Genomic DNA, 57,671 nt, shown 5'->3' with positions numbered 1-57,671 from the left:
AATCTCAGGATGTTGATTGAGGAGAAGTCCAAAGTCCTTGCGACGACTTTCTCCCTTGTTTCCTGTCGAACCCAGAACCAGAGAAATCTTTCCAGTTTGATGAGTCTCTACAACATTGATTAGTTTTTTCAGACTGTCCCCATTGTGGGCATAGTCAATGAAAACCTTGGCACCATTTTTCTGAGTGAGGACTTCCATGCGGCCAGGGACACGAGTTGTAGCGATTCCTTTTTGGATGTCTTCAAGACTAGCACCTAAACGGAGGCAGGCAAGTCCAGCTGCGACAGCATTTTCTTGGTTGAAATATCCAATCAACTGAATATCATAATCTCCAGCTAATTTTCCAGTAGCTGAGAAGCTAAAGGCTTTGGAGTTCTCGATTTGGTTACTTGATTGACTACCATAAAAGTCATGTTCTTGATGCTCAACCTGTTCTTTTAAAACAGAGAAGTGGTCCATATCACTATTAATGACAACTGCTCGGCTATTTTTCATTAAGAGACGCTTGTGATAGAAGTAGTCTTCAAAGGTTGGATGCTCAATAGGTCCAATATGGTCAGGACTGATATTGAGGAACACTCCTACATCGAAGGTTAGGCCGTAGACTCGCTTGACCAAGTAGGCCTGACTGGAAACTTCCATAATAAGGTGGGTTCTTCCATTCTTAACAGCTTGGGCCATCATGTCAAAGAGATCGATGCTTTCAGGTGTTGTCAGGGCAGACTTAAAGAAAGTCTTGCCATCTAGAGTTGTATTCATAGTCGATAGCATAGCCGGTCGATACCCTTGAGATAAAATGTTATAGGCGAAATAGGCTGCTGTTGTCTTACCCTTCGTACCAGTAAAGGCAAGGAGTTTCAGTTTTTCCTGTGGATTGCCGTAAAATTCCATGGCAATCAAACTCATGGCTTTCTTAATATCACTAACAACGATAACGGGAATGCCTACTTCATAGTCCTGCTCCGCTACATACCAACCGAGGCCTTGTTCTATTGCTGAAAGAAGGAATTCCTTCTTAAAAGCAGCACCCTTGACGAAAAATAGGCTCTTTTCTTTAGCCTTGCGGCTGTCATAGCAGATGGTATCAAAAACGAGATCGCTAAAATGATAGTGGTAATGTCCATGGTCGATAATCTCGCGGAAGAGACTATCTTTCTTTAAAATATCTAATACGGTTTCAATCTTTATCATACTTTCTATTGTAAACTGAAAGTCTGAATTTTACAAGTAACAAGGAAAAGTTTATAATGGAAGATGAGGAACTTTTTCCTAGTTATCAAAATTGAATGAGGAATCTATGTCGCACGAAAACAATCATCAGCAGGCCCAGATGTTACGGGGGACTGCTTGGCTAACGGCTAGTAACTTTATCAGTCGCCTACTTGGGGCTATTTATATTATCCCTTGGTATATCTGGATGGGATCTTATGCAGCTACGGCCAATGGTCTCTTTACCATGGGCTACAATATCTATGCCTGGTTCTTGCTGATTTCAACAGCGGGGATTCCAGTTGCAGTGGCCAAGCAAGTGGCCAAGTACAATACCATGCGAGAAGAAGAGCATAGCTTTGCCCTGATTCGGAGCTTTTTAGGCTTTATGACGGGATTAGGTCTGGTCTTTGCTCTAGTCTTGTATGTCTTTGCTCCTTGGCTAGCAGACTTATCGGGTGTGGGGCAAGACCTGATCCCAATCATGCAGAGCTTGGCTTGGGCAGTCTTGATTTTTCCATCTATGAGTGTTATCCGTGGATTTTTCCAAGGAATGAATAATCTCAAACCCTATGCTATGAGTCAAATTGCTGAACAAGTTATCCGAGTAATTTGGATGCTCTTAGCGACTTTTATCATCATGAAACTCGGTTCGAAAGATTATCTATCAGCAGTTACCCAATCGACCTTTGCGGCCTTTGTGGGAATGGTAGCTAGTTTTGCAGTCTTGATCTATTTCCTTTACAAAGAAGGAATGCTTCAAAAAGTTTTTGAAACTCGAGATAAGATTGATAGTAAGGGTCTCTTGATTGATACCATTAAGGAAGCTATTCCTTTTATCTTGACTGGTTCTGCCATTCAGCTTTTCCAAATCTTGGACCAAAATACCTTTATCAATAGCATGAAGTGGTTTACCAACTATAGTAATGAAGACTTGATTGTCATGTTTTCTTATTTCTCTGCCAATCCTAATAAAATCACTATGATTCTCATTTCGGTTGGAGTTTCGATTGGTAGTGTTGGTCTGCCTCTCTTGACGGAGAACTATGTCAAGGGGGATTTGCCAGCAGCTGCTCGTTTGGTGCAAGATAGTATCACCATGCTCTTCCTATTCTTACTTCCAGCAACTGTTGGAGTAGTCATGGTTGGTGAACCTCTCTATACAGTCTTTTATGGTAAGCCAGATAGCTTGGCGATGGGCTTGTTTGTCTTTGCAGTCTTACAGTCAACCATTCTTGGTTTGTATATGGTCTTGTCCCCTATGCTTCAAGCCATGTTTAGAAATCGCAAGGCAGTTCTTTACTTTGTCTATGGATCCATTGCCAAGCTAGTCTTGCAACTTCCAACCATTGCTCTGTTCCACAGTTACGGACCTTTGATTTCCACAACCATTGGTCTCATTATTCCTAATGTTTTGATGTATCGGGACATTTGTAAAGTAACTGGTGTTAAGCGCAAGGTGATTTTGAAGCGAACCATTTTAATCAGTTTGTTAACTTTTGTTATGTTCATCATTGTAGGAACTATCCAGTGGATACTTGGATTTGTCTTCCAACCAAGTGGACGTTTGTGGAGTTTTCTATACGTAGCTCTTGTCGGTGCCATGGGTGTAGGTGTTTATGGAGTGATGAGTCTCCGTACCCATTTGTTGGATAAGGTGATTGGAAAAGCCCAAGCAGATCGCTTACGAATCAAATTAAAAATTTCTCAATAAATTTTTATAAATAAAGGGAATAATTTGAACGTTTCTATCAAGGAATGATTAAATTATTCTCTTTTTTATTATTTTGTAGAATAATTTCTATAGTTTGTAGATGGAATAATTAATTTTTTCAAAAAAACTATTGACTAAATAAAACACGAGTTGTATAATAAGACAAATATTTAAATCAGGAGGTTCTGGAGATGAAAAAGTCTAAGGCCAAGTATGCAACGCTTGCAGGTGTCGTGTTAAGTGCAGGTATTTTATTAAGTGCCTGTGGAAATTCTAGTACAGCGTCAAAAACATATAACTATGTTTACGTAAGTGACCCATCAAGTTTGAACTATCTAGCAGAAAATCGTGCAACAACCAATGATATTGTGACCAATCTGGTAGATGGTCTCATGGAAAATGACCAGTATGGGAACTATATCCCATCCTTGGCAGAGGATTGGAGTGTTTCTCAAGATGGTTTGACCTATACCTACAAACTGCGTAAAGATGCTAAATGGTACACTGCAGATGGGGAAGAATACGCACCTGTAACCGCCCAAGATTTTGTCACTGGTTTGAAATATGCGGCTGATAAAAAATCAGAAGCCTTGTACTTAGTGCAAGAATCCGTTGCTGGTTTAGATGACTATATCACTGGTAAAACAATAGACTTTTCAACTGTCGGAGTTAAGGCTCTCGATGACCAGACAGTTCAATATACCTTGACACGACCAGAATCTTACTGGAACTCAAAAACAACATCAACTATTCTCTTCCCAGTCAATGCAGATTTCTTGAAATCAAAAGGGGATGATTTTGGTAAGGTAGACCCATCTAGCATTTTGTATAATGGACCTTTCTTGATGAAATCCTTTGTTTCAAAATCTGTTATCGAATTCAAGAAAAATCCGAACTACTGGGATGCTAAAAATGTCTTTGTAGATGATGTGAAATTGGCTTATTATGATGGTAGTGATCAAGATGCACTGGCTCGTAACTATGTAGAGGGAGCCTATAGTTACGCTCGTCTCTATCCAAATAGTTCAAGTTTTGAAGGAATTAAAGAGAAGAATAAGGATAATATCATCTATAGCTTGCAAGATGCTACTTCTTACTTCTTAAACTTTAACCTGGATAGAAAATCTTATAAATTCACTTCAAAAACAAGTGATGCTGAAAAGAAATCGACTCAGGAAGCGGTTCTTAATAAAAACTTCCGTCAAGCCATTAACTTTGCCTATGATCGTACAGCTTACGGAGCTCAATCTCAGGGAGAAGATGGGGCAACTAAGATTTTGCGTAACTTGGTTGTTCCTCCAAACTTCGTAAGTATCAATGGAAAAGACTTTGGTGAAGTAGTAGCCTCTAAGATGGTGAATTATGGTAAAGAATGGCAAGGAATCAACTTTGCAGATGCCCAGGATCCATACTACAATCCAGAAAAAGCTAAGGCTAAATTTGCAGAAGCTAAGAAAGAACTCCAAGCCAAAGGAGTCCAATTCCCTATCCACTTGGATATGACAGTTGACCAAGCTGCTAAAAAGGGTGTCCAAGAGGCAAATTCTATGAAGCAATCTATTGAAGCAGCCTTGGGTGCAGAGAACGTTGTAATTGATATTCAACAACTCACTACTGAAGATTATGACAATACAAGCTATTTGGCTCAGACCGCAGCTCAGAAGGATTATGATCTTTACAACGGTGGTTGGGGTCCTGATTACCAAGATCCTTCAACCTACCTTGATGTCTTAAACATTAATTCTGGTGGTTTGTTGCAAAATCTAGGTTTAGAGCCAGGTGAAGCCAATGACAAGGCCAAGGCTGTTGGACTGGATGTCTACACTCAAATGTTGGAGGAAGCTAATAAGGAACAAGATCTTGTAAAACGCTATGAAAAGTATGCTGAGATCCAAGCGTGGTTGGTAGATAGCGCTTTAGCAATTCCAAATGTTTCTAAGGGCGGAACACCAGTATTGAGAAAAACAGTTCCTTTCTCAGAACCATATTCATTAGCTGGTAATAAAGGTATTGAATCATATAAATACCTCAAAGTACAAGATAAGACAGTCACAAAAGACGAATATGAAAAAGCCAAAGAAAAATGGCTGAAAGAAAAAGAAGAATCTAATAAAAAAGCTCAAGAAGAATTGGCAAAACACGTCAAATAAGAATTTTTCCAGCAAAACGATGGTTTCGAAAGAAGCTGTCGTTTTTTATATAGTTTGAAACTATAACTAGCTCTTGAAAAGAAGAAAATGAGTTGATGAAAATAAGTGGTACAATAGTTACTATAGATTTGGAGGAATTGTATGAGCAAGGAATTACACATTAACACAATTTTGGCCCAGGCGGGCATTAAGTCAGATGAAGCGACAGGAGCTTTGGTGACACCGCTTCATTTTTCAACGACCTATCAGCATCCAGAGTTTGGTCAGTCTACTGGATTTGACTATACGCGCACCAAAAACCCAACTCGCAGTAAGGCGGAAGAAGTCTTGGCGGCTATTGAGTCAGCAGACTATGCCCTAGCGACTAGCTCAGGGATGTCAGCTATTGTACTGGCCTTTAGCGTCTTTCCAGTAGGAAGTAAGGTCTTGGCTGTCCGTGACCTTTACGGAGGTTCTTTCCGCTGGTTCAACCAAGTGGAACAGGAAGGCCGTTTCCATTTCACCTATACCAATACAGAAGAAGAGTTGATTGTCGAGTTAGAGAAGGAAGTGGATGTTCTCTATATCGAAACACCAACTAACCCTTTGATGTTGGAATTTGATATCGAAAAACTAGCAAAATTGGCTCATGCTAAGGGTGCCAAAGTGGTGGTGGACAATACATTCTATAGCCCTATCTACCAACGTCCAATTGAAGATGGAGCAGATATCGTTCTTCATTCAGCAACCAAGTATCTAGCAGGCCACAATGATGTCTTGGCTGGTGTGGTTGTAACTAATAGTTTAGAACTATACGAGAAGCTCTTCTACAATCTCAATACGACAGGGGCAGTCTTATCACCGTTTGACAGCTATCAATTGATTCGTGGTCTAAAGACCTTGTCTCTTCGTATGGCGCGCTCCACAGCCAACGCCCAAGAAGTGGTTGCCTTTTTGAAGGATTCTCCAGCAGTTAAAGAAGTTCTCTACACTGGGCGTGGAGGGATGATTTCCTTTAAAGTAGCAGATGAAAAACGCATTCCTCATATTTTGAACAGCCTCAAGGTCTTCTCTTTTGCGGAAAGTTTGGGTGGGGTGGAAAGTCTCATTACTTATCCAACGACTCAAACTCATGCTGATATTCCAGCAGAAGTGCGCCATTCTTATGGTTTGACAGATGACCTTTTGCGCTTGTCAATTGGGATTGAAGATGCTAGAGATTTGATTGCAGATTTGCGCCAAGCATTGGAAGGATAAGATAAAGATGGGAAAATATGATTTTACAAGTCTGCCCAATCGCTTAGGGCATCATACCTATAAATGGAAAGAGGCGGAAACGGATAGTGAAATCCTGCCAGCTTGGATAGCGGATATGGACTTTGTAGTCTTGCCTGAAATCCGTCAAGCCGTGCAGACTTACGCTGATCAATTGGTCTATGGCTATACTTATGCAAGTGAAGAGTTAATTAAGGAAGTTCAAAAGTGGGAAGCTACACAACACGGTTATCACTTTGACAAAGAAGCTCTTGTCTTTATCGAGGGTGTGGTGCCAGCCATCTCAACAGCTATTCAAGCCTTCACAAAAGAAGGCGAAGCTGTTTTGATTAACACGCCTGTCTATCCACCTTTTGCTCGCAGTGTCAAGTTGAACAATCGTAGATTGATTACTAATTCTTTGGTGGAAAAGGATGGTCTGTTTGAGATTGACTTTGACCAACTGGAGAAGGATTTGGTGGAAGAGGATGTCAAACTTTATATCCTCTGCAACCCTCACAATCCTGGTGGACGTGTGTGGGAAAAGGAAGTGTTGGAGAAGATTGGTCAACTCTGCCAAAAACACGGTGTTTTGCTAGTTTCAGATGAGATTCACCAAGATTTGGTCCTCTTTGGTTACAAACACCAGTCTTTCAATACCATTAATCCTGCCTTCAAAGATTTTGCGATCGTCTTGAGCAGTGCTACTAAAACTTTTAATATTGCTGGGACAAAAAATTCTTATGCAGTCATTGAAAATCCTAAGTTGAGAGTGGCTTACCAGAAACGCCAGTTAGCCAATAACCAGCATGAAATTTCAGGCTTGGGTTATTTGGCGACAGAAGCTGCCTATCGCTATGGGAAGGATTGGCTAGAGGAACTCAAGCAAGTATTTGAAGACCATATCAATTATGTGGTGGAACTATTTGGAAAAGAGACTAAAATCAAGGTTATGAAACCGCAAGGAACCTACTTGATTTGGCTTGATTTTTCAGCCTATGACCTGACTGATGAAACATTGCAAGAGCTGTTGAGAAATGAAGCCAAGGTTATCCTTAACCGTGGTTTGGATTTTGGGGAGGAAGGAAGTCTTCATGCCCGCCTCAATGTAGCCATGCCTAAATCTCTACTGCAAGAAGTTTGTCAGCGGATTGTGACGACTTTTGCCAAACTTTAAAAATCAAGCCTTCTAGGAGAAAAGTCTTTCTAGAAGGCTATTTTCATAGGGGAAGATATGGTATAATAAAAAGATAAGGTAAAGGTAGAAATATGGCTAAATTGATTCCGGGGAAAGTTCGTATCGAAGGCGTTGCCCTTTATGAAACTGGTAAAGTTGACATCATCAAGGAAAAGAACAATCGGCTCTATGCTCGCGTTGCAGAAGAAGAACTGCGCTATAGTCTAGAGGATGATTTGGTTTTTTGTGCTTGCGATTTTTTCCAAAAGAGGGGCTACTGTGTGCACTTGGCGGCGCTGGAGCATTTTCTAAAAAATGATGAGCGTGGCCAAGAAATCTTGCAGAGTCTGGAAGAAGGTTATGAAGAAAAAGAAGCCGTTGAAACCAAGGTGACCTTGGGTGGCAAATTTTTGGACCGAATCTTGTCTCCAAAATCAGACCGCTCCTATGAGTTGTCGGCTGTGGGACAAGTGGAAGCAGGAACTAATCATATCTTGTGGACTCTTAGAATCGGGCAAATCAATAGTCAAAAATACTATGTCATTCGGGATATTCCACTCTTTTTAAAAGTTGTCGAGAAGAGAAAGCCTTATATGATTGGAAAAACTTATGAGGAGTCTCTGTCTTGGGAATCCTTTGATGAGGCAAGTCAAGAGCTTCTGACTTTCTTGCGCGGACTAATGGAGGAAGGAACGACTCCAGACCTCTTTTTCCAAAATCAAGGTCGGCATCTCTTTTTCCCTCTGACTTTTTTTGAGCAGGGTGTGAATTTATTGATGACCTTGCCCCATTTTCAATTTGACCATCAAGTAGATAGTTACCAAACCCTGCTCTTTCAGGATATGCATGCGGATGACAATCTATTTGCCTTTATAGTAACAGAATACTCGGATTATTTTGAAATGGAAATCAGTGAGAGTCCGAGGGTCAATGCCTTTTATCAGGGAGTTGTGCTTTTCCATAAAGGACAGTTTTATTTTCTAACAGACCAGCAGATGCGTCTTCTCAAGGAAATCAAAGCCTTGCCTTTGGATCAACACGGAAAGAAATACTTGCAATTTGATAGCAGTGACCGAGATAAGTTAGCTTCCTGTCTAATGCTCTTTGGCCAGATGGGCACCGTTTCAGCTCCAGAACGCTTACAAATCAAAACTTTTGTGCCCTCTTTTTACTTTGACAGGGAAGAGGATAATCGGATTCGTTTAGAAATTCAGTTTGATTATGGAAATAGACAGGTATCTAGCCTACAAGAGTTAGAAGAATTACCATTTTCGAGTGATGCTGACTTAGAAGAAAAAGTTTTCCAAGTCTGTTTGGCTGCGGGCTTTGAAGCGGACTTTCAATCTTGGCGTCAGGCCTTAAAAGCGGAGTCTCTCTATCATTTCTTCTATGAAATCATTCCAGTCTTTGAAAAACTCGGGCATGTTGACCTATCAGATAAGTTAGAAGAGCTTTATAGCCTAGCAAGCCCTCAAGTGCAGATTGCTTCCAAGGGAGGTCTCTTGGAAATCCAGTTTGATTTTCAAGATATTGCACAAGAGGAAATTGACCAAGCCATGCAGGCCTTGGTTGCCAATCAAGATTTTTACATTGATTCGTCCAATCAAGTTTACTTTTTCGATGAAGAAACCAAGAAAATTCGCCAAAATTTACAGGAACTAGGGCAATTTGAGTTAAAAGATGGTGCCTTGCAGGCTCGAAAATCTTTGGCTTATAGTTTAGCTCATCTTTTTGAAGGGCGAGACCGTGTTTCTTTTTCACAAGAATTTCAGAATCTGGCCCACGACTTGACGCATCCAGAGGACTTTCCTTTGCAAGCAACTCAGGTCAAGGCTGACTTGCGAGATTATCAGGAAAAGGGAATCGGCTGGCTACAAATGCTCCATCATTATGGTTTTGGTGGGATTTTGGCTGATGATATGGGACTTGGTAAAACCCTGCAGACCATTGCTTTTTTGACCAGTCAAGTGACAAAAGAAAGTCGGGTTTTGATTCTGGCTCCGTCAGGTTTGATTTACAACTGGGCAGATGAGTTTCAGAAATTTGCCCCACAGTTGGATGTGGCTGTTGTTCATGGTTTGAAAGCTAATCGTGAAGAGATTCTTGCCGAGAGCCATCAAATCTATGTGACGAGCTATGCCACCTTCCGTCAGGATAGTGAGCTTTATCAGGGGATGTCCTTTGACTTCCTTTTCTTAGATGAGGCTCAGGTCATGAAAAATGCCCAGACCAAGATTGCCCAGACCTTGAGACAGTTTGTGGTGCCGGCAGTCTTTGCCTTATCAGGGACTCCTATTGAAAACCATCTGGGTGAGCTGTGGTCTATTTTCCAAATCGTCATGCCTGGGCTTTTGCCAAGCAAGAAAGAATTTATGAAATTGCCAGCAGAGCGAGTGGCTCAGTTTATCAAGCCTTTCGTTATGCGGCGCAAGAAAGAAGAAGTTCTGACTGAATTGCCAGACTTGATTGAAGTAGTTTATAAGAATGAACTAGAAGACCAGCAAAAGGCTATCTATCTAGCTCAGTTGCAACAGATGCGGGACCGTCTGGCTCAAGTGTCAGATCAGGAATTTCAGCGAAGTCGTGTGGAGATCTTATCTGGTTTAATGCGCTTGCGTCAAATCTGTGACACCCCTGCCCTCTTTATGGAAGATTATCAGGGAGCCAGTGGGAAACTGGATAGTCTTCGAGACCTACTGGTCCAGGTGGCAGACGGCGGACACCGTGTCTTGATTTTCTCGCAGTTCAAGGGAATGTTGGAGAAAATTGAACAAGAATTGCCAGACTTGGGATTGACATCCTTTAAAATTACGGGTTCAACCCCAGCCAAGGAAAGACAAGAGATGACCAAGGCCTTTAACCAAGGGGAAAGAGATGCCTTTCTGATTTCCCTTAAGGCTGGTGGTGTCGGTCTGAACCTGACAGGTGCTGATACAGTCATCTTGGTTGACCTTTGGTGGAATCCTGCGGTGGAAGCGCAAGCCATTGGCCGTGCCCATCGGATGGGTCAGGAAGAAACGGTTGAGGTTTATCGCTTGGTGACCAAGGGAACCATTGAAGAAAAAATTCAGGAACTCCAAGAGCAAAAGAAACATCTGGTGTCACAAGTATTGGACGGTACAGAGTCACGTGCCAGTCTGACCCTAGCAGAAATTAGAGAAATTTTAGGAATTTCTGAAGCCAGCACTTGAAAAATCAAGACAATACGCTATAATGAAGTGTTGAAAGGAAATAGAAAATGAAACAAGAACGATTTCCATTGGTGTCAGATGACGAGGTCATGTTGACTGAGATGCCGGTTATGGATCTCTATGATGAATCTGATTTTATCAGTAATATCAAGGGTGAGTATCGAGATAAAAATTATTTAGAATGGGCTCCTATTACTGAAGAAAAACCAGTCAAACAGATTGAAAAACCAGTAGAGAAGCTTAAAAAGGCCCCTTTAGGTGTTAAAAAAGAAGGAAAGAGCTATGCGGAGCAGGCGCGTGAAGAAGCGCGTGCGGATTTGAAAAAGAAACGCTCAGCAAATTATCTGACCAAGGATATTACTCCTACAAGACGCCATTCTCAGCCAAGTCTGGTTAGACAGGGCAATCAACCTACCGCGCCTTTCCAAAAGGAAAATCCTGGTGAATTTGTCAAATATAGTCAAAAATTGACCCAGTCTCATTACATCTTGGCGGAAGAAGTGAGCTATATTTCGACTCAAGCTGAGTCAAAAGAAACTTCAGGCCCAAAGAAAAACAACTATGATTTTCTAAAGAAGAGCCAAATCTACAATAAAAAGAATCAACAAACAGAACAAGAACGTCGGGTTGCCCAAGAGTTGAATCTGACAAGAATTACGGAATAGGGGAGAAAAGATGTCAAAGACATATCATTTTATCGGAATTAAGGGATCAGGGATGAGTGCCTTGGCCTTGATGTTGCACCAAATGGGGCATAAGGTACAGGGTTCAGATGTTGAAAAGTACTACTTTACTCAACGTGGTCTTGAGCAGGCAGGAATTACCATTCTTCCTTTTGATGAAAAGAATCTAGACGGAGATATGGAAATTATCGCTGGGAATGCCTTTCGTCCAGATAACAACGTCGAAATTGCCTACGCGGACCAAAATGGCATCAGCTACAAACGTTACCATGAGTTCCTAGGTAGCTTTATGAGTGACTTTGTCAGCATGGGAGTAGCTGGAGCGCATGGAAAAACTTCAACTACAGGTATGTTGTCTCATGTCTTGTCGCACATCACAGATACTAGCTTCTTGATTGGAGATGGGACAGGTCGCGGTTCAGCCAATGCCAAATATTTTGTCTTTGAATCTGACGAATATGAGCGTCACTTCATGCCTTACCATCCAGAATACTCTATTATCACCAACATTGACTTTGACCATCCAGACTATTTCACAAGTCTTGAGGATGTCTTCAATGCCTTTAACGACTATGCTAAACAAATTACCAAGGGTCTCTTTGTCTACGGTGAGGATGCTGAATTGCGTAAAATTACATCTGATGCTCCGATTTATTATTATGGTTTTGAAGCAGAAGGCAATGACTTTGTAGCTAGCGATCTTCTTCGTTCAACAACTGGTTCAACCTTCACAGTTCACTTCCGTGGACAAGAGTTGGGGCAATTCCACATTCCAACCTTTGGTCGTCACAATATCATGAATGCGACAGCTGTTATTGGTCTTCTTTACACAGCAGGATTTGATTTGAACTTGGTGCGTGAACACTTGAAAACATTTGCAGGTGTTAAGCGTCGTTTCACTGAGAAAATTGTCAATGATACGGTGATTATCGATGACTTTGCCCACCATCCAACAGAAATCATTGCAACCTTGGATGCGGCTCGTCAGAAATACCCAAGCAAGGAAATTGTAGCAGTATTCCAACCGCATACTTTTACAAGAACCATTGCCTTGTTGGACGAATTTGCCCACGCTTTGAATCAAGCAGATGCAGTTTATCTAGCCCAAATCTATGGATCTGCTCGTGAAGTGGACCATGGTGATGTCAAAGTAGAAGATCTAGCTAATAAAATCAACAAGAAACACCAAGTGATCACTGTTGAAATTGTTTCTCCACTCCTAGACCATGACAATGCTGTTTACGTCTTTATGGGAGCAGGAGATATCCAAACCTATGAGTATTCATTTGAACGTCTCTTGTCTAATTTGACAAGCAATGTTCAATAGGATCTTCCCATGGAAATTCCAATTAAGATTATTCAGGCAAGTAAGTCTGATTTGGCTGAGATAGAGGCACTTCAGGCTTCATCTTTTCCAGCTGAAAAGCAACTTACTTCCCATATTTTAGAAGAAAGTATCCGTAAGTGTGCGGATACCTTTCTTCTAGCTAGGGATGAAAATCAGCTTCTGGGCTATATTATAAGTAGTCCTCAGTCACGCGACCCGCAATGTCTAGAAATACATTCTTTAGTTATTGATGCTGACCATCAGAGACAGGGCTTTGGCACGCTTCTTCTTGCGGCTTTGAAAGAGGTGGCAGTTGAGTTGGATTACAAAGGTATTCGTTTGAAGAGTCCTGATGAGCTGCTTTCCTATTTTGAGATGAACGATTTTATTGATGAAGAAGAGTATGTAGCTAGTCAAGGTTTTAGTATGATTTGGTTTAATCCCTTTTATCTGGAGGCACAATGAAAATCAGGAAAGCAAGATTAGAAGATTTGGATCGGATTGTCGAGATTGAACTAGAGAATTTCTCTATAGAAGAAGCCATTCCTCGCTCTGTTTTTGAGGCGCATTTGCGAGAAATTCAGACCTCTTTTCTGGTTGCAGAAAAAGAGGGTAGAATCATGGGTTATATCGAAGGACCAATTGGACCTCACCGCCATCTGCAAGACCAGTCTTTTACAGAAGAGATAGAAGATTATAGTTATGAGCCTGGTGGTTATATCTCTGTGACCTGTCTTTCTATTGCCAAGGAGGCACAGGGTCTCGGACTGGGTCAGAAATTACTAAGAGCCTTGAAAGAACTGACTCTTGAAGATGAGAGAGATGGCATTAACCTAACCTGTCATGACTATCTCATCGCCTATTATGAAAAGCATGGATTTGTCAATGAAGGCCAGTCCCAGTCAACCTTTGCAGGAGAAATCTGGTATGATATGGTCTGGGAAGCTAAAAAATAGGCAAGGTAAGGCATCATAGGTTGCTTTTCCTAAACTTTTAAGATATAATATTATGGATTGTCAACGAGGAGGATAAACTTTTGAGTGAAAAGCCAAGAGAAGACGAAGAATTAAGCTTTAAAGAGCAGATTTTACGTGATTTAGAGAGAGTAAAAAAACATGAAGAAGATCAGGAGGAAGTTAATTTAGCTTCAATAAAACCCCAACTTTCTTCTAAAAATGACCAGTCAATAGAAGATTTGATGGAAGATTCTCTATCAGCTGTAGAGGAGATTATGAGAAACGCTCCTACCGTGCCTACTCATCCAAGTCAAGATTTACCAGCTTCTCCAGCAGATGAGATTAAAAGAGAAACTCTTACTGTTCCAAGCCATCCAAGTCAAGATGTGCCTTCATCTCCCGCAGAAGAAGCTGTAAGACAAGCCCCACTTGCTCCTAGTCATCCGAGTCAAGAAGGACCTTCTGCTCCATCAGCTGAGGGAGTATCAAGACCAGGACCTGTTAGTCCTAGAAACGTAGAAAAAGAATTTAATGAAATCCCAACGAGGGTAGCTGTTTCTTATAAGACAGAAGGGCAGAAAGAAGTAGTAAAAAGAGAAGTTCCTACTTCACAACCAGTAGTGGAAAAGAAAGCTGTAGAAGAAATGCCTGCAACTCCACGTCGTAGCCGTCGTGAGACAGTTCAGCCTACTAAGAAGAAAAAATCAGGATTCAAGGCCTTCTTTATTTCTCTACTAATTTTCCTAGGCTTGATTTCAGCAGGTGGTTATTTCGGTTATCAGTATGTTCAGTCATCTTTACAGCCTGTGGATGCTTCATCTAAACAATATGTGACAGTGCAAATCCCAGAAGGAGCCAATGTTCAAACAATCGGTAAGACACTTGAAAATGCTGGTTTGATTAAACACGGAGTAATTTTTGCTTTTTATGCGAAATATAAAAATTATTCAGATTTGAAGTCTGGCTATTACAATTTGCAAAAGAGCATGAGTACAGAAGATATCATCCATGAATTGCAAAAGGGTGGTACAGCTGAAGCACAAGAACCTGTACTAGCCAGCTTGACGATTCCAGAAGGCTACACGATTGATCAAATTGCCCAAGCGGTAGGTCAATTGCAAGGTAACTTTAAAGAGCCTTTGACTGCGGATGCTTTCCTAGCAAAAGTTCAAGATGATAACTTTATCAGCCAAGCAGTTGCCAAATATCCTAGTCTACTTGAAAGCTTGCCTACAAAGGAAAGTGGAGTTCGTTACCGTTTGGAAGGTTTCCTTTTCCCAGCTACTTACTCTATCAAGGAAAGCACAACTGTTGAAAGCTTGATTGATGAGATGTTGGCAGCTATGGATAAAACTTTGGCACCTCATTATAGTGCGATCAAGTCTAAAAATTTGACAGTTAATGAATTGTTGACAATCGCTTCACTCGTAGAAAAAGAAGGTGCTAAGACTGACGATCGTAAGTTGATTGCAGGTGTATTCTACAATCGTTTGAATCTTGGCATGCCACTTCAAAGCAATATTGCTATCTTGTATGCTCAAGGAAAACTTGGTCAGAAGATTAGTCTTGCTGATGATGCTGGAATTGATACAAATATTGATTCACCTTTTAATGTCTATACTCGTCTGGGTCTTATGCCTGGGCCAGTTGATAGTCCAAGTCTTGATGCTATTGAAGCTAGTGTTAACCAAACAAAGAGTGAATACTTGTACTTTGTAGCCAATGTTGAAGATGGAAAAGTTTACTTTGCAACAACCAAAGATGAACATGATCAAAATGTTGCACAGCATATCAACAGCAAATTATCCCAATCAAGTAGTGCAAACTAAAATTATGTGATACTTCACATAATTTTCTTTAGAGAATATCAATTAGAAGAAAGTTGAGAAAAATGGCAGAAAAAACATATCCTATGACCCTTGCGGAAAAGGAAAAACTTGAAAAAGAATTAGAAGAATTGAAATTGGTTCGCCGTCCAGAAGTGGTAGAACGCATTAAGATTGCCCGTTCATACGGTGACCTTTCTGAAAACAGTGAATATGAAGCAGCTAAGGATGAACAAGCCTTTGTCGAAGGACAAATCTCTAGCTTGGAAACAAAAATCCGTTATGCTGAAATCGTCAATAGCGACTCAGTTGCCCAAGACGAAGTAGCGATTGGTAAAACAGTCACTATCCAAGAAATTGGTGAGGACGAAGAAGAAGTTTATATTATCGTAGGTTCAGCGGGTGCGGATGCCTTTGCAGGTAAAGTTTCAAATGAAAGCCCAATTGGACAAGCTTTGATTGGCAAGAAAACAGGTGACACAGCAACTATTGAAACACCTGTTGGTAGCTATGATGTAAAAATCTTGAAGGTTGAAAAAACAGCCTAAAAACAGAAAAAAGGAGTGGGGAGGCAGTGCGCTTCACTCACTCCTTTTTCCATTTTGCTACTCTTCGAAAATCAAATTCAAACCACGTCAGCGTCGCCTTGCCGTACTCAAGTACAGCCTGCGGCTAGCTTCCTAGTTTGCTCTTTGGTTTTCATTGAGTATAAATTAAATTGAATTGGAGACTATATGAGTTCAAAGAAGAAAAACAAGATGGAGCGTGGTCTGACCAATCGTCATGTGCAGGTTATGGCTATTGCGGGAACAATCGGAACAGGACTCTTTTTGGGAGCGGGTCGCTCCATTAGCCTAACAGGTCCTTCCATTGTACTGATTTATATGATTACAGGGGCTTTTATGTTCCTCATGATGCGTGCGGTGGGGGAAATGCTCTACCAAGACCCTGAGCAACATACCTTTATCAACTTTATCACGCGCCATTTGGGTAAAGGCTGGGGATATTTCTCAGTATGGTCTTACTGGCTATCCGTTGTCTTTATTGGTATGGCTGAAATTACAGCTATCTCTCACTATGTTCAGTTCTGGTTTCCTAGTTGGCCAAGTTGGATGATTGAGATTGGGTTTTTAACCATTCTAGCCTTAGTCAATCTGATTGCGGTGAAGCTTTTTGGGGAAGTTGAGTTTTGGTTTGCTATGGTCAAGATTGTGGCTATTTTAGCCATGATTGCAACAGGTGTCTTTATGGTCTTGACAGGTTTTAAGACATCTCATGGAGTAGCAAGTTTGGCTAATATTGCTGACAATTTCTCCCTCTTCCCAAATGGTGGAGTGAACTTTATTATGGCCTTCCAGATGGTATTCTTTGCCTATCTCATGATTGAGTTTATCGGGGTAACAACTTCAGAAACCAAAAATCCACGTCAGGTCTTGCCTAAAGCTGTTAAGGAAATTCCTCTACGAATCGTCTTTTTCTATGGTGGAGCTCTCTTAGCCATTATGTCTATTATTCCTTGGCGTGAACTTGCATCAGCTGATTCTCCCTTTGTTACGGTGTTTGAATTGGCAGGTATCAAGTGGGCAGCAGCCTTGATTAACTTCGTCGTTTTGACGTCAGCAGCATCAGCTCTGAACTCAACCCTTTACTCAACAGGACGTCATTTGTACCAGATTGCCCATGATTCGCCAAATCGCTTCCTCAAAGCAATTAAAGCAGATACTCTTTCTCGCCACAATGTGCCACAAAATGCCATCATCGCTTCAACAATCTTGATTGCCCTAGCAGCTTTTATTAATGTCTTGCCAGGTGTTTCCGATGCCTTTGCCTTGATTACGGCATCATCATCAGGTGTCTATATTGCCATTTATATCTTGATTATGCTGGCTCACCTTAAATATCGCAAGTCACCAGACTTTATGGCGGATGGCTATCTTATGCCTCATTATCGTTTCTTAAATCCTTTAACCATGCTCTTCTTTGCCTTTGTCTTTGTAACCCTCTTTTTACAAGAGTCTACCTTTGTAGGAGCAATCGGTTCAGCTATCTGGATTATCGGTTTTGGGATTTACAGCCAGTGGAAATTTAGAAAATAGATTAAGGACTCATCAACTCAGGTTGGTGGGTTTTTGCTTTAAAATTAGGTCAAAAAGTACCAGAGTCAAAGTGACCTCGGTGCTTTGAAGTTAATACTCTTCGAAAATCTCTTCAAACCACGTCAGCTTCGCCTTGCCGTACTCAAGTACAGCTTGCGGCTAGCTTCCTAGTTTGCTCTTTGATCGTCATTGAGTATTAATAATAGTTTGATTGAAGTGTCTTCTAATACTCATATCAAACTATTATCAAAAGTACATCATCATTGTGCAATAGTATATAATTTATTCAAACTGGATGAAGAGCTTATTACAGACATCATATTTTCAGAAAAAAGAATTATCCGTATGTTATTCAATTTTACTTTGCTAGTTTTTACGATACGAATTTTTCAGATACCATGGTTGAATATATGGAGTCATATACCGACCCCAAAAATGCTAAAATTGAAGCGCCATTGACATCTTATACTCTTCGAAAATCAAATTCAAACCACGTCAACGTCGCCTTGCCGTACTCAAGTACAGCCTGCGGCTAGTTTCCTAGTTTGCTCTTTGATTTTCATTGAGTATTACTTTTAGGATAGGGTAAAATCACTTCCTGATGACATCATCAAGCGCGAATATGCCAGACGACTATTACATGACATTAATCTGTTAGTACAAGACGATATAGTTAAACAATGGATACAAGGCAACTATCCCAAGTTTCATTATCATGAGGATTCTGTACTTGTGAAATTTGTACAAAAGCTAGGTTTACTGATTGATGATGAAATCGGTAAATGATATTTTTCTCTGCTTGAAGAAAATCCGACTATAGTTGAGTTGGACACGGGGCTGATCCAAAAGATCTAAATTTTAACAAAGTGTATATGAGAATTCATAGACGCAGTGGTTTATTGATATCTAAATTCGCTTTATAAAAGCTTTTTAGATATCTAATAAACTGTGCGGGGGTGACTCTGAAAAATCGATTTCTACGAAATCACGATTTTTGAGTCACTCCCTAAAATACTTAGAAATTTTTAAAATAAAATATATTTTTCACTTGACATGGAACGTGTTCCAGTTGATATCATTAACTCATAATAAGAAAATGAGGTAATTTTTTATGAATATCAAGCGTGTTTTTTTAGATATGGACGGCACATTATTGAATAGTCAAGGTGAGGTTAGTTTAACCAATGCTGAACTCATTCGAAATGCTGGACTGCCAGTGACTCTAGTTTCAGCTCGTGCACCTATGGAAATGCGTGAAGCGATTGAAACCCTCGGTTTGAAGGGATTACAAATAGGGTTTAACGGCGGTCTCATTTATGAAATGAGAGATGGTAACGTCAAACCAATCCGTGTACAGCCCCTAGCTCAAAATGAAGTTCAAGATTTATTGACCTATATACGCAAGCAATTTCCAACGGTTAGCATGTCTTATTATGACCTTAATAATTGGTACTGTGATAGAATAGATGAAGGTATTCGTTATGAACATAACCTAACTCACCAACAGCCAACTGTTATCACAGATGAGGCTCAGTTTCTTAAAGCAACCATCAATATTTTTAAAATAATGCTGATTTCTTTTAGTGAATCCGAGGTGCAAACGCTTGAATCGACTTTGCGTAATCTTGATATGAATCATATCACTATAAAACGTTCTGGAAAAGCCTATCTAGAGATTACGCATGCTAAAGCTAAGAAATCTATCGGCATTGACTACATTTTTGAGAAAGAAAAACTAAGGAAAGAAGAAACAGCAGCATTTGGTGACGGACACAATGACCTACCGATGTTTGAACGAGTTGCTTATCCGATTGTCATGGAAAATGCTTTGGATGACATCAAGACAGTTGCCTACCGAATTACAAAATCTAACGATGAAGATGGTGTCGGCTATGGTATGAAGGCATTTTTGAAAAAAAGTTAAATGATTTTATAGTAGTGGAGGGAACATTATGGTAAGCATTCGAGAAATTGCAAAGAAAGCAGGTGTTGCTGTGTCGACAGTATCTCGTGTTCTCAATGACCATCCCCATGTGGCAACTGCTACTCGGACTAAGGTCAAAAACATTATAGACGAACTAGGATATGTTCCAAACCAAGTCGCACGTGACCTTAGTCGTGGCAAGACTTACAAGATAGGCGTTGTCATCCCTCATACGAGGCACCCCTATTTTACCCAACTAATCAATGGACTCTTAGATAGTGCCAAAAGCAGTGACTATCAGCTTCTCTTTATGCCATCAAACTACCAAGAAAACTTGGAAAAAGACTACTTAGAACAATTACGACGCCAGGCAGTCGATGGCTTAATTTTTACCTCTAGAGCTATTCCTCTATCTGAAATTGAAGCCTATCGCCAATATGGACCGATTGTCTTGACAGAACCTTTATCAGAAGCTAGCACGCTCTCTTCGGTTTATATTGACCGGACACCAGCCTATCTTTCACTTTTTCAATACCTAAAGGATAGAAATTTTTATGAAATAGCACTCCTTTTTTCTAGAAATAACAAAACTTCTGCTACCTATCAGGAAGCTATTAAATCCTACCAAGCAATCTATGGAGACAGGACAACTGTAACTTTTGGTAACATTGATAGCTATCATGACGGTTATGAGATAGGTAAAATCTTAGTAAATAATTCTAAAATACAAGCGGTTCTAGCTACTAGCGACGACATTGCCGCTGGAATCAAACAAGCCTATACCGATCTCAAAAAAACTGCCCTCTCCTCATTGGTCAGGAAAATCAATTGACAAGTCAATTCTTAGGAATCATAACCATCGACCACAAGGCATACCAACTAGGACAAATGCTCTTTCAAAAAGCTTTGACAGACGAGACAGAGCAAATCCATTATTCCTCCGAGGTTATCTGGAGATAAAGATTTTGGTAAATTTAAATATAGAAATTTAGAGGGTTTATACTCAATGAAAATCAAAAAGCAAACTAGAAAGCTAGCCGCAAGCTGTACTTGAGTACGGTAAGGCGAAGCTGACGTGGTTTGAAGAGATTTTCGAAGAGTATTATCAATCAAGGAATAACTTCAAGTTCCTATTAAGAGATTTGGTAACATTCTCAAATTAAAATAAAACCACCTCATATTTGAGATGGGGGGACTAGTCTATTTTATGGTGTTAATTTTATCCAAATTGATGGATATAATGCTGGATATAATGCTGGATATGGGCAATGTTTAAGGAGATTTTCGATCAGGACCAGTTAGAACCTAGAAATTGTGTCTTTATAGACGATATTGAGGACAATTCAACATTAGATGTGAAATCCTACGATGCTGTAGATGTTTTGAAAAAAATTGAATAAGCAGAAAACTCTCTATCTTTTTGTGGCAGAGAGTTTTTTGTTAATAAAATATTACAAAATGATATATATATATTGCATTAAGTTAGATATATGATATAATAATGTTAAAAAGAGGCGCAACTTTTTAAAACTATAAGGAGGACGAAGGTGGTTAAAAATTTAAAATTAAAATTAGCTCGGGTAGAGCTTGATTTAACTCAAGGTCAACTAGCAGATGCTGTCGGGGTGACGCGCCAGACTATTGGTTTGATAGAGGCTGGAAAATACAATCCCAGTCTCTCGCTCTGCCAGTCCATTTGCAGATGTTTAGGGAAAACGCTGGATCAATTATTTTGGGAGGAAGAAGATGAAAAATAAATTTTTTTATTATCAATTATTGGATGAAAGAGAAGAACAACTGATGAATAAAGCAGGAGCTGAAAGTTTCTATATCTCTATAGCTTTCTTGCTTTTATCTTATATGATTACAGTATTAGCACCAAGTCTTTTTAATCCGAGAATGATTCTCATCATTATCATTATTGGAACTTCTTACTTTTTCGGCCGTGCTCGAGATTTGGGTGTGAACTACTATAGTCGTTTTCATTTTACAATTATAGGGTGTTTGCTGGTAACTCTCGCTATTACGACTCTCTTGATGTTGCAAAATTATCAATTCAACATAGAAATTTACCAACACAATCCTTTGAACGTTAAATACTTGTCTGCTTGGGTGATTACTTATCTGATTTACCTTCCTTGGGTTTTTATCGGCAATCTCGGCCTTAAAAGTTATGGCGAATGGGCTCAGAAAAAGTTTGAACAAGACATGGATGAACTGGAGAGTGGAGAATAGCTTGTTACTCTTTTCTCAATCCAGCTAAAATGTGATATAATAGTACTAATTTATTGGAATACATGAAAGTTCTTGAAAATTTTCATGGATTTCTAGCTAAGGAAGTAGGAAAAGTTATGTATCCAGATGATAGTTTGACATTGCACACGGACTTGTACCAGATCAACATGATGCAGGTTTACTTTGACCAAGGGATTCACAATAAGAAGGCGATTTTTGAGGTTTATTTCCGCCAACAGCCTTTTAAGAACGGCTATGCGGTTTTTGCTGGTTTGGAAAGAATTGTGAACTATCTTGAAGATTTGCGTTTTTCAGATAGTGATATTGCCTATTTGGAGTCGCTTGGTTATCATGGGGCATTCTTGGACTACCTCCGCAATTTCAAGTTGGAGTTGACCGTTCGTTCTGCCCAAGAAGGGGACTTGGTTTTTGCTAATGAACCGATTGTGCAAGTTGAAGGCCCTCTAGCTCAATGTCAATTGGTTGAAACGGCTCTTTTGAACATCGTCAACTACCAGACCTTGGTGGCGACTAAGGCAGCTCGTATTCGTTCAGTTATCGAAGATGAGCCTTTGATGGAGTTTGGAACACGTCGGGCGCAAGAGATGGATGCGGCTATCTGGGGAACACGCGCAGCGGTGATTGGTGGCGCCAATGGCACTAGCAACGTGCGTGCTGGTAAACTCTTTGACATTCCTGTCTTGGGGACTCACGCCCATTCCTTGGTACAGGTTTATGGTAACGACTATGAGGCTTTCAAGGCTTATGCTTCGACTCATAAAAATTGTGTCTTTCTTGTGGACACCTATGACACTCTTCGCATCGGTGTTCCAGCTGCTATTCAGGTGGCGCGTGAGTTGGGTGACCAGATTAACTTTATGGGTGTGCGGATTGACTCTGGGGATATTGCCTACATTTCCAAGAAAGTCCGTCAGCAATTGGACGAGGCTGGTTTTACAGAGGCTAAGATTTATGCTTCAAATGACTTAGATGAAAATACCATTCTCAACCTCAAGATGCAAAAGGCCAAGATTGATGTCTGGGGTGTGGGAACTAAGCTGATTACAGCCTATGACCAGCCAGCTCTTGGGGCAGTTTATAAAATTGTTGCTATTGAAGATGAAAGTGGTCAGATGCACAACACCATTAAACTCTCTAGCAATGCTGAAAAAGTTTCAACTCCAGGTAAGAAACAAGTTTGGCGCATTACCAGTCGTGAAAAAGGAAAATCTGAAGGTGATTATATTACCTATGACGGCGTTGATGTGTCAAGTATGACTGAACTCAAGATGTTCCATCCAACCTATACTTACATCAAGAAAACGGTTCGTAATTTTGATGCTGTTCCTCTCCTGGTTGATATTTTTAAGGATGGTAAACTGGTCTATGACTTGCCAACTCTGCCTGAGATTCAGGCCTATGCTCGCAAGGAGTTTGATAAGCTTTGGGATGAATACAAACGTGTTCTGAACCCACAACATTATCCAGTGGACTTGGCGCGTGATATTTGGCAAGATAAGATGGACTTGATTGACAAGATGCGTAAGGCAGCTCTAGGTGAAGGAGAAGAAGAATGAGTTTGCAAGAGACCATTATCCAGCAATTAGGTGTTAAACCTGTTATCGATTCTCAAGAAGAAATCCGTCGTTCAATTGACTTTCTAAAAAGATATTTGAAGAAACATCCCTTTCTTAAAAGTTTTGTATTAGGAATTTCTGGTGGTCAAGACTCGACTTTAGCTGGTCGCCTTGCCCAACTAGCTATGGAAGAAATGCGAGCAGAAACTGGAGATGACAGCTACAAATTTATCGCTGTTCGCCTACCTTATGGAGTCCAAGCTGACGAAGACGACGCACAAAAAGCCCTCGCTTTCATCCAGCCAGATATCAGCTTGGTAGTTAATATCAAGGAATCAGCTGATGCTATGACAGCTGCGGTTGAAGCGACAGGTAGCCCTGTTTCAGACTTCAACAAGGGAAATATCAAGGCTCGTAGCCGTATGATTGCTCAGTATGCCCTTGCTGGTGCCCATAGTGGAGCGGTTATTGGGACAGACCATGCTGCGGAAAATATAACAGGTTTCTTTACCAAGTTTGGTGACGGTGGTGCGGATATTCTCCCTCTTTACCGCCTCAATAAACGCCAAGGAAAACAACTCTTGAAGGAACTTGGTGCAGACCCAGCCCTTTATGAAAAAATCCCAACAGCAGACCTAGAAGAAGACAAACCAGGCCTAGCTGACGAAGTAGCCCTCGGAGTCACTTATGAAGAGATTGATGACTACCTAGAAGGCAAAACAATCAGCCCAGAAGCGCAAACAAGAATCGAAAACTGGTGGCACAAAGGCCAACACAAACGCCACCTACCCATCACCGTATTTGATGACTTTTGGGAGTGAAAACCTCCAGTGGAGGTTTTCACTCCGAGCATGGAAACAGGTAAGCGAGGAAGGTCCGAGGGACCTTTTTAGCCTCTCACCTTGAAATAAGAAAACGAGGAAGGTCCAGTGGACCTTTTTAGCTTATTGTCTTGAGATTAGGAGGCAAAACAAGTTTCAATGGATATTGGACAGAAATCATATGTCAGAAAGCGAGGCAGCATCATGAAAGCAATTGGTACGAAAATGTTACAGACAGAACGTTTAACCTTGAGAAGATTTGTGGAGAGTGATGCGGAAGCCATGTTTCAGAATTGGGCTTCGACTGCTGAGAATCTAACCTACGTCACTTGGGATCCCCATCCTGATGTCGAGGTGACTCGGAACTCGATTCGAAATTGGGTTGCCTCCTATGCTAATCCCAACTATTACAAGTGGGCCATTTGCCTCAAAGAAAACTCAGAGCAAGTGATAGGAGATATCAGCATCGTTGCAATAGATGAGAACGATTCTTCTTGTGAAATTGGGTATATTTTAGGAAAAAACTATTGGGGTTGTGGTATGATGACGGAGGCCTTGAAAGCTGTCTTGGACTTTTGTTTTACTCAAGCAGGTTTTCAAAAGACCAGAGCTCGTTACGCCAGTCTCAACCCAGCTTCAGGTCGTGTCATGGAGAAGGCTAGAATGTCCTATCTAAAGACTATTACCAATGGTGTAGAGAGAAAAGGTTATCTTGCGGACCTTATTTATTATCAGATAAGTAGAGAAGAGGAGTGAATTTTCTTTTCTGCTTTCATCGAAGTCAGACTGTGTCTGGCTTTTTTTTGCCAGATTTCTAAATAACCTGATTAAATTCCTATTTTTCCCTATCATTGTCCCTGTTTTTTCTGGAGTTTTGGGGCTATAATAGTCCTATCAAATCAAAGAATGGAGGAAGGCAATGGATACGATTATCTTTTTTATCAGTGTTTTTCTTGCTGGAATTCTTTCCTTCTTTTCTCCTTGTATCTTACCCTTGTTACCGGTCTATGCAGGGGTCTTGTTGGATGATAAAGATGGTGCTCAGGCTTCTAGTGACAAATTTTCAATCTCAGTTGTCAGTTTATTGCGAACTTTGGCCTTTATATCGGGGCTTTCCTTTATCTTTATTTTGCTAGGATATGGGGCTGGCTTCCTTGGAGGGGTATTAAACGCTTCCTGGTTTCAGTATGTGACGGGTGCGGTTATCATTCTCTTAGGCTTGCACCAGATGGAAGTCTTGCAGTTGAATGGACTCTACAAGGAAAGAAGGCTACAATTACAGAGACAGGGGCAAAAGGGTAAGGGCTATAGTCAGGCATTTTTACTGGGATTGACCTTTAGTTTTGCTTGGACGCCATGTGTGGGACCTGTTCTGGGCTCTGTTTTAGCCTTGGCGGCTTCAGGTGGCTCAGGTGCTTTGCAGGGAGCTGGTCTCATGTTAATCTATACGCTGGGTTTGGCACTACCATTTTTGGTTCTAGCTCTTGCTTCCAGCTATGTTTTGAAACATTTCCGAAAACTACATCCCTACCTCGGAACCCTCAAAAAAGTAGGTGGGTTCCTCATTATCGTGATGGGAATTTTGGTCCTTTTGGGAAATGCTTCCATTTTGACTACATTATTTGAATAGAGAGGAAAAAGAAATGAAAAAATGGCAAACATGTCTCCTTGGAGTCGGCTCAATCTGTTGCTTGGCAGCCTGTTCGGCTAAAAATATGTCAGATGACTCTACTATGAAGGAGCAAACAAAAACAGAACAAGTCAGTGCGCAAACTGCGACTAAAGGTCAGGCAGTCGCTGATTTTGAACTGACAGGGGTAGATGGTAAGAACTACCGCTTGTCTGATTACAAGGGCAAGAAAGTCTATCTCAAATTTTGGGCTTCTTGGTGTTCTATCTGTCTAGCCAGCCTTCCAGATACGAATGAAATTGCTAAAGATGCTGGTGATGACTATGTTGTCTTGACAGTGGTGTCTCCTGGACACAAGGGAGAACAAGCAGAAGCAGAATTTAAGAACTGGTACAAGGGCTTGGATTATAAAAATATTCCAGTTCTAATTGATCCATCAGGTAAACTTTTGGAAAGTTATGGTATTCGTTCTTACCCAACTCAAGCCTTTATAGACAAGGAAGGCAAGCTGATCAAAACGCAACCAGGTTTTATGGATAAGGATATGATTTTAAAAACATTGAAAGAAATGGGGTAGAGAAAGGTCATGAATGATAAAGTAAAATTGTTTGTCTTGGCAGGGATTTTTTTCCTAGCCATAACCGGTTTCTATTTTCTATTGATGCGAAATGCAGGGCAGACAGATAGCTCGCAAATTGAGAAAGCAGCAGTTAGCCAAGGAGGAAAAACAGTGAAAAAAACAGAAGTTAGTAGAGATGCAGACTTGCACGAAATTTATCTGGCTGGGGGATGTTTCTGGGGAGTTGAGGAATATTTCTCACGCGTTCCCGGTGTGACAGATGCTGTATCAGGCTATGCAAATGGTAGAGGGGAAACAACCAAGTACGAATTGATTAACCAAACAGGTCATGCGGAGACTGTTCATGTTACCTATGATGCCAAGCAAATTTCCCTCAAGGAAATCCTGCTTCACTATTTCCGCATTATCAATCCAACCAGCAAAAATAAACAAGGAAATGATGTGGGAACCCAGTACCGTACTGGTGTTTATTACACAGATGACAAGGATTTAGAGGTGATTAACCAAGTCTTTGATGAGGTGGCTAAGAAATACGATCAACCTCTAGCAGTTGAAAAGGAAGACTTGAAGAATTTTGTAGTGGCAGAGGATTACCACCAAGACTATCTAAAGAAAAATCCAAATGGCTACTGCCATATCAATGTCAATCAGGCGGCCTATCCCGTCATTGATGCCAGCAAATACCCCAAACCAAGTGATGAAGAATTGAAAAAGACCCTGTCACCTGAGGAGTATGCAGTCACCCAGAAAAATCAAACAGAACGAGCTTTTTCAAATCGCTATTGGGATAAATTTGAATCCGGTATCTATGTGGATGTGGCAACTGGCGAACCCCTCTTTTCATCAAAGGACAAGTTTGAGTCTGGTTGTGGCTGGCCTAGTTTTACCCAACCCATCAGTCCAGATGTTGCGACTTACAAGGAAGATAAGTCCTACAATATGACACGCATGGAAGTGCGGAGCCGAGTTGGAGATTCTCACCTTGGCCATGTCTTTACGGATGGACCACAGGACAAGGGTGGCTTGCGCTACTGTATCAATAGTCTCTCTATCCGCTTTATTCCTAAAGACCAAATGGAAGAAAAAGGCTATGCTTATTTACTAGATTATGTTGATTAAGAGGCCTTTCCTAAGCAGTTAGAGGAGAATTTTGCTATACTGATACTAGTAAGTGATAAAGGAGCAGAGCATGACCTACACAATCTTAATCGTAGAAGATGAATATCTGGTAAGACAAGGCTTGACCAAGCTGGTCAATGTAGCAGCCTACGATATGGAAATCATCGGTCAGGCTGAAAATGGAAGGCAGGCTTGGGAGCTGATTCAAAAGCAGGTGCCAGACATTGTTTTAACTGATATCAACATGCCTCAGCTAAATGGCATCCAGTTGGCCAGTCTGGTTAGAGAAACCTATCCTCAGGCTCATTTGGTCTTTTTAACTGGCTACGATGATTTTGATTATGCCTTGTCTGCTGTTAAACTCGGTGTAGATGACTACCTGCTCAAGCCCTTTTCCCGTCAGGACATTGAGGAGATGTTGGGGAAAATCAAGCAAAAACTAGACAAGGAAGAAAAGGAAGAGCAGTTACAAGATTTATTGACCGATAAGTTTGAGGGAAACCTGGCTCAGAAAATCCAGTCCCATCTGGCTGATAGCCAATTTAGTTTAAAGTCTTTGGCCAGTGACTTGGGCTTTAGTCCGACTTATCTGAGCTCCTTGATTAAGAAAGAGTTGGGCCTGCCTTTTCAGGATTATCTGGTAAGAGAGCGTGTCAAACAAGCCAAACTCTTGCTTCTGACCACAGATTTAAAGATTTATGAGATAGCCGAAAAGGTTGGATTTGAAGATATGAACTACTTTACCCAACGTTTTAAACAGATTGCAGGTGTGACACCTCGTCAGTTTAAGAAGGGAGAAGGTCGATGAAGCGTTCTTCTCTCCTAGTCAGAATGGTTATTTCCATCTTTCTAGTCTTTCTCATTCTCCTAGCTTTGGTTGGGACTTTCTACTATCAATCGAGTTCTTCAGCCATTGAGGCTACCATTGAGGGCAATAGTCAAACAACTATCAGTCAGACTAGCCACTTTATCCAGTCTTATATCAAAAAATTAGAAACCACCTCGACCAGTTTGACCCAGCAGACGGATGTCCTAGCCTATGCTGAGAATCCCAGTCAAGACAGAGTAAAGGGAATCCGAAATCTGTTTTTGACTATCTTGAAGGCAGACCAGGACTTGAAAACTGTTGTGCTGGTGACCAAATCTGGTCAGATTATTTCTACAGATGACAGTGTGCAGATGAAAACTTCCTCTGATATGATGGCTGAGGATTGGTACCAAAAGGCTATTCATCAGGGAGCCATGCCAGTTTTGACCCCAGCTCGCAAATCGGACAGTCAGTGGGTCATTTCTGTCACTCAAGAACTTGTTGATGCAAAGGGAGCCAATCTGGGCGTGCTTCGTTTGGATATTTCTTATGAAACTCTGGAAGCCTATCTAAATCAACTCCAGTTGGGGCAGCAGGGCTTTGCCTTTATCATCAATGAAAACCATGAATTTGTTTACCATCCTAAACACACAGTTTATAGTTCGTCTAGCGAAATGGAGTCCATGAAACCCTACATTGAGACAGGGCAGGGTTATACTCCAGACCACCAATCCTACGTCAGTCAAGAAAAGATTGCTGGAACTGATTGGACAGTGCTTGGCGTGTCTTCACTGGAGAAATTAGACCAGGTTCGGAGTCAACTCATGTGGACCTTGCTTGGGGCTAGTGTTACATCACTTTTTGCCTGTCTTTGCTTGGTGTGGTTCAGTCTCAAGCGATGGATTGCTCCTTTGAAGGACTTGAGAGAAACCATGCTGGAAATTGCTTCTGGTAATCAGAATCTTCGTGCCAAGGAAGCGGGTGCTTATGAACTGAGAGAGGTGACTCACCAGTTCAATGCTATGTTGGATCAGATTGATCAGCTGCTGGCTGATATTCGCAGGCAGGAAGAAACGACCCGTCAGTACCAACTTCAAGCCCTATCGAGCCAGATTAATCCCCATTTCCTCTATAACACTCTGGACACCATCATCTGGATGGCTGAATTTCAGGACAGTCAGCGAGTGGTTCAGGTGACCAAGTCCTTGGCTACCTATTTCCGCTTGGCGCTCAATCAAGGCAAGGACTTGATTTGTCTGTCTGACGAAATCAATCATGTTCGCCAGTACCTCTTTATCCAGAAACAACGTTATGGAGATAAGCTGGAATATGAGATTGATGAAAACCCTGCCTTTGATAATTTAGTCTTGCCTAAGCTGGTCCTACAACCCCTTGTAGAGAATGCTCTTTACCATGGCATCAAGGAGAAGGAAGGTCAGGGGCATATTAGAGTCTCTGTCCAGAAACAGTATTCAGGATTGGTCATCCGTATTGAGGATGATGGAGTTGGCTTCCAAGATGCTAGCGATAGTAGTCAAAGTCAACTCAAACGTGGAGGAGTTGGTCTTCAAAATATTGAACAGAGGCTCAAACTTCATTTTGGAGACAATTACCAGATGAAGATTGATTCTACGCCCCAAAAAGGGACGAAAGTGGAAATATACATAAATAGAATAGAAATTAGCTAACTCCCAGTCAATTGTGGGAGTTTTATGCGTAATTGGGCAAGCATTCTAGGCTGTCTATCTTGCTAAAACGTAGAAAAAACGATATGATAGATAATGACAAAAGAGGTATCAAGTATGAAGGAAAAAGACATTCAAAGAGACACAAGTCAGATTGTAAAAGATGTATTAGAAAAGGCCAATTTGAAGCAAGGATCTATCTTTGTTTTGGGCCTTTCTTCTAGTGAAGTAATAGGTGGTCAGATTGGCAAGGAATCCAGCCAAGAAATTGGGGAAATCATTGTGAAGACTATCCTAGATATCCTAGAGGAAAAAGGAATTTATCTAGCCGTTCAAGGTTGTGAACATGTCAATCGGGCCCTCGTTGTTGAACGTCAGGTTGCAGAGCAGTTTGATTTGGAAATGGTCAGCGTCCTTCCTACTCTCCATGCAGGAGGTTCTGGTCAGTTGGCAGCCTTCAAGTTTATGCAAGATCCGGTTGAGGTTGAATTTATAAAGGCTCATGCTGGATTGGATATCGGAGACACTGCAATTGGTATGCATGTCAAGCATGTTCAGGTTCCAATTCGTCCTCTTTTGAGAGAGATTGGTCATGCTCACGTAACGGCACTCGCTAGCCGTCCAAAATTAATTGGAGGTGCGCGTGCGCATTATCCACAAGATTCTATCAGAAAGTCGTGAGAATGAAAAAAACAAAACAACAACTAGAAAAAATCACCAAATATTCAATTCGTAAACTAACTGTTGGGGTAGGTCCTGTAGCCATCGGGGCCTTCCTTTTTGGTGCTAGTACCCTTTCAGTAGATAAGGTGCATGCCAATGAAGTTGGTGGTACTCATAACGTTCATTACCGTTATTTAGCAGAGCAGGAATTGACCGAATCTGAAAAAGCCCTGATTCACCATGAGGTTCCTACAGAATTTCAAGATGATGATATTATTTATGTAGTTTATCGCAAGAAGGCAACTAACAGTCAACAGCTTCCTTACACAGGAAGTAAAGAATTAGCCTTGGCAGGCCTTGGCTTGGCAACAGCCTCGCTAGCAGTCTTTTTGGTGTCTAAAAAAGGTCGTAAAGAGGTTCTAGGTGTTCTCTTGATTGGTTCTTTAGGAGCTAGCACTTTTGTACCTTATGGGACATTTGCATTTGAAAATAAAGAATTGCTTTCTTATAACCAAACTATTTCGGCCTCTACCCATGAAGGCTTGGCTGAAGGGATTATCCACATTGATGGTTATGAATACATTGGCTACTTTAAGGAAGCAGAACTCCATCCATTAAGACCAGCTTCAGCTGAGAAGCCTCAGTCACCAGTAGAAAAGCAAAGTTCAAAAGAAATCGAGAAGACAGAAGTAGTTCAAGAAACACCGACTGTCACTCCCCAACCTGTTGCTGAAAAACCTGTGGAACAAACTCCAGTACCAACGCATCAAGTAGCTAAAGGAACCCAAGAGGCAGGTAAAGAGGGTCAATCCCTCACCCATCCAGAATTACCAGAAGCTCCAGTCGCAGTTAAAGGAACTCAAGAAGAAGGTAAAGAGGGTCAATCCCTAACCCAGCCAGAATTGCCAGAAGCTCCAATCGCAGTTAAAGGAACTCAAGAGGCAGGCAAGGAAGGTCAAGCTTTAACGCAAGCTGAATTACCAGAAGCTCCAGTCGCAGTTAAAGGAACTCAAGAGGAAGGCAAGGAAGGTCAAGCTTTAACACAAGTTGAATTACCAGAAGCTCCAGTCGCAGTTAAAGGAACACAAGAAGAAGGCAAAGAAGGTCAAGCTCTAACACAACCAGAATTACCAGAAGCCCAAGTAGATGTAAAAGGTACACAAGAGGAAGGTAAGGAAGGCCAAGCCCTTGTACAAGATCAGTTACCTGAGTACAAAGTAACTGAGGGAACCATTGTTGAAACATTAACTACAGACTTAGACTACAAAACTGAAACGACTGAGGACCCAACCAAGTACACGGACGAAGAAACTGTCCTACGAAATGGTGAAAAAGGAAGTCAAGTTACTAGAACAACTTATAAAACATTAGAAGGTGTTAAAACTGACCAAGTTCTTTTAACTAGCACAGAAGTTACCAAGGAACCTGTAAACCAAGAGGTAAGTCGTGGGACAAAACCAATTGCAGGAACTCTTGTAGAAGAAAGTCTTGAAAAGATTCCATTTAAGGAAGTTATTAAAGAAGATGATCAACTGAAAAAAGGCGTAGAAGTTGTAGCTCAAGAAGGTAAAGAAGGTCAGAAAAAAATTACCAAGACCTTTAATACCATCAAAGGAGTTAAAACAGAAGACGCTCCAAAAGTTACAGAGGAAATCATCGAGGCACCTCAAGACCGAATTTTGAAACGTGGTACTAAGACCTTTGAAAAACCAGTATTGACCATCACTGCAGTTGAACCTAAGGATTTGAAACGTACTTCAGATGTTAAATACAGCTTGGAAAATCCAAGCAAGGCGGCCATTAAATCTATCACTCTAACTCTGAAAAAAGGTGATGAGATTGTGAAAACATTGAGTGTTTCACCTGACAACTTGACAGCTAGCCTGACAGATTTGCAATACTACAAAGATTATAAGATTGAAACTAAGATGGTTTATGATCGTGGTGAAGGTGATGAGGAAGTAGTTCTGAATGAAGAACCACTGCGACTTGATCTCAAAAAAGTTGAAGTCAAAAACATCAAGGAAACCAGTCTTATCAGTGTTGATGACCAAGGTGTAGAAACTGATAATAGTCTCTTGTCAGCAAAACCATCAGATGTTAAACCATATTACTTGAAAGTGATAACTCATGATAACAAGGTGACAAAACTTGCTGTTGATAAGATTGAAGAAGTCACAGTTGATGGTAAAGCCTTGTTCAAAGTCACTGCGAAAGCACCAGACCTAGTCCAACGTAATGCAGATAATCAGTTTGCAGAGGAATATGTCCATTACTTTGCTAAACCAAAAGCTCATGAAGGTGATGTTTATTACGATTTCAGTGATCTTGTAAAAGCCATGCAGGACAATCCTACTGGTACCTTTAAGCTTGGTAGCAGTATGAATGCAAGTAACGTGCAACCAGCTGGCAAGTCTTATGTAACCAATGCCTTTAAAGGTTCATTAGGAAGCACTGATGGTAATAAATTTGCTATTCATAATATCACTAGACCATTATTTGGAAACATTGAAGGTGGTACTGTTAAGAATCTCTTGCTTGAAAATGTCAACATTGACATGCCTGGATTTGATCGAGTAGCACCAATCGCAGGTGTTATCAAAAATAATGCAACTGTCGAAAATGTTAAAGTAACAGGTAATGTTATCGGGGGCAACGATGTAGCTGGTATTATCAATAAAATTGATGGTAGTGGTAAGGTAAGTAATGTTGCCTTTATTGGTAAAATTCACGCTGCTGGAAACAAAGGTTGGTACTTAGCAGGTGTTCTAGGTGAAAACTGGAAAGGTATCGTAGAAAAAGCTTACGTTGATGCTGAAATTACTGGTAATAAAGCAAAAGCTGCAGGATTAGTTTATTCTTCTCAAAATGGTGGAGATAACAATACACTAGGTAGAGAAGGTGTCCTCAGAAATTCAGTTGCTAAAGGTTCTATCGAGCTGAAAGAAGCCGTTCAATCAGGTGGCTTACTCGGTACTAACTGGGCCTTGGGTGCTATTGAAGGCAACATCACTATGATGAAAGTTAAGACTGGGGAAATGGTGTTCGGTCACTCTGACATTGATGCTGATGATTACTTCACCTATTCAAGAACAAAACGTAATTTCAGTGTTGAGGGTGTAAGTGAGGGGAATAAATCATACAACAATTCTCGTAAGATTCCTAGCATCTCACAAGAAGAAGCTGACAAGAAGATTGAAGCGATGGGAATCACTGCTGATAAGTTTGAAAGCACGAAACCTGTTGAAGACAAACTCAATAACATTGTTAACAAAGCCGATCAATACAAAACAATCACTGGCTACGACGCCTCTCGTGAACTTGCCTACCGTAATATCGAAAAATTACAACCATTCTACAACAAAGAATGGATCGTAGACCAAGGGAACAAACTTGCTGCAGGTAGTCCTCTCTTGACCAAGGAAGTCTTGTCTGTTACTGCTATGAAGGGCAACGCCTTTGTGACAGAATTGGCTGATGCTGACCATATTATGGTTCATTATGGGGATAAGACCAAAGACATCTTTACTGTTTCGCTGAAAGAATCTAAGGTCAAACAAGTGAAAGAGTACAGCATTGCTGAACTTGGAGAAGTTGTTTATACACCTAATATCGTTGACAAAGACCGTAGTGATCTTATCAATGCTATCGTTGAAAAATTAAGCCCAGTCGAATTGCAATCTGACCCGATTTATCAACATTTGGGTAGAACTGGTGGTAACAAAGTCAATGCAATTAAGGACTTGTACCTAGAAGAAAGCTTCAAGTATGTGAAAGATAATCTTACTCAATTCGTTACGAAGTTAGTAGAAAATGAAGATCACCAGCTTAACACTGATGAAGCTGCAAAACGTGCTTTGATTAAGAAAATTGATGACAATAAGGCTGCAGTTCTTCTTGGTTTGTCTTACCTAAACCGTTACTACGGAGTTAAATTCGATGACTTTAATATTAAAGAGTTAATGCTATTTAAACCGGACTTTTACGGTAAGAATGTTAGTGTGTTAGACTTCTTGATTAAGGTTGGTTCTAAAGAAAGTAACATTAAAGGTGATAGAACTTTAGAAGCTTATCGCGAAACGATCGGTGGAGTTATCGGTATAGGCGAGTTAAATAGTTTCTTAGACTATAATATGCGTCTATTCACAAAAGACACAGACTTAAATGATTGGTTCATAAAAGCTACTAAAGATAATGTATATATCGTTGAACCAAAAACAACAACTCCAGAGTTTGCTGATAAGAAACACAGAGCATACGAAGGATTAAACAACGACATGCATGGTAAGATGATTCTGCCACTTCTTAACTTAAAAGATGCTCACATGTTCTTAATCTCAACATATAATACTATGGCTTACAGTTCATTTGAGAAATATGGTAAGAACACAGCAGCAGAGCGTGAAGCATTCAAGAAAGAAATCGATAAAGTAGCAAAAGCTCAACAAAATTATCTAGACTTCTGGTCTCGTTTATCATTAGATAAAGTTCGTAACCAACTGCTTAAGAGCAACAACATGGTACCAACACCAGTACTAGATAACCAAAACTATCCAGAAGGTACTGACAAATACGGTCACACTAATAGCGGTAAAGATGTCGCTCCAGTTCGTGAATTGTACGGACCAACAGGTCGTTACCATGCTACTGACTGGCGTATGGGAGCTGTAGCTCGTATCTACGGTAATCCTTATAAGGATGATTCAGTCTTCTTCATGGTTACCAATATGATTAGTGACTTTGGTATCTCTGCATTTACTCATGAAACGACTCACGTAAATGACCGTATGGTTTACTTAGGTGGTTCTAGACACCGTGAAGGAACTGACTTAGAAGCATTCGCACAAGGTATGTTACAATCACCTGCTGAAACAAGTCCAAACGGTGACTTTAAAGCACTAGGGTTGAACATGGCATACGAACGTCCAAACGACGGAAATCAATGGTACAACACAAATCCAAATGACCTCACTTCTCGTGCTGAAATCGATCATTACATGAAAGGTTTCAATGATACGCTCATGCTTCTGGATTACCTTGAAGGAGAGGCTGTCCTCGATAAAGCAAATCAAGATTTAAACAACGCTTGGTTCAAGAAAGTAGACAGACAGTACCGAGGAAACAATACAAAGAATCAATTCGATAAGGTTCGACCTTTAAGTGATGCTGAAAAGACTATTCCTTTGCATACAGTAAATGATCTCATTACCAACAACTTTATGACCAATCGTGGACCTGGAAATGGAGTCTATAATCCATCCGACTTTGGTTCAGCCTATGTTACTGTACCGATGATGACGGGTATCTATGGTGGAAATACCAGTCAAGGTGCTCCTGGAGCTATGTCATTCAAACATAATACTTTTAGAATCTGGGGTTACTATGGCTACGAAAAAGGCTTCCTAAACTATGCTTCTAACATGCTAAAAGCTGAATCTAAAAAAGCTGGTAAAGATACTCTAGGTGATGACTTCATCATTAACAAGATTTCTGAAGGAAAATTCAACAATCTTGAAGATTGGAAGAAAGCTTATTTCAAAGAAGTTGTGACAAGTGCCAAAAATGGAATTCAATCTATTGAAATTGATGGTAAAACATACAATAGCTATGAAGACTTGAAACGCGCATTTGCTGAAGCAGTTGATAAAGATAAGGCTACTCTAAATAACGGATCTGTTAAATTTGACAATACCGTTGCTTTGAAAGAAAAAGTCTTCAAGAAACTTCTTCAACAAACAGATAGTTTTAAAACTTCTATCTTTAAATAATCAATTGGCTCTCACCTGTTCAGCAGGTGGGAGTTTTTTGTGCCCAAAAAGATGCCTTATTTTCCAAGCAGATTTCAAGTATTTTTAGTATGGTAGGTATATAATAGAGCTAAAATACAATATCTATATTCATATGATGAAAGAAAAAGGTGATTAAAATGATAAAGATAAAAAAATGGCAAGCATTTGTATTGGTCTGCGCTAGTCTGGTCTGTCTATCGGCTTGTAACAATCAGATGGAGAGTCAAGCTGATAAGCAAAATGGAGACAAAAATGCACAAGTTAGCTCTCAAACTGCAAAAAAAGGAGAAGAAGTTCCAGATTTTGAGCTTACGGGAGTTGATGGGAAAACCTATCGCCTATCAGATTATAAAGGCAAAAAGGTCTATCTAAAATTTTGGGCTTCTTGGTGTTCTGTCTGTCTAGCTAGTTTACCTGATACCGATGAACTTGCAAAAGAAGCTGGCGATGACTTTGTAATCTTGACAGTTGTTTCTCCTGGTCAAAAAGGAGAACAAGCTGAAGAGTCCTTCAAAAAATGGTATCAGGGCTTGGACTATAAAAGTCTCCCTGTCCTTCTAGACCCTTCGGGAAAACTCTTAGCAAGTTACGGAGTCCGTTCTTATCCGACCCAGGCCTTTATCGATAAAGAAGGCAAACTAGTTAAGACCCAGCCAGGCTTTATGGATAAGGAAACTATTTTAGAGACCTTAAAGAGTATAGATTAGAGGCTCATCATGAATGATAAATTAAAAATAATTGTATTCATAGGAATCATCATTTGCGTTATTATCGGACTTTTATTTCTTTGGGAAAAAAGAAGCGCAAGCTACACTGATACTTCTCAAATCGAGAGAGCAGCAGTTAGTCAGGGACAAAATGTTAAGTCTAAAACTGTGCCAGATAAAGATGCTGACTTACATGAAATATATCTAGCGGGAGGCTGTTTCTGGGGAGTTGAAGAGTATTTTTCAAGAGTAGCAGGTGTGACAGATGCTGTTTCTGGCTATGCGAATGGCAGAGGAGAAACAACCCAGTATGAATTGATCGGCCAAACTGGGCATGCTGAGACTGTTCATGTGACCTACGATGCCAATCAAATTTCTTTAAAAGAAATCTTGCTCCATTATTTCCGAATTATCAATCCAATTAGTAAGAATAAGCAAGGAAATGATGTGGGGACTCAGTACAGAACGGGAGTCTACTATAAGGACGAGCAGGACCTAGAAGTCATCAATCAAGTCTTTGAGCAAGTTGCTCAAAAGTATGACCAGCCTCTAGCGGTTGAAAAGGAAGCCTTAAGAAATTTTATCGTGGCTGAGGACTATCACCAAGATTATCTCCAGAAAAATCCCAATGGATATTGCCATATCAATGTCAATCAAGCAGCCTATCCGGTCATTGATGCGAGTAAATATCCAAAACCGAGTGACGATGAATTGAAAAAACTCCTCTCTCCTGAAGAGTATGCAGTGACTCAAAATAGTCAAACAGAACGGGCCTTTTCAAATCGTTACTGGGATAAGTTTGAAGCAGGAATTTATGTGGATGTGGCAACTGGAGAACCACTCTTTTCTTCGAAAGATAAATTTGAATCGGGATGTGGTTGGCTAAGTTTTACCCAGCCTATCAGTCCAGATGTAGCGACCTATAAGGAAGACAAGTCTTATAATATGGTCAGAACAGAAGTCAGAAGCCGAACTGGTGATTCCCACTTAGGACATGTCTTTACAGATGGACATAAGGACAAGGGAGGGCTACGATATTGTATCAATAGCCTTTCCATTCGTTTTATTCCTAGAGATCAAATGGAAGAAAAAGGTTATGGGTATTTGTTAGATTATGTAGAGTGAACTTGATATTATTTAAAAAGAGTTTACTAGAAAAATGTTTTAATTCATATTTGATTTTTTAGAAGTCTTGACTTTAATATTTGAAGTGTAATTACTCTCAAATAAATATATTTTTAAATAAAAGAAAAAAATTATCAAAAAACGATAAAAAAGTGTTGCATCTCAAAAAAATTATGTTATACTAGATATATCGAAAAACAATAATAAGTTTTCGACTAGTAACAAAAAGAGCTCATTTGTTGCTAAAACTAAAAATATTTTATAAAAGAGGAAATCATCATGAAAAAAACTACATCAACTAAAATCGTAAACTTCGCTAAATCACTTGTTACATTGGGTTCTAATTTGGGAATCTTTACCCTCAGTTTCCTTAGTATCGCTTCCTTAGTTCTTCTACTTGGTCAATTTGATATCAGCCAACTAATGCCCGAAGGTGGAGAGGTAACAAGGTCAGGCTACGAAGCGTGGGGAGGGGTTAATGCCTTTGTTCTAACCTTTGTTGCTGGTAATACACTTCTGACTTATGGCCTTATCAAATTAAAACAGTTTGCTAAGAACTTTAAAGAAAGTGATCTTTTTGAAAATACAACCATTTCATTCTTGAAAAAGGGTGCAGTTTTAATGACTGTAGTAGGAGCAATCCAAGGTATTACAGAACTAATTTTGAATCCTGCCCACATCATTTTTAACTTCTCGATTGCAGCATTTTTGTTTCTTGCTAGCTTGGTGCTTACTTCAATCAAAAATCAATTTTCAGATAAAGTAGCATAATACATGTACGTAACACTTACTAATATTGTATAATATAGTAGAGATTAGAAACGAGGTTTTGAAATTAATGTCTAAGAAAAATTCCTACTTACCATTTGCTTTAGGTTTTATTAATATCCTACTTTTTATCTTGGGAGTGTCTTTAGTTATATCCATCCTTTTAACAATTTTCAATGTAACTGAGATTAGCCTATTTAACCTTGGGACTATTTCCTTAAAACCTGATACGGTGAATACTTCAATACTAGTGAGTGCTTTGTCCTTTATCAATAGCTTTATCATTCTGTTTGTACTATTCTGTGTTAGACAGTTCTTCCAAAATATTATTCATGAACAGATTTTTACAAGTCATAATGTCAAACTTGCTAATCGTATTTCTCTTTCTCTCTTTATTGCCTCATTTCTAGGAGATGGTATTTTGACACTCAATGGTTATTCATTTCTGAATATAACTTTCATGGTTACTGCTCTCGTTGTTTGGACAATTGGTAAAGTCCTTGAAAAAGCAAACGAAATTGCAGAAGAAAATGAGTTTACAATATAGAGAAAGGAGACTATTCTATGATTGTTATTAATCTAGATGTCGAATTAGCAAAGAAAAAAATGCGTTCAGGAGATTTAGCAGAACGTGTAGGTATTACTCCCGCAAATCTTTCGATATTGAAAACAGGTAAGGCCAAAGCTATACGTTTTTCAACACTAGAAGCCATCTGCAAAGAACTAGGATGCCAACCTGGTGATATATTGGAGTATGTGCCAGATTAAAAAGTGGTTCAGCGAATGCTGATCCGCTTTTTTATTCTCATTGAGTATGTGCTCGAGAAAGGACACATTTCGTGCTTTCTTTTTTTATGTTCAGAGCGATAAAAATCCGTTTTTTGAAGTTTTCAAAGTTCCGAAAACCAAAGGAATTACGTTTGATAAGTTTGATGAGATTATTGGTCGCTTCCAGTTTGGCGTTGGAATAGGGCAATTGAAGGGCGTTGACAATTTTCTCTTTGTCCTTGAGAAATGTCTTAAAGACAGTCTGAAAAAGAGGATGAACCTGTTTAAGATTGTCCTCAATGAGTCCGAAAAATTTGTCTGGCTCCTTGTTCTGAAAGTGAAAAAGCAAGAGCTGATAGAGATTATAGTGGTGTCTCAAGTCTTCTGAATAGCTCAAAAGCTTGTCAAGAATCTCCTTATTTGTTAAGTGCATGCGAAAAGTAGGGCGATAAAAACGTTTATCACTTAGTTTACGACTATCCTGTTGAATGAGCTTCCAGTAGCGCTTGATAGCTTTGTATTCATGGGATTTTCTATCAAATTGATTCATGATTTGAACACGGACACGACTCATAGCACGGCTAAGATGTTGCACAATGTGAAAACGATCTAGAACGATTTTAGCATAAGGAAAAAGCTGTTTAGCCAAGTTATAGTAAGGACTAAACATATCCATAGTAATGATTTTCACCTGACAGCGAACTGCTCTATCGTAGCGCAGAAAGTGATTTCGGATGATAGTCTGGGTTCTACCTTCAAGCACGGTGATAATGTTGAGATTGTCAAAATCTTGTGCAATGAAACTCATCTACATCTCCCGATTGAAACAGTCACTCCCCTGACTGTTTCAACGTCCCAAGACATAATCTCACGAAGACGAGAAAAATCATGTTTAAAGTGAAAGTCATTGAGCTTTCGAATGACAGTTGAAGTTGAGATGGAAAGTTGATGGGCAATGTCGGTCATAGAAGTCTTTTCAATCAACTTTTGAGCAATCTTTTGATTGATGATACGAGGGATTTGGTGATTTTTCTTGACGAGGGAAGTCTCAGCGACAGCCATTTTTGAGCACTGATAGCACTTAAAACGACGCTTTTTCAGAAGAATTCTAGTAGGCATACCTGTTGTTTCAAGGTAAGAAATTTTCGACGTTTACTTCTTCATTAAATTTCCACAAACAGGACAAGATGGGGCCTCGTAATCCAGTTTAGCGATGATTTCCTTGAGGGTATCCCTATTTATGATATCTAGAATCTGGATATTAGAGTCTTTAATAGCGAGTAGTTTTGTGATAAAATGTAATTGTTCCATATGATTCTTTCTAATGATGGTTTCGTCGCTTTTCATTATAGATCTTATGGGACTTTTTTCTACACAAAATAGGCTCCATCATATCCATAGGGGATTTACCCACTACAAATATTATAGAGCCCAAAAAGAGGGGAATTCCCTCTTTTTTGTATGTTAAAAATATCTTGAGCATATGTTAATTTTTTTAAGATACCTCAAATAAGTTGAACTATAAAAAAAGCAAAATTTTAAAAAAATTGAGCAAAATACTTGGTATTCAAGAGCTAGAATGGTAGAATATAACAGCGATTAGTTTGCGAAATATTAAATACATATTTATTCTAAACTAAGCTAAATTTTATGCAATTTGGAGGTAATATTAGTGAAAAATGATCTCTTTAATGATCGTATTAGTCGATTTTCAATTCGTAAGTTAAATGTAGGGGTTTGCTCGGTCTTACTCGGAACGTTAGTAATGCTCGGAACTGCTACAGGTGTCGGAGCTGATGAAGTAACTGAAGAAAAACAAGCTGATGGAGTTGCAGCTAAAACAGAAGTTGACAAGGCAGAAACTCCTGCTACAACAGAAGCAGCACCTGCTAAAGAAGTAACTTACCAAGCAGAAGCAGCACTTGCAGTTTCTACTGAAGTGAAACCTGAGCTAAATAGCGAAAAATTAGCAGCTTATGTTGCTGAAATTGAAGCAAACTTAGCAAATGGTAAATACAGCAACAAGACAGACGAGAGTGTTGAAATTCTTAAAGTAGTTCTTGCTAATGCTAAAAATGCACTTACTTCTGCTACAAGTCAATCTGAGTTGGATGCAGCTTATCAATCACTTGTAACAACTGTCAATGCTAAACTTAAAAATAAAGAAAAAGTTGTAGCTGAAGAAAAAGTAGCAACTGCTGATAAGACAGAAGCAACAACTGGAAAACTTGCAGAAAACACAAAACCAGCTGAAGGTACAAACTCAATTGCGAATACAGGTAAAAATGACCCTCGTAATGGTAAAGAGATTGATAAGAATACTGCCTTCCGTGCAGATACTGCAACAGCTACTGGAATTGGTGCAGACGTTGTAGATGCAACTTCAACTCCAAAAGTTGAAAAACCTGGTTTTACAACAGATCTTGATGCCAAATCTTTGACTAGCCAAATTTCTTGGTTGGACTTTGGAGATGTAGCCAACTGGACAGGAGCAAAAATAATCCAGGTCGCAAAAAATGAAACTAAACCAAATGAGCTAACAGAGAGCTTGGCTCTTCAAGTTGGGGCTACCTATACCAAGGAAATCATGCCTGGCTATGTAGTTACTGTAAGAGTCAAATCTTTGAAACCATTCCAAGCGACTGAAATCTATAAAAAACGGATGGAAGATCAAGGGGCTACAGAAGCCGAAAAAGCGACCTATGATCCAAATGCAAAAAATGGCTATGTAAATGGTGTTACTTCACCAATTGCTAGGAAAAATTTTAATGATGGCAAAGAAGCCGACGTTATCGCTGATGCTCAAAACCGTTGGACTGAAATTAAATTTGAAAACATTGATACGAAAGCCAAGAAGACTACCATGGGTTCTGCATATAATGGTGGGAATATTGGAGTTCAGTTTGAAATCTCTGCAACCTTCCGTGGAAAGAAAGTTAAGCCAGCTATTGTTATGGCTGATGGGGAGTCTGCTATGCCTGGTGAATTTGTTATGTTCACTACCAACGGAGAAGGTTGGAAGCATATTGGAGAATGGAAAAAGTTTACCAGACCATCCACCTCTGTAACTTATGAACCACAAGATGCTGAGAATCTTTTGGGACCTACACCTAAACATAATTATGGTCAAAACCTTGGTCAAATTCGTAGATCTACTGAAGTTGGGCCAGAAAAGAAACCAGTAGCCTGGAAATATTTCGGAAATCCTGACAAAGTTACGGGTGGTCTAGGAACCGGTATCTTTGGACCAAACTTTTCTTCAGGTAATTATACTGTTCCAATTGTGATGACACGTGGTGCCTCTGAAGTGGGACTTTACATCGCTTCAGGTGGTAAACAGTCTGCTATGCTAGGATTCTTCCCAATTGATGAAGGGGACGCTCCTGAGTCATATGGTAAGGCTATGCATACCATTGCAACTGTAGACGGTGTCACTGGAGCTAAAGTAAATCAACCGTATATTGGTAATGTGAGCCCAGATATGGATGAAAACACTACTCAAGACTGGTTCGGTGATGATAACTCAACTACGGCCGATGAAGGAATTAACCAATTGCTTCCAGAGGAACTCAAAGGGACAACCAATGAGATGATCCAAATGGACCGTACCAAACCAGGCAACTACAAGATGTCAGTTCAAGCTCATACGGATGGAGCTTCAGAAGCACATATCTATGGTTGGGTAGACTTTAACCAAAATGGTAAATTCGATGAAGATGAACGCTCAAATCTCGCTACAATCACACAAGATGGGACTGTTGAGTTGACCTTTGCAAACAGCAAGACTTACGTCGATCCAAGCGTTAAAGAGTTAGGTGCTCGTGTTCGTATCGCTAAGAAAGCGAACGAGATCGAAAGCCCAACTGGCATGGCCTTCTCAGGTGAAGTAGAAGACTTCAAGACTCAAATCACCCACCCACCAAAAGGAGAATTTAAGGAAACAAGTGGCCCTCAAGGTACGAAACAATCAGCAACTGTTGCCTTTACAGCACGTGGAGAACACAAGTTTGAACGTGATTCTAATGCTGTGATTGATGAAACTGTAGAACCATACATCGTTGACAAAGATGGCAACCGCGCAACCCTTGACGCAGACGGTTACTACGTCGTTCAAGGACAAGGTAAATACAAGATTACTGCTAAGGGTAAAGATGTAGATGTTGAGTTTATTCCTGAGGATAACTTCCTAGGAACTGCTGATGGTATCTCTATCCGTCGTTCAGATAATAATGGCTATGATACTGGTTGGTCAACAAAATTCCCAGACAGCGAACCTAATGTGAATGGCCAATTAAATACTATGGATGGTCAATATGTTCCTACTGTAACACCGATTGACATTGAAGGGGTTGACAAGACTTCTAAAGATATTCAAGGTGCAACTCAAAAAGAAACACCTACCTTTAATACAACAGCTTCTAACTCAGCTGGTGATAAGATTGCTATTGCTCCAAGCGCGGACTATCCTGCTAAGTTGGTAGACCCAGCAACAGGTCGTACTACTGATGAGAAATCTGTAACCGTAGCTGGAGAAGGGACTTACACCATCAATCCTACAACTGGTGAAGTAACCTTCACTCCAGAACCAAGCTTTACTGGTACAGCCAAAGGTGTGGAAGTTACATTGTCAGCGCCAGTTGGTCGAAATAAAGACGGTAAGATTCAAGAAGAGTACGTTAAGACTGCTACAGCTAAGTACACACCAACTGTAGTAGGAGTAACCCCAACTGCAACCCCAGCAGAAACAAAAGACATCCAAGGTGCCACACAAACAGGCAAACCTGAATTCAAGGGTGGTACAGTTGAAGTTAACGGTGTTGAAAAGACTGTTGAAATCAACGAAGATGTTCCTGCAACATTTGAAGATGGATCTACAACTAAGACTGTTGAAGGTGTTGGTACTTACACAGTAGCGGCAGACGGAACAGTAACCTTCGTTCCAGAAAAATCATTCGTTGGAACTGCACCAGCTGTGACAGTTGTTCGTGAAGATAAGAATGGAATAAAAGCTTCTGCGACATACACACCAACAGTTGTAGGAGTAACCCCAACAGCAACCCCAGCAGAAACAAAAGACATCCAAGGTGCCACACAAACAGGTAAACCTGAATTCAAGGGTGGTACAGTTGAAGTTAACGGCGTTGAGAAAACTGTACCAATCAACGAAGATGTTCCAGCAACATTCGACGATGGTTCAACAACTAAAACAGTAGAAGGTGTTGGTAAATTTACGGTTGCAGCAGATGGTACAGTAACATTCGTTCCAGAACCAAACTTTGTAGGAACTGCACCAGCAGTAACAGTTGTCCGCGAAGATGTGAATGGAAACAAAGCTTCTGCTACATATACCCCAACAGTAACTCCGGTTTCTATCACTCCAACAAATAAAGTTTCTGGAGATATTCAAAATGTCCCACAAACTCAAACTCCAACATTTGATTTGAGTAATGATAAGACAGCTAAAATCACAAGTAAGAAGTTAGTGGATCCTGCAACTGGTAAACCTACGGATGAAACTACTGTGACAGTAGAAGGTGAGGGATCTTATACAATTGATCCTACAACAGGTGCTGTAACATTTACACCTGAAGAAGACTTTGTTGGTACTGCTAATGGAGTAACTGTACAAGCTACTGCTCTCATTACAAATGAAGACGGAAAAACATCTACTATCACAGCGGATGCGACTTATACTCCAACTGTAGTAGCTGCAGAGCCAACTGCGAATCCGGCAACATCAATTGATGTACAAGGTGCGATTCAAACAGGAACACCAACATTCGCAGGTACAACTGTACAAGTTAATGGTGAAGATAAAGAAATTACTATTAAAGATAATAGCTATATACTCTTAGATGCTGATGGTTATCAGGTTACTACTACCCCAGCTTATGCAGAGGATGGAGTAACACCAATTGGTACCTTCTCAATTGATACAGCAACAGGTACTGTAACCTTCACGCCAACAGATAAATCTTACACTGGTAAAGTAACTCCAGTTACAGTTGTGGCTGAAAGTTCAAACGGTATCGTTGTAGGTACAACCTACACTCCAGAGATTGTTCCTGTTAAACCAACTGCAACTCCAGCAGAAACAAAAGATATTCAAGGTGCTACACAAACAGGTAAACCTGAATTCAAGGGCGGTACAGTTGAAGTTAACGGCGTTGAAAAGACTGTTCCAATCAACGAAGATGTACCAGCAACATTTGACGACGGTTCAACAACTAAGACTGTTGAAGGCGTTGGTACATTTACGGTTGCAGCAGATGGTACAGTAACATTTGTTCCAGAACCAACCTTTGTAGGAACTGCACCAGCAGTGACAGTTGTCCGTGAAGATAAGAACGGAACAAAAGCTTCTGCGACATACACACCAACTGTAGTAGGAGTAACCCCAACAGCAACCCCAGCAGAAACAAAAGACATCCAAGGTGCCACTCAAACAGGCAAACCTGAATTCAAGGGTGGTACAGTTGAAGTTAACGGCGTTGAAAAGACTGTTGAAATCAACGAAGATGTACCAGCAACATTTGACGACGGTTCAACAACTAAGACAGTTGAGGGAGTTGGTACATTTACGGTTGCAGCAGATGGTACAGTAACATTCGTTCCAGAAAAATCATTCGTCGGAACTGCACCAGCAGTGACAGTTGTCCGTGAAGATAAGAACGGAACAAAAGCTTCTGCGACATACACACCAACTGTAGTAGGAGTAACCCCAACAGCAACCCCAGCAGAAACAAAAGACATCCAAGGTGCCACTCAAACAGGCAAACCTGAATTCAAGGGTGGTACAGTTGAAGTTAACGGCGTTGAAAAGACTGTTGAAATCAACGAAGATGTACCAGCAACATTTGACGACGGTTCAACAACTAAGACAGTTGAGGGAGTTGGTACATTTACGGTTGCAGCAGATGGTACAGTAACATTCGTTCCAGAAAAATCATTCGTCGGAACTGCACCAGCAGTGACAGTTGTCCGTGAAGATAAGAACGGAACAAAAGCTTCTGCGACATACACACCAACAGTGACACCAGTAACTCCAACTGCTGAACCTGCAACTTCAACGGACAAACAAGGCCAAACCCAAACAGGTAAACCTGAATTTACTGAAGGTAATAGCCGTGTGCCAATGGATGATGATACGCCTGCAACCTTCGAAGATGGTTCAACAACTAAGGTAATTCCAGGAGAAGGAACATATACAGTAGCACCAGACGGAACTGTAACATTCGTACCAGAAAAATCATTCACAGGAACCGGAACAGGCGTAACTGTTAAACGTGTAGATAAGAATGGTACACCAGCAACGGCTAAGTACACACCGACTGTAAACCCTGTGACTCCAAGTGCAACTCCAGCTTCATCAGAAGCACCTCAAGGCTTGGTTCAAACTGGAACAGTGACCTTCACAGAAGGAGATCCAGTTGCACCAATCGACAAGGATACCATTACTCTTCTTGACGAAAATGGTCAACCAGCTACTTCAGTAGATGCTAAATCACCAGAAGGCAAGGTTATCGGTAGCTTCACAGTTGATAAAGAAACAGGTGTTGTAACCTTCACACCAACTGATAAATCATATTCAGGTGATGTCGTTTCAGTTAAGGTTCAAGCGAAAGATGCTAACGGTACTACAGTAGAAACAACTTACACACCTAAGATTACTCCAGTAAAACCAACAGGTGAAGATGTTACTTCAACTGACAAACAAGGTCAAACACAAACAGGTAAACCTAAGTTTACAGAAGGTAACCCAAGTGTACCAATGGATGATGATGTTCCTGCAACATTTGAAGATGGTTCAACAACTAAGGTAATCCCAGGTGAAGGAACATACACAGTAGCACCAGACGGAACTGTAACATTCGTACCAGAAAAATCATTCACAGGAACAGGAACAGGCGTGACTGTCAAACGTGTAGATAAGAACGGTACACCAGTTACAGCTAAGTACACACCAACAGTAACACCAGTAACACCAACAGGTGAACCAGCTACAACTATTGGTCCTAAAGGTCAAGAACAGTCTGGTAAACCAACATTCAAGGAAGGCGATAGCCGTGTTCCAATGAATGATGCTGTTCCAGCTACATTTGACGATGGTTCAACAACTAAGACTATTCCAGGTGTTGGTACATACACAGTAGCACCAGACGGAACAGTTACCTTCAAACCAGAACCTGAATTTACAGGAACAGCTCCATCAGTTACAGTTGTTCGTGAAGATATGAACGGAACAAAAGCTTCTGCAACATACACACCAACAGTAACACCGGTTACTACATTTGTAGATAAAGAAGGTAAAGCAATTCCAGGTTATCCAACAGAAGATGGTGAACAACCTAAGAAAGACATTCCAGGATACCGCTTCGTTGAAACTAAGAAACTTCCAAATGGAGATACAGAGCATGTCTACGAAAAAATTAAGACATTCTTCAAGGATAAAGAAGGAAACGAGATTCCAGGAAATCCAAGTCAAGATGGCGAACAACCTAAGAATGACATTCCAGGATACCGCTTCGTAGAGACTAAGAAACTTCCAAACGGCGATGTAGAACACGTTTATGAGAAAGTTAAGACATCATTCAAGGATAAAGAAGGAAACGAGATTTCAGGAAATCCAAGTGAAGACGGTGAACAACCTAAGAAAGATATTCCAGGCTACCGCTTCGTAGATACCAAGAAACTTCCAAACGGCGACACAGAACATGTCTACGAAAAAGTTAAGACATTCTTCAAGGATAAAGAAGGAAACGAGATTCCAGGAAATCCAACAGAAGATGGTGAACAACCTAAGAAAGACATCCCAGGTTACCGCTTCGTAGAGACTAAGAAACTTCCAAATGGAGATACAGAGCACGTCTACGAAAAAGTTAAGACATCATTTAAGGATAAAGAAGGAAACGAGATTCCAGGAAATCCAAGTGAAGATGGTGAACAACCTAAGAAAGACATTCCAGGTTACCGCTTCGTAGAGACTAAGAAACTTCCAAATGGAGATACAGAGCACGTCTACGAAAAAGTTAAGACATCATTCAAGGATAAAGAAGGAAACGAAATTCCAGGAAATCCAAGTGAAGATGGCGAACAACCTAAGAAAGACATTCCAGGTTACCGCTTCGTAGAGACTAAGAAACTTCCAAATGGCGACACAGAACATGTCTACGAAAAAGTTAAGACCCCAGATCCAGAGCCAACTCCAGATCCAGAGCCAACTCCGGATCCAGAACCAACTCCAGATCCAGAACCAACCCCAGATCCAAAGCCAACTCCAGAACCAGAGAAACCAGAAGTTCCAGAAACTCCTGTTAAACCAGCTCCTGTAGTCGAAGAAACAGTTAAGACGGCTCCTCAATTGCCAAACACTGGTACTGAGGACAATGCAAGCCTTGCTGCTCTAGGCTTGCTAGGTGTCTTGAGTGGATTCGGGCTTGTGGCTCGCAAAAAGAAAGAAGATTAATCAGCTCTGTAAAGTAGTAAGGAAATCAACTTTCTAATCAAAAACTAGTGCATTTAATGATGTACTAGTTTTTTGATGCTTGTCTTAAGGATAGAACTATGCTACAATCATCTAAAACAAGCAAGAAAGAGAGGTTCTTTGTCAACGGTAGTGGGTTAAAAAAAGCTAATCTCGAGAAAGGACAAATTTCGTCCTTTCTTTTTTGATGTTCAGAGCGATAAAAATCCGTTTTTTGAAGTTTTCAAAGTTCCGAAAACCAAAGGCATTGCGTTTGATGAGTTTGATGAGATTATTAGTCGCTTCTAATTTTGCGTTGGAATAGGGTAACTGAAGGGCATTGACGATTTTTTCTTTGTCTTTGAGAAATGTCTTAAAGACAGTCTGAAAAAGAGGATGACCCTGCTTTAGATTGTCCTCAATGAGTCCGAAAAATTTGTCAGGCTCTTTATTCTGAAAGTGAAAAAGCAGGAGCTGATAGTGGTCTTTCAAGTCTTCTGAATAGCTCAAAAGCTTGTCTAGAATCTCTTTATTGGTCAAGTGCATACGAAAAGTAGGGCGATAAAAACGCTTATCACTGAGTTTACGACTATCCTGTTGAATGAGCTTCCAGTAGCGCTTGATAGCCTTGTATTCATGAGATTTTCGATGAAACTAATTCATGATTTGGACACGCACACGACTCATGGCACGGCTTAAGTGTTGGAGTAAAACAGTCCAGTGGACTGTTTTAGCCTGAGTTTAGAAATATAATAAGGAAGGGTGAAAGCGATCCAGAACGATTTTTGCATTCGGGAGTGAAATAGTCTGCGAGACTGTTTCAGCCTGAGCCTAGAAATTCGAAAGCGAAGCTGTTTAGCCAAGGCATAGTAAGGACTAAACATATCCATAGTAATGATTTTGACGCGACATCGGACGGCTCTATCATATTTAAGAAAGTGATTTCGGATAACAGTTTGTGGTCTACCTTCAAGAACAGTGATGATATTGAGATTATCAAAATCTTGCGCAATGAAACTCATCTTCATTTCCCGATTGAAACAGTCACTCCCCTGACTATTTCAACGTCCTAGGACATAATCTTTGGTAGACGAGAAAAATCATGCTTAAAGTGAAAGTCATTAAGCTTGCGAATAACAGTTGAGGTTGAGATGGAAAGCTGATGAGCAATATCGGTCATAGAAGTCTTTTCAATCAGCTTCTGAGCAATCTTTTGGTTGATGATACGAAGTATTTGGTGATTCTTCTTGATGAGAGGACGCCATTTTCGAGCAATGATAGCACTTGAATCGACGCTTTTTCAGTAGAATTCTAGTAGGCATGCCAGTCGTTTCAAGGTAAGGAATCTCAGACGTTTTTTGAAAGTCATATTTCTTCATTTGACTTCCGCAATCAGGACAAGATGAGGCCTCATAATCCAGTTTAGCTATGATTTCCTTGTGTGTATCCCTTATTAACAATATCCATAATTTGGATGTTAGGATCTTTGATATCAAGTAGTTTTGTTCTAAAATGTAATTGTTCTATATGATTCTTTCTAATGAGTTGTTTTGTCGCTTTTCATTATAGATTTTATGGGACTTTTTTTCTACAACAAAATAGGCTCCATAATATTCATAGGAGATTTACCCACTACAAATGTTATATAGCCTCTTATTTTGTGCTATACTTAAGATATGCATAGAAAAACAGTGATTGATTTTAGGGCTTTGGGGGAGAGATACACCTTTACCCGGCCGATTAAAGAGTTAAAAACGAGAGATTTAGCAGAAGTGGCAGATTTGCTGGCACAAGTGGAAAGCTATCAAGAGCAAGGCTACTATGTGGTGGGCTATGTCAGCTATGAGGCTGCACCTGCTTTTGAGGAGAAATTAGCAGTTCATAAAGCTCCTTTACTGGCAGAGTACCTGCTCTACTTTACGGTTCATGATAGTGTAGAAGCATCCCCTATTCCTCTGATTTATGATGAAATTGATTTGCCTTCAAATTGGCAGGAAGTAACGTCTGCAGAGGACTATGAAAAGGCTATTGCACAGGTACATCATCATTTGCGGCAGGGAGACACCTATCAGGTCAACTACACCGTCCAACTCAAGCAAGACTTAAGTGCTAATCCTTTTGCCATCTACAATCGTATGGTGGTAGAGCAGGAGGCAGGCTACAATGCCTATGTGGAACATGATGAGATGGCAGTGATTTCCATGAGCCCAGAGCTCTTTTTTGAGCAAAATGACCGCGAGTTGACAACGCGACCAATGAAGGGAACGACTCAGCGTGGGGTAACTGACCAAGAAGATTTAGGGCAGGCTAGTTGGTTGGAACAAGACCCTAAAAATCGCTCTGAAAATATGATGATTGTGGACCTCTTGCGCAATGACATGAACCGTATTTCTGAAGTTGGAAGTGAGCACGTAGAGCGCCTTTGTCAAGTGGAGCAGTATTCGACTGTTTGGCAGATGACTTCGACTATCAAGAGTCAGTTACGACCAGATGTTGACCTTGTTGAAATCTTTCGCTCTCTCTTTCCATGTGGATCCATCACAGGAGCTCCGAAAATTGCGACTATGGAAATCATCAAGGACTTGGAGCTACAACCGCGTGGGGTCTACTGCGGAACGATTGGTCTCTTGCTTCCAAATGGACAACGGATTTTTAATGTTGCTATTCGGACTATTCAACTGTATCAAGGGAAAGCCATCTATGGAGTTGGCGGAGGCATTACATGGGATAGCACTTGGGAATCTGAATACCGCGAGGTTCATCAAAAGGCAGCAGTTCTCTATCGTAAACAAGCTCGTTTCCAACTGATTACTACAGGTAAAATCAGCCAGAAGAATTTGCTGTTTGAAGAACAACATCTGGAAAGATTAAGAAAAGCTAATCGTTATTTTGCTTATCCTTTTGACCCAGAAGAACTGAGACAAGAGATAGAGAAGAAGTGTCAGTCTTGTGACATTAATCAAGATTACCGCTTACGAATCAGCCTTAGCAAGTCTGGAGAGATAAAACTCAGTCGTCAAGTACTAACACCTCTCAGTACAAGCTTTTGTCAAGCACAACTCTGCCTTCAGGAAGTTAATTTGCAACAAGCATTTACCTACTTTAAAACAACTCATAGACCGCATTTGAGCCTAGGGGAACAAGAGAAGATTTATCATAATGCAAGAGGAGAATTGCTTGAAACCTCTATTGGAAATTTGGTTCTGAAAATCGCTAGAAAACTCTACACACCGCCTATCCGACTGGGAATCTTGCCAGGAATTTACCGTCAGCATTTGCTGGAAACAGGACAGGTAGAAGAGAAAGTCTTGACCTTGGCAGATTTAGCACAAGCTGAAGCTATTTACGGCTGTAATGCAGTGAGAGGCTTGTATGAACTAATACTCAATGAAAATCAAAGAGCAAACTAGGAAGCTAGCCGTAGGCTGCTCAAAACACTGTTTTGAGGTTGTGGATAGAACTGACGAAGTCAGTAACATATATACGGCAAGGCTAAGCTGACACGGTTTGAAGAGATTTTCGAAGAGTATAAGCTTTGAGGAGAACTAAATGAAACTAATATTTTTACACGGGTTAGGGCAGTCAGCAGAGAGTTGGAAAGAAGTTCAGGATTTTCTTGCATATTATCCCTCTGAAGCCCTTGAGTTATTTCCTTCCGGAATTACTAGCTATCAGGAAGCCAAGGAACTCATTTATCAGCACCTATCAAAGGAGACAGAACCTTTTGTCCTAGTCGGTTTGTCCTTAGGGGCTGCCCTGGCACTAGAACTATCTAGTTACGATTTACCAAATCTTCGAGCTTTGGTTCTGTCAGGATGCCCGCTAAAATTAGCAGGGAATATCCTATTTTATATTCAATTGCTGATATTTAAATTACTTCCCAAAAGAGTATTTGAAAAACAGGGAGCAGACAAAGCTCTTATGGTTGGAGTTTCTGAGGAACTGAAGACACTTGATTTAACTGCTATAGCAGAGACTTGCCCTTATCCAACCTTACTAATTTGTGGTAGCAAAGATAAACCAAATCTCAGTTCTATGAAAGCTCTCCATAGATTGTTAACAAATTCGCAGTTTCAAATCATCCCTGATGCTCCTCATGTCTTGAATGAGGCAAAGCCAAAGGAGTTTGTAGAAAAGATCAGAAGTTTCCTTGAATTGCTGAAATAAGTTTGATAAAATAATATTGAAAACGATATCATAATTACGGGAGAAAGAAATGAACAAACGTCTATTTTTAAAAATGAGTCTAGCTACCTTGCCAGTTTTAGCCTTGTTTTCACAACCTGTGTTAGCAGAAGAAAACATTCATTTTTCTAGCTGTAAAGAAGCTTGGGCGAATGGATATTCGGATATTCACGAGGGAGAACCTGGTTATTCTGCCAAGTTAGACCGCGATCATGATGGAGTGGCTTGCGAATTGAAGAATGCTCCTAAGGGTGCTTTCAAAGCAAAACAAGCGCCTACAACTCAAACTGATACAACTTCATCCACAACAAGTGGTTGGGTTAAGCAGGATGGAGCTTGGTATTACTTTGATGGAAATGGAAATCCAGTGAAAAATGCTTGGCAGGGAAGCTATTACCTGAAAGAAGACGGAAAAATGGCCCAGAGCGAATGGATTTATGATTCTTCCTATCAAGCTTGGTATTATTTGAAATCAGATGGTTCTTATGCAAAGAATGCATGGCAAGGAGCTTACTACCTTAAACCAAACGGTAAAATGGCACAAGGTGAGTGGGTTTATGACTCTTCTTACCAAGCCTGGTATTACTTGAAATCAGATGGTTCATACGCTCGCAATGCATGGCAAGGAAATTACTATTTGAAATCAGATGGCAAAATGGCTAAAAACGAGCTAGTTGATGGAGGTCGCTACTACGTAGATGCTTCAGGCCTCTGGAAACCATAAGTCAGGATAAAATACATAAAATCAATGCAAACCTTTGCATAAACGATTAGATTTTGTTATACTAGTACTGTAAGCATTTTCAATTACTACATAATGAAAAAGGAGAATATGATGAGTCAAAAGATTATTGGGATTGACCTTGGTGGAACTTCTATCAAATTTGCAATCTTGACAACAGCAGGAGAGATCCAAGAAAAATGGTCTATCAAGACCAACATTTTGGATGAGGGAAGTCATATCGTAGATGATATGATTGAGTCTATTCAGCATCGTTTGGATTTGCTTGGATTGTCTGCGGCGGATTTCCAAGGGATTGGCATGGGTTCACCTGGTGTGGTTGACCGTGAAAACGGAACTGTTATCGGTGCCTACAACCTCAACTGGAAAACTCTTCAACCAATCAAAGAAAAAATGGAAAAAGCCTTGGGTATTCCATTCTTTATCGATAATGATGCCAACGTAGCTGCTCTTGGTGAGCGTTGGATGGGTGCTGGTGAAAACCAACCAGACGTTGTCTTTATGACACTTGGTACAGGTGTTGGTGGCGGTATCGTGGCAGAAGGTAAATTGCTTCACGGTGTTGCAGGTGCTGCAGGTGAGCTTGGTCACATCACTGTTGACTTTGACCAACCAATCGCATGTACCTGTGGTAAGAAAGGTTGCCTTGAGACAGTAGCTTCTGCAACAGGGATTGTCAACTTGACTCGTCGCTATGCCGATGAATACGAAGGCGATGCAGCCTTGAAACGCTTGATCGATAACGGAGAAGAAGTAACTGCTAAGACTGTCTTTGACCTTGCAAAAGAAGGAGACGACCTTGCTTTGATTGTTTACCGTAACTTCTCACGTTACTTGGGAATCGCTTGTGCTAACATCGGTTCAATCCTAAACCCATCAACAATCGTCATCGGTGGTGGTGTATCAGCTGCGGGAGAATTCCTTCTACAAGGTGTTCAAAAAGTCTACGATGAAAATACCTTCCCACAAGTACGCACAACTACTAAACTAGCTCTTGCAACTCTAGGAAATGACGCTGGAGTTATTGGAGCAGCATCACTTGTTTTACAGTAAGATAAAAAAGGAGAAAATTGCTTTCCATAAGCGAGTGATTTTCCTCCTTTCTTTTTTTATGCTATACTAGTTAAGAATAAACGTTGAGGAGAGAGTAAATGACAAAAGCAGATAAGATTTTTAAAGAAAATATTGAGCGAATTCTCAATGAAGGTGTCTTTTCAGAACAGGCTCGTCCCAAGTATAAGGATGGAACAGTGGCTAACTCCAAGTACATCACAGGTGCTTTTGCGGAGTATGATTTGTCTAAGGGCGAATTTCCAATCACGACCTTGCGTCCAATTGCAATCAAATCAGCTATCAAGGAAGTACTCTGGATCTACCAAGATCAGTCTAATAGTCTGGAAGTTCTCAATGACAAGTACAATGTTCACTACTGGAATGACTGGGAAGTGGGAGACACAGGTACTATTGGGGAGCGTTATGGGGCTGTGGTTAAGAAGCACGACATCATCAATAAAATCCTCAAACAGCTGGAAGCCAATCCTTGGAATCGTCGCAATATCATCTCACTTTGGGATTATCAAGCTTTTGAGGAAACAGACGGCCTTCTTCCTTGTGCTTTTCAAACCATGTTTGATGTCCGTCGTGTAGATGGGGAAATCTATTTGGATGCAACCTTGACTCAGCGCTCTAACGATATGCTTGTAGCTCATCACATCAATGCTATGCAGTATGTGGCTCTTCAAATGATGATTGCTAAACACTTTGGTTGGAAGGTTGGGAAATTCTTCTACTTTATCAACAACCTTCACATCTACGACAATCAATTTGAACAAGCGGAGGAATTGCTTCGTCGTGAACCTTCAAACTGCCAACCACGTTTGGTCTTGAATGTACTAGACAAGACCAACTTCTTTGATATTAAAGCAGAGGATTTTGAGCTGGTTGATTATGATCCAGTCAAGCCACAGTTGAAGTTTGACTTGGCTATTTAATACTCTCTTCAAATCGGGCTAGATTCCTAGTTTCCTATTGGGTTGTTATTGAGTATAAATATAGAAAAAAAGAAGTTGAGAAAAAATCTCAACTTCTTTTGTTGCTTAACGTGATACGCGACGGCGAGCTGCCTTCTTACGATTTTCTTCGATGAAAGCTGCTTTTTGTTCTTCTGGTTCAATCACTTTCTTTTTAACTGCGTATACTGCACCTGCAACTGCAGCAACAGTTCCTGCGACACCTGTTACAAGACCTTTAGCGAATCCTTTAGCCATGAGTATTCCTCCTTTAACTTATAAATCAGCCAGCTACCTCAAGAGGTCGCATTTTTCTGACTGACCTTTTTGTGATATAATAATAGTAACGAAAAAATGGGAATTTTTCAAGGAAAAAAGATGAAAACAAAAATAATTGTGATTATTGGACCCACTGCAGTTGGAAAGACAGCTCTAGCCATTGAAGTTGCTAAGCATTTTAATGGTGAAGTAGTTAGTGGAGATAGCCAACAAGTCTATCTAGGACTAGATATTGGGACAGCCAAGGCTAGTCCAGAGGAGCAGGCAAGTGTTCCTCATCACTTGATTGATGTGAGAGAGGTAACCGAGTCTTACTCGGCTTTTGATTTTGTTTCAGAAGCGAAAGCAGCTATTGAGGATATTCAAAGTCGAGGTAAGCTTGCCATTATTGCTGGTGGAACTGGACTTTATATCCAGAGCTTGCTAGAAGGTTACCACCTGGGTGGGGAAACACCTCATGAAGATATTCTAGCCTATCGCGCTAGTTTAGAGCCTTTTTCAGATGAGGACTTAGCTCATCTGGTGGAGCAAGCAGGTCTTGAAATTCCCCAGTTTAATCGTCGTCGTGCTATGCGTGCCTTGGAAATTTCCCATTTTGGTCAAGACTTGGAAAATCAAGAAAGTTTATATGAACCACTGATTATTTGCTTGGATGATGAACGTAGTCAACTTTATGAACGTATCAATCAGCGAGTGGACCTGATGTTTGAAGCTGGACTTCTAAACGAAGCCAAGTGGTTGTTTGACCATTATCCAAATGTGCAGGCTGCTAAAGGGATTGGTTACAAGGAACTCTTTCCTTATTTTCGTGGAGAGCAGTCCTTGGAAGAAACTCGTGATAGCCTAAAACAGGCGACTCGCCGATTTGCCAAGCGTCAGTTGACCTGGTTCCGTAACCGCATGCAGGTGACCTTTTATCAGATAGGAGAATCTGGTGTAAAAGACCGTATTTTAAACCAGATTGAGGAGTTTTTAAATGATTGAAACGGAGAAAAAAGAGGAACGAGTCCTGCTTATTGGAGTTGAACTCCAAGGCATGGATAATTTTGATCTCTCAATGGAAGAGCTGGCTAGTTTAGCCAAGACAGCTGGGGCAGTTGTAGTCGATAGCTACAGACAAAAACGAGACAAATACGATTCCAAGACCTTTGTCGGTTCTGGAAAGTTGGAAGAAATAGCTAAAATGGTGGACGCTGAAGAAATCACGACTGTCATCGTCAACAACCGTCTGA

Annotated in this window: 39 protein-coding genes and 4 pseudogenes (2 of these 43 cut by a window edge); 39 read left to right on the top strand and 4 right to left on the bottom strand. The window is 40.5% G+C overall.

The window, feature by feature from the left end; genetic code table 11:
* A protein-coding gene (locus QM959_RS00510; RefSeq protein ID WP_414370702.1) for a UDP-N-acetylmuramoyl-L-alanyl-D-glutamate--L-lysine ligase crosses the window boundary here: on the bottom strand, window positions 1–1,191 show its 5' portion. Its footprint begins 255 nt before the window's first position; only the first 1,191 of its 1,446 coding nucleotides appear in the window; it begins with the start codon at window positions 1,189–1,191; its stop codon lies off the left edge, out of view.
* Window positions 1,192–1,297: 106 nt separating this feature from the next.
* On the opposite strand from QM959_RS00510, the gene QM959_RS00505 reads away from it, so the two are divergent.
* From QM959_RS00505 to QM959_RS00355, 31 genes and pseudogenes are all read left to right on the top strand, one after another.
* On the top strand, window positions 1,298–2,923 hold the full coding sequence (locus tag QM959_RS00505) for a putative polysaccharide biosynthesis protein (protein WP_414370700.1): 1,626 nt from the start codon (window positions 1,298–1,300) through the stop codon (window positions 2,921–2,923).
* Between the two features lie 191 nt (window positions 2,924–3,114).
* Window positions 3,115–5,073 (top strand): peptide ABC transporter substrate-binding protein, encoded by a 1,959-nt coding sequence (locus QM959_RS00500; protein WP_414370698.1) that lies wholly within the window; start codon window positions 3,115–3,117, stop codon window positions 5,071–5,073.
* A 141-nt stretch (window positions 5,074–5,214) separates the two neighbouring features.
* A complete protein-coding gene (locus QM959_RS00495) occupies window positions 5,215–6,309 on the top strand; it encodes a cystathionine gamma-synthase (protein ID WP_414370696.1) in 1,095 nt (364 codons plus the stop codon).
* A gap of 7 nt (window positions 6,310–6,316) precedes the next feature.
* Complete coding sequence (locus tag QM959_RS00490; RefSeq protein ID WP_414370694.1) at window positions 6,317–7,483, top strand: MalY/PatB family protein; 1,167 nt, start codon at window positions 6,317–6,319, stop codon at window positions 7,481–7,483.
* A gap of 92 nt (window positions 7,484–7,575) precedes the next feature.
* Window positions 7,576–10,674 carry a DEAD/DEAH box helicase gene (locus QM959_RS00485; protein ID WP_414370692.1) on the top strand — a complete coding sequence of 1,033 codons (3,099 nt, stop codon included), beginning with the start codon at window positions 7,576–7,578 and terminating at the stop codon, window positions 10,672–10,674.
* A gap of 47 nt (window positions 10,675–10,721) precedes the next feature.
* The gene (locus tag QM959_RS00480) at window positions 10,722–11,339 is read left to right on the top strand and encodes a cystathionine gamma-synthase (RefSeq protein WP_414370690.1); all 618 of its coding nucleotides are present in this window, start codon (window positions 10,722–10,724) and stop codon (window positions 11,337–11,339) included.
* Between the two features lie 10 nt (window positions 11,340–11,349).
* Window positions 11,350–12,684, top strand: coding sequence for a UDP-N-acetylmuramate--L-alanine ligase (gene murC / locus QM959_RS00475; RefSeq protein ID WP_414370688.1), 1,335 nt, complete (start codon window positions 11,350–11,352; stop codon window positions 12,682–12,684).
* Between the two features lie 9 nt (window positions 12,685–12,693).
* Complete coding sequence (locus QM959_RS00470; protein ID WP_414370686.1) at window positions 12,694–13,149, top strand: GNAT family N-acetyltransferase; 456 nt, start codon at window positions 12,694–12,696, stop codon at window positions 13,147–13,149.
* Entirely contained in the window at window positions 13,146–13,640 is a 495-nt protein-coding gene (locus QM959_RS00465; RefSeq protein WP_414370684.1) for a GNAT family N-acetyltransferase, read from the top strand. Before QM959_RS00470 ends, QM959_RS00465 begins: the two co-directional genes overlap by 4 nt.
* 80 nt (window positions 13,641–13,720) lie before the next feature.
* Window positions 13,721–15,469, top strand: a complete 1,749-nt coding sequence (mltG, locus tag QM959_RS00460; RefSeq protein ID WP_414370682.1) for an endolytic transglycosylase MltG — start codon at window positions 13,721–13,723, stop codon at window positions 15,467–15,469.
* 62 nt (window positions 15,470–15,531) lie between these two features.
* The gene (greA, locus tag QM959_RS00455) at window positions 15,532–16,014 is read left to right on the top strand and encodes a transcription elongation factor GreA (RefSeq protein ID WP_000818750.1); all 483 of its coding nucleotides are present in this window, start codon (window positions 15,532–15,534) and stop codon (window positions 16,012–16,014) included.
* 186 nt (window positions 16,015–16,200) lie between these two features.
* A complete protein-coding gene (locus QM959_RS00450) occupies window positions 16,201–17,562 on the top strand; it encodes an amino acid permease (RefSeq protein WP_414370680.1) in 1,362 nt (453 codons plus the stop codon).
* 1,111 nt (window positions 17,563–18,673) lie between these two features.
* On the top strand, window positions 18,674–19,486 hold the full coding sequence (locus tag QM959_RS00445; protein ID WP_414370679.1) for an HAD family hydrolase: 813 nt from the start codon (window positions 18,674–18,676) through the stop codon (window positions 19,484–19,486).
* Between the two features lie 28 nt (window positions 19,487–19,514).
* Window positions 19,515–20,446 (top strand): annotated as a pseudogene (locus QM959_RS00440) (LacI family DNA-binding transcriptional regulator).
* Window positions 20,447–21,033: 587 nt separating this feature from the next.
* A complete protein-coding gene (locus tag QM959_RS00435) occupies window positions 21,034–21,243 on the top strand; it encodes a helix-turn-helix transcriptional regulator (protein ID WP_000240379.1) in 210 nt (69 codons plus the stop codon).
* On the top strand, window positions 21,233–21,721 hold the full coding sequence (locus QM959_RS00430; RefSeq protein WP_414370677.1) for a DUF6773 family protein: 489 nt from the start codon (window positions 21,233–21,235) through the stop codon (window positions 21,719–21,721). Before QM959_RS00435 ends, QM959_RS00430 begins: the two co-directional genes overlap by 11 nt.
* Window positions 21,722–21,837: 116 nt before the next feature.
* Window positions 21,838–23,298, top strand: a complete 1,461-nt coding sequence (locus tag QM959_RS00425; RefSeq protein ID WP_414370676.1) for a nicotinate phosphoribosyltransferase — start codon at window positions 21,838–21,840, stop codon at window positions 23,296–23,298.
* Window positions 23,295–24,119 carry an ammonia-dependent NAD(+) synthetase gene (gene nadE, locus QM959_RS00420; protein ID WP_414370674.1) on the top strand — a complete coding sequence of 275 codons (825 nt, stop codon included), beginning with the start codon at window positions 23,295–23,297 and terminating at the stop codon, window positions 24,117–24,119. Before QM959_RS00425 ends, nadE begins: the two co-directional genes overlap by 4 nt.
* Before the next feature lie 204 nt (window positions 24,120–24,323).
* Window positions 24,324–24,875: a GNAT family N-acetyltransferase gene (locus tag QM959_RS00415; RefSeq protein ID WP_414370672.1), complete on the top strand. Its 552-nt coding sequence runs from the start codon at window positions 24,324–24,326 to the stop codon at window positions 24,873–24,875.
* 163 nt (window positions 24,876–25,038) lie between these two features.
* Complete coding sequence (gene ccdA2 / locus QM959_RS00410) at window positions 25,039–25,749, top strand: thiol-disulfide oxidoreductase-associated membrane protein CcdA2 (protein ID WP_414370670.1); 711 nt, start codon at window positions 25,039–25,041, stop codon at window positions 25,747–25,749.
* A 13-nt stretch (window positions 25,750–25,762) separates the two neighbouring features.
* Complete coding sequence (locus tag QM959_RS00405) at window positions 25,763–26,326, top strand: redoxin family protein (protein WP_414370668.1); 564 nt, start codon at window positions 25,763–25,765, stop codon at window positions 26,324–26,326.
* Between the two features lie 9 nt (window positions 26,327–26,335).
* Window positions 26,336–27,448 carry a peptide-methionine (R)-S-oxide reductase MsrB gene (gene msrB, locus QM959_RS00400; protein ID WP_414370666.1) on the top strand — a complete coding sequence of 371 codons (1,113 nt, stop codon included), beginning with the start codon at window positions 26,336–26,338 and terminating at the stop codon, window positions 27,446–27,448.
* Between the two features lie 70 nt (window positions 27,449–27,518).
* Window positions 27,519–28,256, top strand: a complete 738-nt coding sequence (locus QM959_RS00395) for a response regulator (RefSeq protein ID WP_414370664.1) — start codon at window positions 27,519–27,521, stop codon at window positions 28,254–28,256.
* The gene (locus tag QM959_RS00390; protein WP_414370663.1) at window positions 28,253–29,944 is read left to right on the top strand and encodes a cache domain-containing sensor histidine kinase; all 1,692 of its coding nucleotides are present in this window, start codon (window positions 28,253–28,255) and stop codon (window positions 29,942–29,944) included. The genes QM959_RS00395 and QM959_RS00390 overlap by 4 nt, the downstream gene beginning before the upstream one ends.
* A gap of 114 nt (window positions 29,945–30,058) precedes the next feature.
* Window positions 30,059–30,622 (top strand): TIGR01440 family protein, encoded by a 564-nt coding sequence (locus QM959_RS00385; protein WP_247934531.1) that lies wholly within the window; start codon window positions 30,059–30,061, stop codon window positions 30,620–30,622.
* Between the two features lie 2 nt (window positions 30,623–30,624).
* Window positions 30,625–36,372 (top strand): ZmpA/ZmpB/ZmpC family metallo-endopeptidase, encoded by a 5,748-nt coding sequence (locus tag QM959_RS00380; RefSeq protein ID WP_414370661.1) that lies wholly within the window; start codon window positions 30,625–30,627, stop codon window positions 36,370–36,372.
* Window positions 36,373–36,539: 167 nt separating this feature from the next.
* Window positions 36,540–37,100, top strand: a complete 561-nt coding sequence (locus tag QM959_RS00375; protein WP_414370953.1) for a TlpA family protein disulfide reductase — start codon at window positions 36,540–36,542, stop codon at window positions 37,098–37,100.
* A gap of 9 nt (window positions 37,101–37,109) precedes the next feature.
* The gene (msrB, locus tag QM959_RS00370; RefSeq protein ID WP_414370659.1) at window positions 37,110–38,225 is read left to right on the top strand and encodes a peptide-methionine (R)-S-oxide reductase MsrB; all 1,116 of its coding nucleotides are present in this window, start codon (window positions 37,110–37,112) and stop codon (window positions 38,223–38,225) included.
* 279 nt (window positions 38,226–38,504) lie between these two features.
* Window positions 38,505–38,996, top strand: coding sequence for a hypothetical protein (locus QM959_RS00365; RefSeq protein ID WP_247934529.1), 492 nt, complete (start codon window positions 38,505–38,507; stop codon window positions 38,994–38,996).
* 67 nt (window positions 38,997–39,063) lie between these two features.
* A complete protein-coding gene (locus QM959_RS00360; RefSeq protein ID WP_414370657.1) occupies window positions 39,064–39,540 on the top strand; it encodes a DUF2975 domain-containing protein in 477 nt (158 codons plus the stop codon).
* Between the two features lie 17 nt (window positions 39,541–39,557).
* Window positions 39,558–39,761, top strand: coding sequence for a helix-turn-helix domain-containing protein (locus QM959_RS00355; RefSeq protein WP_004252288.1), 204 nt, complete (start codon window positions 39,558–39,560; stop codon window positions 39,759–39,761).
* Between the two features lie 37 nt (window positions 39,762–39,798).
* Here the strand turns inward: QM959_RS00355 and QM959_RS00350 are convergent.
* Window positions 39,799–41,072 (bottom strand): annotated as a pseudogene (locus QM959_RS00350) (ISL3 family transposase).
* Window positions 41,073–41,433: 361 nt separating this feature from the next.
* Between QM959_RS00350 and QM959_RS00345 the strand changes: the two are divergent.
* Entirely contained in the window at window positions 41,434–49,227 is a 7,794-nt protein-coding gene (locus QM959_RS00345) for a GEVED domain-containing protein (RefSeq protein WP_414370655.1), read from the top strand.
* A gap of 165 nt (window positions 49,228–49,392) precedes the next feature.
* Here the strand turns inward: QM959_RS00345 and QM959_RS00340 are convergent.
* Window positions 49,393–50,751 (bottom strand): annotated as a pseudogene (locus tag QM959_RS00340) (transposase).
* A 149-nt stretch (window positions 50,752–50,900) separates the two neighbouring features.
* Between QM959_RS00340 and pabB the strand changes: the two are divergent.
* The 5 genes and pseudogenes from pabB (at window position 50,901) to QM959_RS00315 (ending at window position 56,142) form a co-directional block, all read left to right on the top strand.
* Window positions 50,901–52,634: an aminodeoxychorismate synthase component I gene (pabB, locus tag QM959_RS00335; protein WP_414370653.1), complete on the top strand. Its 1,734-nt coding sequence runs from the start codon at window positions 50,901–50,903 to the stop codon at window positions 52,632–52,634.
* Between the two features lie 139 nt (window positions 52,635–52,773).
* On the top strand, window positions 52,774–53,391 hold the full coding sequence (locus QM959_RS00330) for an alpha/beta fold hydrolase (protein WP_414370651.1): 618 nt from the start codon (window positions 52,774–52,776) through the stop codon (window positions 53,389–53,391).
* Window positions 53,392–53,440: 49 nt separating this feature from the next.
* Window positions 53,441–54,127, top strand: a pseudogene (locus QM959_RS00325) (excalibur calcium-binding domain-containing protein); the annotation flags it as partial.
* A gap of 117 nt (window positions 54,128–54,244) precedes the next feature.
* A complete protein-coding gene (locus tag QM959_RS00320; protein ID WP_414370650.1) occupies window positions 54,245–55,204 on the top strand; it encodes an ROK family glucokinase in 960 nt (319 codons plus the stop codon).
* Between the two features lie 98 nt (window positions 55,205–55,302).
* A complete protein-coding gene (locus QM959_RS00315) occupies window positions 55,303–56,142 on the top strand; it encodes a thymidylate synthase (protein ID WP_414370648.1) in 840 nt (279 codons plus the stop codon).
* A gap of 105 nt (window positions 56,143–56,247) precedes the next feature.
* Here the strand turns inward: QM959_RS00315 and QM959_RS00310 are convergent, their stop codons facing one another.
* Window positions 56,248–56,418: a DUF3042 family protein gene (locus QM959_RS00310; protein WP_060956055.1), complete on the bottom strand. Its 171-nt coding sequence runs from the start codon at window positions 56,416–56,418 to the stop codon at window positions 56,248–56,250.
* Between the two features lie 120 nt (window positions 56,419–56,538).
* On the opposite strand from QM959_RS00310, the gene miaA reads away from it, so the two are divergent.
* Both miaA and hflX read left to right on the top strand, forming a co-directional pair.
* Window positions 56,539–57,423, top strand: a complete 885-nt coding sequence (gene miaA / locus QM959_RS00305) for a tRNA (adenosine(37)-N6)-dimethylallyltransferase MiaA (RefSeq protein WP_414370646.1) — start codon at window positions 56,539–56,541, stop codon at window positions 57,421–57,423.
* Window positions 57,416–57,671, top strand: the 5' end (the start) of a protein-coding gene (hflX, locus tag QM959_RS00300; protein ID WP_414370644.1) for a GTPase HflX. 983 nt of this gene lie beyond the right edge of the window; only the first 256 of its 1,239 coding nucleotides appear in the window; it begins with the start codon at window positions 57,416–57,418; its stop codon lies beyond the right edge, outside the window. Before miaA ends, hflX begins: the two co-directional genes overlap by 8 nt.

This window comes from Streptococcus mitis (assembly GCF_047459985.1).
Classification (GTDB): domain Bacteria; phylum Bacillota; class Bacilli; order Lactobacillales; family Streptococcaceae; genus Streptococcus; species Streptococcus mitis_DZ.
The sequence above is the reverse complement of the archived record's forward strand: the minus strand, read 5'-3'. Positions and strand labels throughout refer to the sequence as shown.

Excerpts from the sequence above, each read along its gene's own strand:
- QM959_RS00505 (WP_414370700.1), top strand. The coding sequence starts at position 1,298 with ATGTCGCACGAAAACAATCATCAGCAGGCCCAGATGTTACGGGGGACT.
- QM959_RS00390 (WP_414370663.1), top strand. The coding sequence starts at position 28,253 with ATGAAGCGTTCTTCTCTCCTAGTCAGAATGGTTATTTCCATCTTTCTA.
- QM959_RS00360 (WP_414370657.1), top strand. The coding sequence starts at position 39,064 with ATGTCTAAGAAAAATTCCTACTTACCATTTGCTTTAGGTTTTATTAAT.
- QM959_RS00310 (WP_060956055.1), bottom strand. The coding sequence starts at position 56,418 with ATGGCTAAAGGATTCGCTAAAGGTCTTGTAACAGGTGTCGCAGGAACT.
- QM959_RS00385 (WP_247934531.1), top strand. The coding sequence starts at position 30,059 with ATGAAGGAAAAAGACATTCAAAGAGACACAAGTCAGATTGTAAAAGAT.
- QM959_RS00450 (WP_414370680.1), top strand. The coding sequence starts at position 16,201 with ATGAGTTCAAAGAAGAAAAACAAGATGGAGCGTGGTCTGACCAATCGT.
- QM959_RS00485 (WP_414370692.1), top strand. The coding sequence starts at position 7,576 with ATGGCTAAATTGATTCCGGGGAAAGTTCGTATCGAAGGCGTTGCCCTT.
- QM959_RS00490 (WP_414370694.1), top strand. The coding sequence starts at position 6,317 with ATGGGAAAATATGATTTTACAAGTCTGCCCAATCGCTTAGGGCATCAT.
- QM959_RS00465 (WP_414370684.1), top strand. The coding sequence starts at position 13,146 with ATGAAAATCAGGAAAGCAAGATTAGAAGATTTGGATCGGATTGTCGAG.
- QM959_RS00445 (WP_414370679.1), top strand. The coding sequence starts at position 18,674 with ATGAATATCAAGCGTGTTTTTTTAGATATGGACGGCACATTATTGAAT.
- murC (WP_414370688.1), top strand. The coding sequence starts at position 11,350 with ATGTCAAAGACATATCATTTTATCGGAATTAAGGGATCAGGGATGAGT.
- QM959_RS00405 (WP_414370668.1), top strand. The coding sequence starts at position 25,763 with ATGAAAAAATGGCAAACATGTCTCCTTGGAGTCGGCTCAATCTGTTGC.
- pabB (WP_414370653.1), top strand. The coding sequence starts at position 50,901 with ATGCATAGAAAAACAGTGATTGATTTTAGGGCTTTGGGGGAGAGATAC.
- QM959_RS00500 (WP_414370698.1), top strand. The coding sequence starts at position 3,115 with ATGAAAAAGTCTAAGGCCAAGTATGCAACGCTTGCAGGTGTCGTGTTA.
- msrB (WP_414370666.1), top strand. The coding sequence starts at position 26,336 with ATGAATGATAAAGTAAAATTGTTTGTCTTGGCAGGGATTTTTTTCCTA.
- QM959_RS00320 (WP_414370650.1), top strand. The coding sequence starts at position 54,245 with ATGAGTCAAAAGATTATTGGGATTGACCTTGGTGGAACTTCTATCAAA.
- greA (WP_000818750.1), top strand. The coding sequence starts at position 15,532 with ATGGCAGAAAAAACATATCCTATGACCCTTGCGGAAAAGGAAAAACTT.
- QM959_RS00355 (WP_004252288.1), top strand. The coding sequence starts at position 39,558 with ATGATTGTTATTAATCTAGATGTCGAATTAGCAAAGAAAAAAATGCGT.
- QM959_RS00365 (WP_247934529.1), top strand. The coding sequence starts at position 38,505 with ATGAAAAAAACTACATCAACTAAAATCGTAAACTTCGCTAAATCACTT.
- QM959_RS00495 (WP_414370696.1), top strand. The coding sequence starts at position 5,215 with ATGAGCAAGGAATTACACATTAACACAATTTTGGCCCAGGCGGGCATT.
- msrB (WP_414370659.1), top strand. The coding sequence starts at position 37,110 with ATGAATGATAAATTAAAAATAATTGTATTCATAGGAATCATCATTTGC.
- ccdA2 (WP_414370670.1), top strand. The coding sequence starts at position 25,039 with ATGGATACGATTATCTTTTTTATCAGTGTTTTTCTTGCTGGAATTCTT.
- miaA (WP_414370646.1), top strand. The coding sequence starts at position 56,539 with ATGAAAACAAAAATAATTGTGATTATTGGACCCACTGCAGTTGGAAAG.
- QM959_RS00415 (WP_414370672.1), top strand. The coding sequence starts at position 24,324 with ATGAAAGCAATTGGTACGAAAATGTTACAGACAGAACGTTTAACCTTG.
- QM959_RS00425 (WP_414370676.1), top strand. The coding sequence starts at position 21,838 with ATGTATCCAGATGATAGTTTGACATTGCACACGGACTTGTACCAGATC.
- QM959_RS00470 (WP_414370686.1), top strand. The coding sequence starts at position 12,694 with ATGGAAATTCCAATTAAGATTATTCAGGCAAGTAAGTCTGATTTGGCT.
- QM959_RS00380 (WP_414370661.1), top strand. The coding sequence starts at position 30,625 with ATGAAAAAAACAAAACAACAACTAGAAAAAATCACCAAATATTCAATT.
- QM959_RS00330 (WP_414370651.1), top strand. The coding sequence starts at position 52,774 with ATGAAACTAATATTTTTACACGGGTTAGGGCAGTCAGCAGAGAGTTGG.
- QM959_RS00480 (WP_414370690.1), top strand. The coding sequence starts at position 10,722 with ATGAAACAAGAACGATTTCCATTGGTGTCAGATGACGAGGTCATGTTG.
- QM959_RS00430 (WP_414370677.1), top strand. The coding sequence starts at position 21,233 with ATGAAAAATAAATTTTTTTATTATCAATTATTGGATGAAAGAGAAGAA.
- QM959_RS00395 (WP_414370664.1), top strand. The coding sequence starts at position 27,519 with ATGACCTACACAATCTTAATCGTAGAAGATGAATATCTGGTAAGACAA.
- nadE (WP_414370674.1), top strand. The coding sequence starts at position 23,295 with ATGAGTTTGCAAGAGACCATTATCCAGCAATTAGGTGTTAAACCTGTT.
- QM959_RS00315 (WP_414370648.1), top strand. The coding sequence starts at position 55,303 with ATGACAAAAGCAGATAAGATTTTTAAAGAAAATATTGAGCGAATTCTC.